Origin of the sequence: Celeribacter marinus (assembly GCF_965656515.1) — a bacterium.
Classification (GTDB): Bacteria; Pseudomonadota; Alphaproteobacteria; order Rhodobacterales; family Rhodobacteraceae; genus Celeribacter; species Celeribacter marinus_D.
The window spans coordinates 1-44,321 of sequence record NZ_CBFHKW010000007.1; the positions used below are offsets into that span (position 1 = coordinate 1).

The window sequence follows — 44,321 nt, forward strand, 5'->3', positions numbered from 1 at the left end:
TTGCCGATCTGACACTTGCATCCGGTTCTACCGCATTGATGGAAATTGATACGGCAGGGGCCAGCGCAATCGCAGGCACGGACTATGACCGCGTGAATATCTCTACGGGTGGCACGCTTACCATCACCGATGATGCTGTTCTCAATCTGGTCGAAAACGATGCATCTGCGCTTGGTGAAACCACACATATCTTTGACTTCGATGATTTCGCGATCGACGGTATGTTTGGAACGGCCACGACGACGGGCACCAACGATGTGATCATGAACCTTGCGACAGGGAATGTTGTCGGTCTTGGCACCACAACCCTGTCCGAGCTTGAGGCCCTTGCCCTCACAGCTAATCACGCGGCTATCTACGATGGCTTGATGGTGAATGACGCGGGCGGTGTCGCTCAGTTCTATGGCGGTGAATTTGTCGAAGCGCTGACACAAACTTTGGCCGCCAGTGGGGATACGTCCGCGGTCTTCCGCAAGGCGTCACCTGAAGCCTACGCAAGCCTAGGATCAGCCGCCGAAGCGGCAGCCGTGAACGCCATGCCAAACTGGATCGCAGGGTTTGCGGGATATGAGGGTCAAAAGCACTCGTTCTTCAACGCCTCTAACGCCCACTTTGACACAGCCGAAGTGATGGCCGAAAACACTGCGTTCGGTGTCGATGTGACAACAAGTTCAACAGGCTTTGGTCAAACCATGCAGGGCGCGACCGTGTTGTTCTCACTGGGCACAGTGTCCTCAAGTGTGAACAGCGACCTGATGACCGGTAGCGGCTCCGGCAATCACTTTGGTGCAACTGTTCTGGGTGAAATCGCAGGATCCAATGGCGCGTTCTGGACCATGGGTGTGAGCCATACAAACGTCACACTTGACGGGACACGCCTTGCCAATGGCGGCACGGTCGACTTTGACAATGTGCGCTCGTCCGCGACACAAATGAGCTTTGGTCTTGAGTACCAACATGCAACGGCCCTGACGAACCTAGGCCTGCGTGCTGGCGCAGTCTTTGGCACCTCGTCGTCGGATGCGTTCATGGAGACAACCGAGGGATCTAACACCTTGGATGTCATGGCTGTTGATAAAGTATCGTCAAGCTATGCGCGCTTGGAGCTGGGCACCAAGCTGGCAGTTAATGTTGGCAACAAGACACAGTTGTCAGGGGCGTTGGATCTATCTGCGCCGTTCGGTGGCGACACCATGGTGGACGGCAGTTATGACAACGGCCAAGGCGCGTTCTCGGTCGGGTCCGTTGGCCTCAACCGTGCGAACATGTCCGCGCGGGTTGGTGTGACGCATGCGATCACCGATACGGGCACCGTGTCGTTTGATCTGGGCGCAGACAACGCTTGGGGCGATGACGCGGATGTCACCGCAAGCCTTGAGGCGCGCTTTAGCTTCTAAGTCTGCCGCGATCTTCATCGCCAAACAAAATAGGCCGTCCCACGTGATATCGTGGGGCGGCTTTTTCGTGTTTGCGCCTGTTAGAGGGGGTGTGGGTAGGGCTGGGGTTTCGAGCGGGACGGAGAGTGCCACAAGGCGGCCCTGTGCTCGCCACGCAGCCACACACGGAGCGCTAGGGGGAGGGTTTGGGCAGAGTCGGGTACGCCACGCCGTTGAGGGTCTTTCCCTGGCGCAGTCATAACTTTTTATGGGGTGGTTGTGAGGCCGTTGCGGATGCGCATCACGACCCGAATGTCTCAAGACGCGACGAGGTAGATATTACCTGACGCGCGTCACAACATGGAGCGTATCAATGCCCGCTATAATGATCAGGCTCGCGAGGCAAATCGTTAAACCGATATTATATATCAATGATTTGGGGGGTAATGGTGGGCGACCCTGGAATCGAACCAGGCGTGGGTCTCCCCGGCGGAGTTACAGTCCGCTGCCGCACCTTGCAGCCCGTCGCCCATCAGGATGTTTCCATCCGTCTGTGAAGCGGGGGATACCGTTCCCTGTTTGGGGCGTCAACAGGAAAATGGCTTGAACTTGGACATTGTGCGCGGCATGGAAGGGGAGGACGCCCGCGATAGGTCATGCGCGGGGCACGCTCGGGGTAAACTCGGGGCAAAAGCGAAAGAAGAGATATGAAAAAGCCACAGTGGGTCGTTGAAAAGGAACAGGGCAAGCGCAAGGCCGCCAATGAAACGGTGTGGCTGTTTGGCCTTCATGCGGTGCGTGATGCGCTGCGTAATCCTGCGCGTGAAAAACTGCGGCTCGTTGTGACGCTCAATGCGTTCAATAAGCTAGAAGAGGACGTGGCATTTGCGGGTATCGAACCCGAAATGACCGATCCGCGCAAATTCAACGTGCCGATTGATGCGCAATCCGTCCACCAAGGAGCTGCCTTGGAGGTCAAGCCGCTTAAGTGGGGGCCGCTTACCGAGGTTTGTCTGGGCGCGGGCGAGGGACAGCCCACAGTTGTTCTGCTCGATCGTGTGACCGACCCGCATAACGTAGGCGCTGTGCTGCGCTCTGCCGAAGTGTTTGGCGCCGAGGCCGTGATCGCCACCGCCCGCAATTCTGCGCCCGAAACGGGGGCATTGGCCAAGACCGCCTCTGGCGCGCTTGAGCGTCAGCCATATTTACGCGTGCGCAACCTGTCTGACACGATTTTGCAGCTCCAAGAAATGGGGTTTGTGGTGTTGGGTCTGGACGGTGAGGCAGAGACCGACCTTGATGAGGCTCTTGCGGACGCGTCAGGGCGCGCTGTCGCACTCGTGATGGGGGCCGAGGGGCCGGGCTTGCGCGAAAAGACCAAAGAGACCGTAGACAAGCTGGTTAAAATTCCGTTCGCGCGGGGCTTTGGGTCTCTCAACGTGTCCAACGCCACCGCAATCGCGCTTTATGCCGCGTCTAAACGCTAGGGTGGTGCCACGCACCGTTAACGACGACATCACAAAACCGCGAGAGGGGCTTTTGTCCGCGCTGTGAGACCCTATGTCTATTCACGAGCCGCGCAGTCGGAACCCGCGCGGAGGTCTCACTGTCCCTCGTTCCAAAACTTTTGCCCGAGCCTTGTGCTCGGGCTTTTTTCTTGTGAATGCGGCCCTATCTATAGTGCATGAGCATTCTTCATCAGCCCAGCGATGCACAAATCGCCACCATCCTGACCGAGACCCGCGTGATCGCCCTTGTGGGGGCCTCCGCCAATCCCAAACGCCCCTCGAATGAGGTCGGGCACTACCTCGCCGCGCGCGGGTACAAGGTGATCCCCGTTAATCCGGGGCAAGCGGGCAAGGAGCTATTTGGTCAGACCTGTGTGGCGACACTTGCCGATATCGACGAGCCTGTGGATATGGTGGATATCTTCCGCCGCTCCGAGGAGGTTTTGGGCGTGGTCGAGGACGCGCTCGCCCATCTGCGCGGTCTCAAAACCGTCTGGATGCAAATCGGCGTCATCAACGAAAAAGCCGCCGCTCTGGCCGTGGCCCAAGGCGCAAACGTGGTCATGGACCGCTGCCCCGCGATCGAGATCCCACGGTTGGGCGTGGGGGCTGTGGGGTAGGGATGTGTGGCGAAGGTCCGGTTTGAGCGCAGAGTGGCTGGTGCTGCGACATGTACGAATAGCAGCATTTTGCGCCGAGAGCGACGGTCCTAAGAATTCAGCTACCCGCGTTTTGAAGACACGAGTTACACATTTCAGATCATCAAAACGGCTTAAAGGAGCTCAGTTCGGCTTGTGTTTGAAAAGCAGCTGCTGAACTCGTATGGATCAAGAAACTCAATATTTAAATGCCCAAAAAGTTCTGAGAGGATATATGCGCAGAAAGCCAACAGCAAAAGAAGTGGGTTTCGATCATTACTTCGGAAAGCTACGTGAAAACATCGTTTATGCCGAACTTGCATTGATGCAACTCGTGGCGGTTACGAAACGTTTGGACGGGCGGGACAAACTCGAAGACGATTTACGTATAAATTTGGAAGTACAAGAGCAAGCTTTGAAGGACATGGTTGTTCTGGTTATTGCCCGACTGTTTGATCGAAAAGGACAAAAAGGCGACCAGCTTTCTATTCCAAACATTCGTGAGAGCGAAGCGATCACCCTTAACGAAGATCAAGAATATAAGATTCAACGAATTGGTTCATTACCAACAGTGAAACTTATCCGATCCATTCGAGATAATATGGTAGCGCACTCACTTTCGCATGCTTCCGATGCGACATTCACCGCCGCTGATCTATTGCCCATTATAAATGGTTCCTACGAAATTCTCGCGGAAATTTACCAGTACAACAGACCTTCTCAAGCTCTCCAACGAGCTGATATTTCAGCATTTTCAGAAAAATGGAGCGAAATGACCAAAGATTGGTGTTAGTTTCAGACAATAATATCGAAGCCAATTAACACTTGCGGTGAACAGCGGTTACTCAAATTTCTGCGGCAAAAGGCAGGCACGTTCCGCATAACAGTCATTCCTGCCGACCAGAATCCCTACCGTCCCGCCTTTTCCTCAATCCCCGACACGCCTTGGCGCCGTGCGAGTTGCGCTAGCACGTCCTCGAGCGCCACCAGATCTTCGGATGCAGGGTCCTGAAGTGGCGCCCGCACAAGTGATGGGGTAGTGGTGCAATCGACGTGGAGCAGCCTCTTTACGAGCTCGACTTCGCCGGAATCGGCAACCACGACTGTCATTTGTCTGAGTTGCTCGAGCACGTTTTGCACTGCATCTCTCATGCTTTCGTCCGTTCGATTTGGGCACAAATTTCTGTCGGCCTGCGGTGGCCTTGGAAATTGATCAGCTTTGCCCAAGTCGCGTCGCCCTGTTCAACTGCGCGCCACTTGTCTTGCAAGGGATTGCAATTGTTCGAACACCTTGAACCGAGTGTCGTGAAGCTGTCGCACTGGCCCCGACTGTGGTTGGTATCGCGAGGAAAATGTAGACATTTTCTCCATCGCGCGGTGGATGTCTGGATGGATACCACCCGCGACGCTGCTAAGAATTGCCGAACCTAGGAGGACTGGTTCCTCGGCGGAAGGTGCCGCAATTTCCACGCCGGTCGTATCCGCTAGAAGTTGTCGGATCATATCGCTGCGGCCCGCGCCGCCACTGATCACGATGCGTTCAACAGGGGCCCCTGCTTTGGCCTGCGCCTCTACGATCTGGCGCAAGCCGTATCCGATCCCGCAAAGCCCTGCGACGTAAAGAGCGATGAGGCTATCGAGGTCACGCTCCATGCCAAGGCCCACGATGACGGCCCGCGTATGCGGGTCGGCATGCGGCGCACGATTGCCGAGAAACTCAGGTACGACATGGATGTTACCTGCGAGCACGCCAGCGTCTTGAACATCCCCAAGACGCATTTCGACGCGCTCGGCAAGCCAGGCCGGCAAGGATTGTTCGTCCCGCGCGGCTTTTGCATGAGCCTCGGAGGCATGTGGATGGAATTCGAGCAGGTGATCAATCGCTGCACCGGCAGCGGACTGACCGCCCTCGTTCAGCCAAAGTCCGGGCACCATCGCGGAAAAATACGGCCCCCAGACGCCAGGGACAAAAACGGGGTCTGTCGTGGACGTCATGGTGCATGACGATGTGCCAAAGACGTAAGCCAGATTGGTCTCCGCTCCGCCACCACCCTTCGCCCCGACCGAACCGATGCCCCCCGCGTGAGCGTCGATCAAACCGGCTGCGACGGGTGTGCCCGCCAGCAAGCCGAATTCATCGGCGGCTTGTTGGGTCAGCCCCGCTCCCAATGCAGATCCTGCGGGAACGATATTCGTACCGATCCGTTTGAACCCCTCATCGACCAGTTCATCGAGACCAATGGTTTTGAAGTAGTCGGCGTCCCAACTGTCTTCATGGGCGATATAGGTCCATTTACACGTTACCGTGCAAACCGAGCGCGCAAGATCGCCCGATGCCCGCCACGTCAGAAAATCAGTGAGGTCCATAAACTGCCAAGCCTCGGCGAATACGTCGGGCCGGTTCTCCTTGAGCCAGAGCAGTTTCGGTGTTTCCATTTCCGGAGAAATGCGGCCGCCCACGTAATCAAGGACACGGTGACCGGTCGCATTTATCCGTTCGGCCTGCTCCAGCGCCCGATGGTCCATCCAGACGATGATATTACGTTCGGGATGGTTTGGGTCACCAACTGGCAGAGACTCTCCATTGTCGCCTAATACGACCAGAGAGCAGGTTGCATCAAAACCGATACCCTTTATCTGCTCGGGTGGCACGCATGATGCGGCGATCGCCCCGCGTACTGACTTGACCACAGCCTGCCATATATCCGCGCTTGATTGTTCAACAACTGTCCCGCCTTCACGAAAAATCCGTGTCGGGTATTTGTCGGCCCCCACCATTCGCCCCTCCGCTGTAAAGACACCGGCGCGGGCACTTCCCGTTCCGACGTCAATACCAAGGACATAGGTTTCCGCTGCGCTTGAATTGGTCATACTCCGCGTCCTTTCTCGGCGTTCAAAGGTCGACGCTGTTGGGCAAAATCACCATATCGCGGATCACCACCCCACGCGGCCGTGTCAGCATGAACAAAACAGCTTCGGCAACTTCGCGTGGCTGCATGAGCGATCCGTTCGCAAGCGCTTCTTCCATCTTCTCTTTGGGCCAGTCGTCGAGCAATGCGGTGACAACTGGCCCTGGGAGGACGGCACCCATTCGGATGCCGTATTGCGAAACCTGGCGGCGGGTTGCGTGAAGAAACGCCTGAACCGCAAATTTGGACGCCGTGTAAATCGGCTCCCAGACCACGGGCACAACGCCGGCGACTGAACTGGTAAAGATGATGTCACCAGTCTTTCGTTCGATCATGTGTGGCAAGACGGCCTGAACGCTTCGAAAGGCCGCGTTGATGTTGAGATTTAGCATCCGGTCCCATTCATCCGGGTTTCCCTCTGCCGCCGCCCCGCCAACATATGCGCCCGCATTCGCATGGAATATGTCCAGTGGGCCCACCAGGTCTTCGATCTTGGGCAACATGCCCGAGACCTGAGGCCCGTCCAGCAGATCGACTACCAATGGCTTGGCATTATCGCCCAACTCCTCGCACAGCGTAGTCAGCCGGTCCTCAGCCCTGTCGATCAATACGACCTGCGCACCCTCTTCGATCAGGATGCGGGCGCATTCGAGCCCAATCCCAGATGCCGCACCGGTTATCGCAGCTGTCTTTCCGTCCATCTTGTTAGTCATTTCCCGCTCCTTTGATGGTTTATGCGCGACCGTGGCTTGCACGCGAGCGGCGAGCGAGCGAGTCGACGATGACAGCGATAGCAAGAACCGCGCCGGTGATCATGTAGCGCAACGACGAGCTGAGATTAAGCAGAGTCAGGCCATTAGAGATCGCCATGATGACCAACACACCTAAGAGTGCAGACCACGCCGATCCGCGTCCGCCAAACAAAGACGTGCCGCCGATAACCGCCGCCGCGATTGCGTTAAGGTTCACGTCACCCGTGCCGGCCTGTTGACTAGCTGACGCAAGCCGAGCCGCAGCAAAGACCCCGCCCAACGCGGCAAAGGTGGAGCATACGACGAACGCAGACAAGCGAATGCGTTGAACATTGATACCCGAGCGGCGCGCGGCTTCGGCGTTACCGCCGACGGCGAACATTGAACGGCCCCATTTCGTACGGGTCAAAGCATAGTTCAGGATCACGACAAACAACACGAACACCCCGAACATCCACGGCACACCACGCCCTTGCTCAAGGTAAAACACTGCAAATACCAGCGCGACTGTTAAAGCTGCCGCTTTCACGACCGCAACGCTCATTCCGCCCGATGACAAGTTCGCCGCACTACGCTGTGCGTTGGTGCGCATTGCGCCCACAAAGATCAAGATGCCGGGAACAATAGCGGCAATATATGCCAGCCAAGCAGGCATGATCAGGATTTGACCGAAACGCACCAAGGGTGACGTAAACGGCATGTTAATCGATCCGGTTGGCCCAAGAATGTAAAGTTGAAGGCCCAGCAGCGCGAGCAATCCCGCAAGGGTCGCAACGAAGCTGGGCATTTCGAATTTATTGCGCAGGAAGCCGAAAAGTAGGCCGACACAGGCACCCGTCAGCATTACCGCGATAATGGCAAGAGGCAGTGAAACACCTGAATTGACCCAAAGAACACCTGTCATCGCAGAGCCGAGACCACTCATCGAGCCAATAGAAAGATCAATTTCGCCAAGCAACAACACACAGACCACGCCAAGTGCGATCAGGCCTACGGCTGCGGCATCAAACAGCAGGTTTACGAGATTATTGGGGGCAAGGAACACAGGGTTCAGGGACGTGAAGACGATTGAAATTAGAAGCAGGCCGAGGACAACCGGCAGCATGCCCAAATCGCCCGACTTGATCTGGTCGACGAAGCCGCGCACTGCGCCCGCCAGCCCTGCATCGTGACGCACTCGGGTATCTGCGCGGTCAAGCTGAGGGGACGATGGTTTAGTTTGGGTCTCTTGGGTCATTGGTCTTCCCCTACTTCTTCGAGTTTGCGCGCAGCACGGCGAGACACGGAGTTCTCGCTGGCGCCGGTGATCGCTGACACGAGTTCCTGATGCGATGTTTCGGCGGTGAAGACGCCGTTGTTGGCGCCAAGCCGCAGAACGACGATGCGGTCGGCAACGGCGCGCACGTCCTCCATGTTGTGTGAGATCAGGATGACGCCATGCCCACGTTCGCGGACGCGTTCAATAAGATTGAGAACTTCGGCCGTTTGAGCGACGCCCAAAGCGGCGGTGGGCTCATCCAGCATAATTATTTTCGGGTCCAGCAGCAGCGAACGTGCGATCGCGACCGTCTGGCGCTGACCGCCCGATAGCGAAGCAATGGGTTCACGCACGGATGGGATACGTGCGGCAAGCTCCTGCAACAACGTCCAAGCGCGCACTTCCATTTGCACCTCATCCATCCGCCATGGCGAAACCTCATGACCAAGGAAAAGATTGGCTACCACATCAAGGTTTTCACATAGCGCAAGATCCTGAAACACCGTAGCGATGCCCATTTCGAGCGCAGTCGCCGGCGTATCCAGCGTCACTTGTTCGCCCAAATATTCAATGGTGCCAGACGTGGGCTGATGTACACCTGCCAGAACTTTGACCAGCGTGGATTTTCCGGCACCGTTGTCCCCCACCAAGGCGACGACTTCTCCGGCGTGGACATCAAGGTCAATATTATCCAATGCGGTGACAGCGCCGAATTGCTTTCCAACGCCGCGCAACTTGAGGATAACCTCACCCTTCGTTGGAAACTTTTTTTCTTGCGACACGGTATTCTCCTCCCAAAAGTACGTGATGCGGCACCGCATTGGCGGTGCCGCATTCTAGATGTTACTGAATTCCCAGTGCGACACAGGCCTGTGCATATTCAGCTGTGCAAACCTCTTCAGCAGATTGAATCCCGGCATCAAAGATCTCAGCCTTGATGTTTTCCTGAGTCACAACCGCAGGTACGAACAGCTGAGAAGGGGTATTGTAAAGCGACGAGGTCGCCTCGGGAGTCTCACCATTCAGGAGCATGACAGCAACCTCTGCGGCGGCGGCAGCCACGATTTCAGATGGTTTGGAGATCGTGTTATACTGATCACCGGCAATGATCAGTTGCAGTGCCGCAATCGTTGCATCATTGCCTGTGACGGGCGGCAAAGGATCAGCACCCGCAGCTTTCAAAGCGGCAATCGCGCCACCACCGGTGCCGTCATTCGCCGCGACGATCCCCATGATGTCACCACCAAACCGAGTGATCTGACCAGCAGCCCATTCCTGCGCCTTGGGTGGAGCCCAGTCAGGTGTGTCGAATTCGGACAGTGTCACATATGGCGACGCATCAAGCGCGCGATCAATACCATCACGGATCAGGCCTGCTGCCGCATCGGTTGGCGAGCCGTTGATCTGAAGAACGCCTGAACCCTCCGGAACGCCTTCGGCTTGCAAATGCTCGACCAGAGATTGAGCAATGGCGAAACCGATACCTTCGTTGTCGAATGAGACATAGAAGTCTGCCGGTGAGTCTGGAATAGGACGATCATAGGCGATGATCTTCACGTTCTGTGAACGCGCAATTTCGACCAGCCCAGCGGCGGCCGCGGAATCAACAGGGTCCAGAACAACGACACTCGCGCCTTGGGCAATAACCGAGTTGAATTGTTGCTGTTGCAAGGCTACGTCGCCATTGCCGTTTTGGTAGATCAGGGTGCAATCAGCGCACAGCTCTCCCATTGCCGCCTGGAAGCCGGGCCAGTCGTGATTTTCATAACGTGTAGATGCCTGATCCGGCATCAGGAACGCCACAGTTTCTGCGGCTGCAGTCGTGGCGAAAAGTGTGGCGACTAGCGTTGATGCCGCCGCAAGGGATGTGGTCGATCTCATGATTTTATCTCCTCCATGTCAATTTTGCGCCCCGCTCCCACGGAATGTAACGTTTGAAAGGACCACAAGAACCACGAACACCCCGCAAATGAGTGCCAAAGGTCCGGATTAAGCTCCTCCCAACGCATTACATCGAATGCGCAATCGATCGCGCTATTTGCTCCATCGATTGCGCAACATTGCTCCATCGATTGTTTTGAGTCAATATGCTTTGAAGAAATGTGCGTTGATTATCTGGAGTCCTGGCGAAACATGGAAAAAGGAACAAAGAGAACAACGATCTACGATCTCGCTAAACTTGCAGATGCATCGCCCAGTGCGGTGAGCTCCGTCCTCAACGGCACGTGGAAAAAGCGTCGAATCAGTAAAAAGCTCGCTGAGCGTGTGATGGCTATCGCAGAAGCCCAAGGCTACTCGGTAAATGTTCAAGCCAGCCTTTTGCGCCGCGAACGATCCAATATTGTTGGTATGATCGTCCCAAAATACGACAACCGATACTTTGGCGAAATTGCGGAACAGTTCGAGATGATGGCTCGCGCGCGGGGCTATTTTCCGGTTGTTACCTGTACGCAGCGGGATCCCGAGCTTGAATTCGAAGCCGCCAAAGAACTTATTTCATATCAGGCAGAATGCCTGATTTCGACCGGAGCAACAGATCCAGATCGGATATCAGCCTTTTGCAGCGCATCTGGCGTTCAGTCCATCAACTTGGACTTGCCGGGGAATGATGCGCCCTCGGTGATCTCTGATAACTATACAGCCGCCAAAGACCTGACGAATCTCATTCTCGATCGCTGTGAAACAGAACTGGGTTGGCGCGGCCCGTTGCGGTTCGTCGGCGGGCGCCTCACCGACCACAATACCGCTACACGACTGAAGGGTTTTATATCCGCACAAAAAGAGCGTTCGATAGGCGTGCCCGACACCCACATCATGGCAACAGGCTACTCGGCACAAAAGGCGGCACAGGCATTGGTGAGTTTCCGCCCCGATGGCCCCGCTGGCCTATTTGTAAATTCGACAATTTCTTTGGAAGGCGTAGTGGGCTGGCACAGTAAACTTGAAAGTGGCGCCGATCAGATCCGATACGGGTGCTTTGACTGGGACCCCTTTGGATCGTTCCTGCCCGGGAATGTAGGAATGGTAGAGCAAGATGTCAGTAGCATGCTCAACAGGGCTTTTGAACTGATCGGCAAACCCGCCACGTCAAATGAGCCTGTATTAGTTCCCTGCAAACTAAGGGCATTCCACCCAAATTCGTAAATATCCCAGTTTATGCTGCGAATTAGAACCATCTACGACGATGGTGGATAACGGCCATTGTTATCCAATGAAGCCTTTGTTCTAGCTTCGTGAATTGAGTTTGGTGACATCCCACCATACCAAAGAAATGCCGAAAATCTGTTAGCGGTCCCTTTTTGCTGCTGTAATCACGGGGTTTAAGCGGCCAATGAAGTCAGAAGCTCCCCAGTAGCTTCCTCTTGCGTCTCGAGTATTGGGAAAGCAGGCCTCGAAACGATGATTTGAAATCTGTCGAGATCAGTATCATAAAATGGCCGCTCTGAAGATACTGGCCTCGCCGCAGCGAAAAACTTACCAAAAATCGCGAGCAAATTCTGCGTCAGCAATAGCTGCAAGTGCAAAAGGCAGGCACGTCCCGCATAACAGTCATTCCTGCCAACTAGAATACCTACCGTCCCGCCTTTTCCTCAATCCCTGACACGCCTTGGCGCCGTGCGAGTTCATCCAGAACGTCTTCGAGCGCCACATCGCGGGCGGCGAGCATGACGAGCAGGTGGTAGAGCACGTCCGCCGCCTCATAGGTCAGGTTCTCGCGGTCGTCTTTGGCGGCGGCGATGATGGCCTCGATGGCCTCTTCGCCAAACTTCTCCGCACATTTTTCCGGCCCCTTGGACAGCAGTTTTGCGGTCCATGAGCTATCGGGGTCGGCCCCTTTGCGTGACTGGATTGTGATGGCGAGGTCTTTGAGAATGTCGGACATATCGCGTTCCTTGGATGGGGCGCTCAATTGAGCCGCATGGGGATGCCTTGGGACGCCATATATTCCTTGGCCTCCTGAATGGTGTAGTCGCCAAAGTGAAAGATCGAGGCGGCCAGAACGGCGCTTGCGTGGCCTTTGGTGACGCCCTCAACGAGGTGATCAAGGGTGCCGACGCCGCCGCTCGCGATCACGGGGATTTTCACCGCGTCCGCGATGGTGCGCGTCATGGCGAGGTTGAACCCCGCCCGCGTGCCGTCACGATCCATCGAGGTGAGTAAAATTTCACCCGCACCTTTGGCCTCTATCAGCTTGGCGAACTCCACCGCATCAATCGGCGTGCCATCCGCATCAAGTGCCGCTTTGCGTCCGCCGTGGGTAAAGATGGTCCATTTGGTCGGCGCGCCATCCGCGTCCCATTCGGTGGTTTTCGCATCAATCGCACAGACGATGCATTGCGATCCAAACCGGTCGGCGGCGCGGGCGATCACATCGGGATCGGCTACGGCCGCTGAGTTGAACGAGACTTTATCCGCGCCCGCGAGCAACAGATTTCGCACGTCCTCGGTGGTGCGCACCCCGCCGCCGATGGTGAGCGGCATGAAACATTGCTCGGCCGTGCGCGTGGCCAGATCATACATGGTGCCACGGTTTTCATGGGTGGCGTGAATGTCGAGAAAACACAACTCGTCCGCGCCCGCCAAATCATAGGCCCGCGCACTTTCCACGGGGTCGCCTGCGTCGATCAAATCGACAAAGTTGACGCCTTTGACCACGCGGCCATCGGCCACGTCGAGACAGGGGATGATACGGGTTTTGAGCATGGGGGTCGCGCCTATGGTGTTGCTTGGGTTTGTCTTTAGCGGGCAGGGCGCGGTGATGCAATGACGGGGGCGATAACTCCAATCAAGCTACTGAAACAAAGCAGTGAATAAATTTGGAATGTCGTGGTGGGAGAGCAATGCGACACCAGTCGCTGCCCCGAGGTCTTTCGCGCTGCTAGTATAGCCTGCATTTGTAATAACTGCTACTGCGTCCAAACCATAATAAACTTTGCCAGAATGGGCTTCTTGAATGGCTTTGTTTCCGACAGCTTGGCTATAGAGTTTGCACTGTATGCCGATACTCTTGCCGTCTTTCTTTGCGATAACGTCAATGCCCTGATCCCCTGATCCTTTGGTCACCTCCGCAGTCCACCCAAAGCCAACAAGGGCTTCACTCACCCACTCTTCGAAGGCGTGACCGTCAAAGGGTAGGTCTAGAGGATCGAAGCCACTTTCTGCGTCTTCCATTCTGCGAAATTCAAGCTGTTCGAAGACGATTTGTTTTGCGTGCTCAACATCCAAAACCGTTTCATCCAAATCAATGCTTGCAAAAAACTCGTATACGGCTTCGTCGGTTTCGTCCTTCTCGATGCGCCCGTAGTCATTTTTCTTAACTGCGCGGATCAGGTTGCGGTTAAGCGCTGCCCGATGGGTATCCACCGCATCAATGAGTCGATTGCGCTCTAGGAAACGACGACGCAAGAAATCTTTTTCGGTCGCTTCAGCCGCTTCGCTTTCCAGTCTTTTATCGCGTTGCTTTCCAAGTCTTCGGATTGGTAGCCAAATTACGAAGAGAGCTAAAGCCGGAGATAGGAAAAACAGCACCATGCCAAAGGTCGAAAGCTTTCCCATGGTCGCGGCATCTGACGAGGCGTCGACGACAGCCAGAATAACGCCACAAAATGCAAGCCCGATAGTTAGGCCAATGAACTTTAGAACGTTCTTAATCATTAACGATCAACCTTATGATTTACGATACAGGTCGAACGATAGGCCGATTGGACCTAACCTTTCAAGACCTTCAGGGCCTCGCTCAGATCAATCGCACCGTCATAGAGCGCGCGGCCCGAGATGGCACCGTCGAGTGCTGCGCCGCAGGATTTGAGGGCTTGCAGATCGGCAATCGACGACACGCCGCCCGATGCGATCACGGGGATGGATACAGCGCGGGCGAGGGCGGCGGTCTCTTCGATGTTCGGGCCTTGCATCGCGCCGTCGCGGTTGATGTCGGTGTAGATGATCGCGGCCACGCCGGCGTCCTCGAATGATTTCGCTAGATCGGTGGCGGTTACGTTGGTTTCCTCTGCCCATCCTTTGGTCGCGACCATGCCTTTGCGCGCATCTATTCCCACGGCCACATGACCGGGAAAGGCCCGTGCGGCTTCGCGCACCAGATCGGGGTTTTCAACGGCTACGGTGCCAAGGATCACGCGTTGCAATCCCTTGTCGAGCCAGCGCTCAATCGTGGCCATGTCGCGGATGCCGCCGCCAAGTTGTGCGGGCACTTTGCACTGCTTCAAGATCTCTTCAACGGGTGCGGCGTTCACGGGCTCGCCCGCGAATGCGCCGTTCAAATCGACAAGGTGCAGCCACTCGCACCCCGCATTGACGAACTCCATCGCTTGGGCGGCAGGGTTGTCGTTGAACACCGTTGCTTGATCCATTTCGCCCTTATAGAGCCGCACGGCGTTACCATCTTTGAGGTCGATTGCAGGGTAGAGGATCATCGGGTGGTTTCCTTGTCGATAGAGATGTGCATCCTTTGCCATGATTGGTAGCCAATTGCAAAGACAGGGTGCGTCTTTGGCGCGCATATTAATCGTGTGCTCATCTTTTGGCGTTTAGATGTGCCCCAACGTTATTGTTGCCACGCCACCCGATGCGCTCACAGGATAGGCACAGGGATTAAAGGGAGAACTCTCGATGAAAATACTACTAGCATCCGCCGTTATGGCACTTGGACTTGCGGCGCCGACAGTTGCGGCTGACGCGGTCGAGGGCACGTGGCAAACGCAAGTTGACGATGGCGCCTATGCCTATGTCACAATCGCGCCGTGTGGGTCGAACTTTTGCGGGACAATTTCGCGCACGTTTGATTCCAACGGCGAATATTCATCGCCTAATAAAGGGAAACAGATTGTCCGCGATATGGCTCCCATAGGCGACGGCAAGTTCGAGGGCAAAGTGTGGCGTCCGTCCAATGACAAAATATACATCGGCAAGCTGGATCTGTCCGGCGACAGGATCAAGCTCAAGGGCTGTGTGGCCGGCGGCATGCTATGTTCGTCGCAAACATGGGCGCGTGTTCAATAAAGCGCGCAACAAAATGCAAAACAAAAGGGGGCCTTGTGGCCCCTTTTTCTTGGCCTAAATATCCAAATACTACGGTGCCCAACCGAGGAAGTTGGAGATGATGCGCAATCCTGCCCGCTGGCTTTTCTCGGGATGAAATTGAAATCCGATCATAGTATCACGCCCGACGATCGCGGTTATATCGCCCGCGTAATCAACATGCGCCAGTCGCTCGGTGTCGTTGGTCACTTTGAAATGGTAGGAATGCACGAAATAGGCGTGATCGCCTGTCTCCACACCGTCTAAAACAGCATGCGGATGATCGATCATCAGGTCGTTCCAACCCATGTGCGGAACTTTGAGCGTTGCGTCTGATGGCGCGATTTTCACCACATCGCCGCCAATCCAGTCGAATCCTGCGGTCTGGGTGTATTCATGGCCGCGAGTTGCCATCATCTGCATGCCGATACAAATCCCCATAAAGGGGCGGGCCTTGACCGTCACAGCTTCTTCGATGGCTTCAAACAGGCCTGAGCGGTCAAACAGATGCGTTTTACATGCGGGAAACGCGCCATCACCAGGCAGAACAATGCGGTCTGCCTTGGCCACAACATCGGCCTCGGACGTCACAACAATTGTACCCGCACCACGCTCATTCGCCATGCGCTCGAACGCCTTATGCGCCGAGTGCAGGTTTCCGCTGTCGTAATCTACAAGGGCCGTAAGCATGGGGGGCGCTTTCTATTGGCAAGTGGTGTGGGGCGCATCCCGCAGGTGCGCCTCGTTTGGGATCTGTGGCCGCATCAGAGGCTATAGCTTGCCCTTGGTCGAGGGCAGGGCGTGCGCCATGCGTGGATCTGTCTCGACCGCCATACGCAACGCGCGGGCAACCGATTTGAATGCCGCTTCAGCGATGTGGTGGCTGTTGAGGCCATGCACGCGGTCGATATGCAGTGTGATGCCGCCATGGGTCGATAGCGCTTGAAAGAATTCGCGGACCAATTCCGTGTCGAATGTTCCGATTTTGGCCGATGGAAAATCGACATTCCATACCAAAAACGGGCGCGCGGACAAATCGAGCGCGGATGAGACCTGTGTGTCGTCCATCGCCAAAGAAAAGTGACCGTAACGGCAAATGCCTTTCTTATCGCCAAGTGCCGCGACAAGCGCCTGACCCAGTGCGATACCGGTATCCTCTACCGTGTGATGGTCGTCGATGTGATAGTCGCCTTTGGCACGCACGGTCATGTCGATCAAGGAGTGGCGCGACAACTGATCGAGCATGTGGTCGAAGAACCCCACGCCCGTCTGGTTGTCGTAAATGCCTGTGCCGTCGAGATTGATATCAACGGTGATCTCCGTTTCCGCAGTGGTACGGGTGATGGATGCGGTGCGCATGCGGCTAATCCTCTTTGGTTTGGGGCGGTTATACGCGTGTCTTTGCATGTTTGCCAAGTCGCTGCTGGTCGGGTTGGCGCAGCCCTGTGGCGCGCGGGGCACGTCCGTGATCGGGCTGAGCGACACGTCTGTCCTGTGCCATACGGCGGATATGGGTTCGTTTTAGCATTTAGGCGAGGGTGCTTAATCGGCGTTAATACTTAATTCACAAAAGTTTAAGAAACTAAAGTCGACCCTGTGTGATCTTATGCAGGATTTTATACCCAAAAGGGGCGTCATGCGTGTTTTGATTTTGAACAGTGAGAGTGAAGCATCCGGACAGTGGGCCCGCGCGCTCGGCGCACGGGGGCATTCGGTTTCCGTCTGCTATATCCCCGAAGATGCAATGCAGATGTTGCGCAACGAATGCTTTGATCTGTTGATCTTTGACATCCTTGTTGGCGAAGGCAGTGGATTGGGTGTGGCGCTTTTGGCCGAGTTTCATCAGCCGAACTGTGCCGCAATGCTTGTCTCCAACTTCGTCCCTGCGTTTCAACAAGAACTGTTTTCGCGTTTGTCGCGCCTCAAGGTCGTGATTGGGCGCGGCTCCCCCGTCGACGATTTGGTGATGTTTGCGGAAAGCTGCGTCGATGAGGATGCGCGCATCTCGCTTGGCGCTGCGTAAGCCCGTTTGTCGAGGTCTGCCGCCAGAGCACAATACATCGAGCAGATAAACGCAAACACGATCCGGAGATGTGTCGCGTTTCTATCGGTTCTTGGAGAAAATGGAGCGGGCGAGGCGATTCGAACGCCCGACCCTAACCTTGGCAAGGTTATGCTCTACCCCTGAGCTACGCCCGCTCGGCGTGTCACCTGTTACGTCGGTGTCTAGAACGTTTCCTTTGAACGACATGCTTAGGTTTCGCATGTCAACCAATCCTAAGACTGGAGGAAAATTGGAGCGGGCGAGGCGATTCGAACGCCCGACCCTAACCTTGGCAAGGTTATGCTCTACCCCTGAGCTACGCCCGCTTCCTTGGGTGAGGGGGATTTAGGACGTCACGCGCTTGGCCGCAAGGGGAAAAATGGGACAAGTGCCGATTTTTTCATTTTGCCCTTAGAACACAGCATGCCCGAGCACGGCCACGGACAAAATCAAAAGCAAAAGATAGGTCAGGATCGCCCCGTAGTAGCGCAACCGATACCCCGTGGAGGTCGTCATGCCGATGAAGTTCGCGGCCCGCGTCGCCAATAGCACAAGGCCCGCGCCGTGGATGACGCTGGCGGGTGCGCCTTGCGCTTCGGTCATGGCGATCAAGATGAGCGTGATGGGGGCATATTCGGCGAAATTGCCGTGCGCTCGAATACGCTTGGACATCTCGTCGCTGCCGCCATCCCCGACCGAGACTTTGAGCTTGTTGCGTCCGAGCGATACGTTGAGGGAGACATAGGTGTAAAACAGGCCAACAAGGCCCGCGTAGATGGCGGTGATGTGAAACATGGGTCTTTCCTTGCGTGCGTGTGTGCGCAGACCTTCGCGGGAACGGCGGCCTGTGTCCACAGCAAAGTGAACGGGATGGTTTAGTTTTTGGTGCACCACTGTCGCCCCAACGAAAAGGGCGCCGCATGGTGCGACGCCCTCTCCAAATCCAATCCCTGTGGCCGCTATTCTAATTCGACCAACAGGTCTTTCGCGTCGATCTGTGCGCCGGGTGTCACATGCACCGCTTTGATGGTGCCATCTGCGTCGGCCGTGATCGAGGTCTCCATCTTCATCGCCTCGATCGTCAAAAGCACATCGCCCTGTTTCACCTCTTGGCCCGCGGCCACGGCGACCGTCGCCACAACGCCGGGCATCGGGGCGCCGATATGGGCGGCATTTCCAATCGTGGCTTTGGGGCGAGCGACTTTTGTAGCGGCCACGGATCGGTCCGCCACGCGCACGGTGCGCGGTTGGCCGTTGAGTTCAAAGAACACTTTGACCTCGCCCTCTTCATTGGCCTCCGACATCGCCTGACAGCGGATTTCGAGCGTCACGCCCTCGTCGATGGAGACCGAGATCTCCTCGCCGGGGATCATGCCGTAAAAGAAGTTCTGTGTCGGCAAGGTACGCACAGGGCCGTAGGTTTCGTGGCGCGCGCGGTAGTCGGTGTAGACTTTCGGGTACATCAGGTAGCCGTTGAGGTCCTCGTTATCGATCTCGTCGCACTCGAATTTGGTACAAAGCTCGGCGCGGGTCGCCTCAAGGTCTACAGGCGCGAGGTGCTTGCCGGGGCGCTCGGTGTTGGGTTTTTCGCCCTTGAGCACCTTTTTGACGATGCTGTCGGGGAAGCCACCGGGGGGCTGTCCAAGATTTCCGCGCATCATGTCCATGACGCTATCGGGGAAGGACACTTCGGTCTTGGGGTCTTCGACGTCTTTGCGGGTCAATCCTTGACTGACCATCATCAATGCCATGTCGCCGACCACTTTGGAACTTGGCGTCACTTTGACGATGTCGCCGAACACCTGGTTGGCGTCGGCATAGGCCTGCGCCACTTCGTGCCAACGCTCCTCAAGTCCGAGCGAGCGGGCCTGTGCTTTGAGGTTGGTGAACTGACCGCCGGGCATTTCGTGCAGATAGACCTCTGAGGCTGGGGCGGGGATGCCTGCCTCGAAGGCGGCGTATTGGCCGCGCACCGCTTCCCAGTAGTTGGACATCTCGCGGATCGCGGAAATATCCAGCCCTGTGTTGCGGTCGGTAAAGCGCATGGCCTCGACGATGGAGCCAAGGCACGGCTGAGATGTCCCGCCCGAGAAGGCATCCATTGCTGCGTCCACGGCATCCACACCTGCCTCGGCAGCGGCAAGGATCGTAGCCCCTGCCACGCCCGAAGTGTCGTGCGTGTGGAAGTGGATCGGCAGTCCGACCTCTTCCTTGAGCGCCTTGACCAGCATGGCGGCTTGTGTCGGTTTCAAAAGCCCCGCCATGTCTTTGAGGCCAAGGACATGCGCCCCTGCGGCTTTCAGGTCCTGACCCATTTGAACGTAGTATTTCAGGTCGTATTTTGGACGGGTCGGGTCAAGCAGGTCGCCCGTGTAGCAAATTGTCCCCTCACAGACCTTGCCGCTGTCGATCACGGCATCCATCGCCACGCGCATGTTCTCGACCCAGTTGAGGCTGTCGAACACACGAAAGACATCGACGCCCGTCTCGGAGGCTTGTTTCACAAACGATTGCACCACGTTGTCTGGGTAGTTGGTATATCCGACGCCGTTTGACGCGCGCAGCAACATCTGTGTCATGATGTTGGGCATCTTTTCGCGAATGTCGCGCAGGCGCTGCCACGGACATTCCTGCAAGAAGCGGTAGGCCACATCGAATGTCGCGCCCCCCCAGCACTCGACCGAGAACAGCGGCGAGAGGTTTGCGGCATAGGCAGGGGCGGCATTGATCATATCGATCGAGCGCATCCGCGTGGCCAAAAGCGACTGGTGCCCGTCGCGCATGGTCGTGTCGGTGACGAGCAGTTGTTTCTGCGCGAGCATCCAGTCGGCCACAGCCTGCGGTCCTTTGGTCTCGAGCAACTGACGCGTGCCCTCGGTTGGCGCTTCGTTGCGCGGTGCGGGGGCGACGGGTTTGCGTGCATCTGCAGGCGGCTTGGCGCGGCCTTGGGTTTCGGGGTGACCGTTCACAGAGATGTCCGCGAGATAGGTCAGGATTTTGGTCGCACGGTCGCGGCGCGGTTTGAAGTCAAACAGCGCGGGCGTCTCGTCGATGAATTTGGTGGTGTATTCATTGTTGAGGAAGGTCGGATGTTTAAGCAGGTTTTCTACAAACGCGATGTTGGTCGACACGCCGCGAATACGAAACTCGCGCAGCGCACGGTCCATACGCGCAATCGCGGCCTCCGGCGTGCGCGCCCATGCGGTCACCTTGGTCAGTAAGCTGTCGTAAAAGCGCGTGATCACCGCGCCCGAATAGGCGGTGCCGCCGTCAAGGCGGATGCCCATGCCCGTAGCCGAGCGGTAGGTGGTGATGCGGCCGTAGTCGGGAATAAAGTTGTTGGTGGGGTCTTCGGTTGTCACGCGGCATTGGATCGCGTGGCCGTCGAGTTTCACGTCATACTGCGAAGCAACTCCCGTGGCGGCGGTGAGCGATTTGCCCTCAGCAATCAGGATCTGGGCGCGCACGATGTCGATACCCGTGACTTCCTCGGTGATAGTGTGTTCGACTTGGACGCGCGGGTTCACTTCGATGAAGTAGAACTTGCCGTCATCCATATCCATCAAGAACTCGACCGTCCCCGCGCACTCGTAGTTGACGTGCTCACAGATGCGTTTGCCAAGGGCGCAAATCTCTTCGCGTTGGGTTTCGGACAGGTAGGGGGCGGGGGCGCGTTCGACCACTTTTTGATTGCGGCGCTGCACGGAGCAATCGCGCTCGTAGAGGTGATAAATGTTGCCATGGCTGTCACCGAGGATTTGAACCTCGACGTGACGCGCCCGCACGATCATTTTTTCGAGATAGCCCTCGCCATTGCCAAATGCGGCTTCGGCTTCGCGGCGGCCTTCCTTGACCTTTTCTTCCAACTCTTCGGCGTTGAACACCGGACGCATACCGCGTCCGCCGCCGCCCCACGAGGCTTTGAGCATCAACGGGAACCCGACCTCTTCGGCCTCTTTTCTGATGGCGTCGAAATCATCTCCAAGCACTTCGGTGGCGGGAATAACAGGCACGCCCGCCTCTATCGCCACTTTGCGTGCAGAGGCCTTATCACCAAGCTCGCGCATGGTTTTGGCTTTCGGTCCGATAAAGGTGATGCCCGCATCCGTACAGGCGTCTACAAAGTCGGGGTTTTCCGACAAGAGACCGTAGCCCGGGTGGATCGCATCGGCGCCGCACGCCTTGGCCACGCGGATGATGTCCTCAATAGACAAATACGCCGCGACTGGCCCCATGCCTTCACCGATTTTATAGGCTTCGTCGGCCTTAAAGCGGTGCAAGGATAGTTTATCCTCTTCGGCGTAGATCGCCACTGTTCGTTTCCCTAGCTCGTTGGCCGCGCGCATAATTCGAATAGCGATCTCGCCGCGGTTGGCGATCAGGACCTTTTTGAAGTCGGGCATAGGGACAGTCTCCATCGTGAGTAGGGTGTTAACTTTACGGCAGCCTAGGGTTTTCTGCGCTGCAGTAAATCCCCAAAACTCATCTATGGGCCCAATGAATACTGTTAACGCTAACAAATGAAAAGGGCGGCCATGAAAACCGCCCCTTCAAAGGGTCATCTGGATTGCATAATGTCTATGCGGGGTCGGGTTTGCGCGGCGTATCGCGCAGTTCAAGAGGAATTTCATCCAATGGGAATACAAACAAAAGACTAAAGGTGGCGAGAATTGCTGCGCTTGCATAACCGACGCCGCAGTGCCGAGGGCACGCGTTGCGCGACCAAGGTTTGGGTCTCAGCGGACATCGCGGCAGGCTCGTTAGGCCAAGCTCCGCGATGGAGCTAAGCCCTTCGACCTCCATACCGTTGATTTGGGCGGGGAAGGGGGTAAAATCGGAGTTGCTGCGCGTTCTCCAGAAAGAGAAGGGCGGCATTGACCGCGCCGAAAAGCGCCATAGGGCAAGTGGCATGCGGATCCGGCCACTCAAAGTGCGTGCCCTCCTGTGACGTCAAAAGTATAACGTACCTGAGGATGACATCGAAATGTTTGCACGCCTTGTTCGGCGCTATGTTGATGGGCTGAACGCGGTTTTGCAGTCGGATGGGCCCTAAACGCCGATAACGCGTGGTGTTTTTCATGCGAACAATTGCAGAACATGCTTTTCCTTAGCGCCGCATGGTTGTAGTCTCGCGCCCATGAGCAGTTTCAGTGAAGATGATGCCTTTGAGGCCGCAGCCCCACCCGCGAACCGACCCTCTTTGAGCCAAATGGCGATGGGGGCGCGGCCAACGCCGTATCTTGAGGGATTGAACCCCGCACAGCGCGAGGCCGTCGAGGCGATGGATGGTCCCGTCTTGATGCTTGCAGGGGCGGGCACGGGCAAAACCAAAGCGCTGACCTGCCGCATTGCGCATCTGCTCAACACGGGGCGTGCGCGGCCCAATGAAATCCTCGCCGTGACCTTTACCAATAAAGCGGCCCGCGAGATGAAGGACCGCGTGGGTGCGCTCATGGGGCAATCTGTTGACGGGGTGCGTTGGCTCGGTACGTTTCACGCGATCTGCGTTAAACAGTTGCGCCGCCACGCCGAATTGGTCGGCCTAAAAAGCAATTTCACCATTTTGGACACTGACGATCAAATCCGTCTGCTCAAACAGTTGATCCGTGCCGCAGGGATGGACGACAAACGATGGCCTGCGCGTCAGCTTGCGGGATTGATCGACGGGTGGAAGAACAAGGCGCTAACGCCCGCCAAATTAGGCGCGGCGGATGAGGCGGCGTTCGATGATCGGGGTAAGGCGCTTTATGCGCAGTACCAGCACCGCCTCAAAGAGTTGAACGCTTGCGATTTTGGCGATTTGTTGCTGCATATGGTCACGATTTTTCAAAATCATCCCGACCTGTTGGAGCAGTATCAGCGGTGGTACAAATACATTCTCGTAGACGAGTATCAGGACACGAACGTGGCGCAGTACATGTGGCTACGATTGTTGGCGCAGGGGCATCGCAATATCTGTTGTGTCGGCGATGATGATCAGTCGATCTACGGATGGCGCGGGGCCGAAGTTGGCAATATCTTGCGGTTTGAAAAGGATTTTCCGGGGGCTACGGTTGTACGCCTAGAGCAAAACTATCGCTCGACCCCCCATATCCTCGCCGCGGCGTCGAGCGTGATTGCCGCCAACTCGGGTCGTTTGGGCAAAGACCTTTGGACGGCTGAGCAAGACGGTGAAAAGGTGCGCTTGATCGGTCATTGGGATGGCGAAGAGGAGGCGCGTTGGGTCGGCGAAGAGATAGAAGCGATGCACAGTGGCACGCGGGCGCGGTTGCGTAAATTCTCTCTCGATGATCAGGCGATTCTTGTGCGGGCCTCACATCAGATGCGGGCGTTTGAGGACCGGTTTTTGACCATTGGATTGCCTTACCGCGTCATTGGCGGGCCACGGTTCTACGAGCGCTTGGAAATCCGTGACGCTATGGCCTATTTTCGCGTAGTTATCTCGCCCGAAGATGATCTGGCGTTTGAGCGCATAATCAACGTGCCCAAGCGGGGCGTGGGTGACAAGGCGATGACCGATATTCAGGTCACCGCGCGCACCAACGGCGTGTCGCTCAAAGAGGGCGCGCGGATTGCGGTGCAAGACGGCTTGCTCAAGGGCAAAGCCAAGTCTGGTGTTGCACAGTTGATTGCCCAATTGGACCTGTGGAGATACCTGTATTCAAATCGGGGGAATGACGATGTCATTTCCGACTATGACGCTGAGATTTCGGAACTCGCTTCCAAGTTAGGAGTCGTAGAGGCTGAGCTGGCTCTTATGACAAGTAAAGGGATGAATGTTAATGAAGATTGTGCTGAGTTGCTTCTATTGGCAGAGCAACTCAAATCACAAATCAAAATACTGCAATCTTATGTAGAGTATTTGAGATCTGATAATGACGTTGTCTTAGCCGAAATCATTCTCGACGAGAGCGGCTACACCACGATGTGGCAAAACGACAAGAACCCAGATTCTCCGGGCCGTCTTGAAAACCTCAAGGAACTCGTCAAGGCTCTGGACGCCTTTGATAATCTCGGCGGGTTCCTCGAGCACGTGTCCCTGATTATGGACAACAGCAGCGAAGAGCACGGCGAAATGGTCACGATCATGACGCTGCACGGCGCCAAGGGGCTCGAGTTTCCCGTGGTGTTTTTACCGGGATGGGAGGAGGGGTTGTTCCCCTCTCAGCGCTCTATGGACGAAAGTGGTCAACAGGGTCTCGAAGAGGAGCGGCGTCTGGCCTATGTGGGCATCACGCGCGCGGAGGAAGTTTGTACAATTTCGTTTGCGGGCAATCGCCGCGTTTATGGCCAATGGCAAAGCCAACTGCCCTCGCGCTTTATCGATGAACTTCCCCAAGATCACGTTGATATTCTCACCCCGCCCGGTCTGTACGGCGGTGGATATGGCGCGGCGCAATCGGGGGGCTTTACGAGTGAGACCTCAGGCGCAGGAATGTCAGCCGCCTTTGAGACCCGCGTTGAAAAGGCAGATGTCTATAATTCCCCAGGGTGGAAGCGCTTGCAACAGCGCAGCCAACGAAGCGGGGCAGCCACCAATGTGCGCTCTGGTAAGGGCGGCCATATGACGATCGATGCGAAAGCGGCGCTGGTCTTTACGGTTGGGGACCGCGTGTTTCACCAAAAGTTCGGCTATGGTCAGGTGTTGGAGATCGAGGGCGACAAGCTTGCGATTGATTTTGACCATTCGGGTGAGAAAAAACTCGTGGCCAGCTTCGTGACGCCCGCTGAAAAGGCTGGCGACGTCCCGTTTTGAGTGTGTCAGCTCGGAGGGCGCGCCCCTCTAGGCGTATACCTATGATGCGCGCCATATTCGGGTGCGCTGGCAGAGTGCCCCGCATGTGATGGCACGCAAATTTCGTGCAAATTATCCCTAAAAAATGATCATTTCCGATCTCGGCGCTGCGGCGTCTTGGTTGCGCGTGCGCGCGGCGCATGTGCCGTCTGTCTTGCAGACATAAAAAAGCGGTGATGTCAGGGAGGAGGAGAGACATCACCGCTTTTTAGCACACGATCTCTCAGGGAGGAGGAGAGAGAGACCGATCTATGTTGGAGCATGCAGGCTCCGAATTAGGTGCGGCGATGCAGGGAGGAGGAGAGCATCGCCGCTCTGGTCTTTAAGGCTCTAAGGGAGGAGGAAGAGCCTTAAATTCCGGTTGTTTGTGCGGCAACGTCAGGGAGGAGGAGAGACGTTGCCGCTTCGATCAGAACCCTAGGGAGGAGGAGAAGGGTCCGATTTCGAAATTCTTAGTTGCCGTAGGCTGCTTCAAAAGCAACGGACTTGATTGTGGAGCGTGCGAGGCCCAGATCGGCAAGATCACGGTCGCTCAATTCGCTCAGCTCGTTCATCGTTTCGCGGTACACATTGTAACGTGCGTAGCGCTCGGACAGACCAGCGAAGAAAGATGTGATACCTGCGAAACCAGGTGCAGCTGTGCGGACGTTGTTTACATAAGCCATTGCGTTCTTACCTTAATGTGCTGCGAGCCTTGCGCCCTGCGGTGTCTTGGGTGACGAGTTGGACCGTCGTGGTGTGCCCTGTTCGTCTTGTTGATCCTAAGATGGAGGAATTGCTGCGCATGCACAACTCACCGTCTCGTCATTGCCGCTATGCAGAAAATGCATGACCAATACTGACCTAATTTGAAGGCGCTTTGGGTAATTTCATCCAAATGGACAATAAATACAGGGCTATGGAGTGGAAAAGGCCCCGTAAAAGGCTTAACTGCACAGTGAATAGGGAAAAAGGGATGACCAATATGCCCGCGTTACATGACACTATTATGACGGTTTTAGACGGGATTGCGCTGCCCGATGGAACGAGCCTCGCCTCAGGGGAGCGAATTCGAGCGCTCACTGTTGACGCGGGCGTGGTGCGATTCGTGATTGAGGCACCTGACGCGACTGCTGCGCGCGCATGGAGTGGTGCGCAAGCCAAAGCAAAGGCTGATATTGAGGCGCTTGAGGGGGTTGAATCCGTCTCTATAATTATGACGGCTCATAGCTCTACCGGAAGCGCTCCCCCCGCGCCGGCACAGGCGGGTGGGCAGGCGGGCGAGCCGCCCAGTCTTAAGATTGGCCGTCACCCAACGCCACAGCAAGGCAAGTCAAAGCCGTCAGGGATCAAGAGTATCATCGCGGTCGCCTCCGGTAAGGGGGGTGTGGGTAAATCCACCGTCTCCGCCAACCTCGCAGTCGCGTTGGCGCGGCAGGGTCGCAAAGTGGGTCTGTTAGATGCCGATATATATGGCCCAAGCCAGCCGCGCATGATGGGCGTGACAAAGCGTCCGGCGTCACCCGATGGCGAGACGATCGAACCGTTGCATGCGCATGGTGTCACGATGATGTCGATTGGCCTGATGATCAAGGACGGTGAGGCGGTCGTGTGGCGCGGGCCGATGTTGATGGGCGCGATGCAGCAAATGCTGGGTCAGGTTGTGTGGGGTGAATTGGATGTCTTGTTGATTGATATGCCGCCCGGCACAGGGGATGTGCAGCTCACCCTGTGCCAGAAAACCGAATTGACGGGCGCATTGGTTGTGTCGACGCCACAAGATGTGGCTTTGATCGATGCGCGGCGCGGTATCTCGATGTTTGAAAAGCTCAAGGTTCCCGTTTTGGGTCTCATTGAGAATATGTCGACATATGTATGTCCGAGTTGCGGGCATGAGGCGCATTTGTTCGGGCATGGCGGCGTCAAGGATGAGGCCGAGAAAATGGGTGTGCCGTTCCTGGCTCAGCTCCCATTGGCGCTCGATACCCGCGTGGCGGGCGACGAAGGTGTGCCGATTGCGGCGACAGATAGTCCCCTTGGTGTCCCTTATATGCAGTTGGCCGAGCGATTGATTGCGGGTGGCATCGCCTAAAGGCCGCGCTTTCGGGGTGTGACCTTGCATTTGTAACAAGACGCCGCGCGGGGGATCTGCCTCGCGCGGCTTTTTCGTCTGCGATGTGGCATGTCCAAAACTTTTGGTGGGCATTGGCGCATGGGAATTCATGGTGTGCATGGGATTTCATGGCACACATGGGATTTTATGGGTGATAAGCGGCTTTTAAAGGCAGGGTTCGGCGTGCTTTATCTCGTTTCGAATCACTTTCCTGTGGATAACTCGGTGGAAACTTGTGGGTGAGCCTGCGTTTTGAAAGTTTTTTCGACTTTTTGGAGTTGCGTGGGGGCGAGGATTTTCTGCACAACATATAGTTGATACTTCTGTCTTCACGTCAATTTGTGGTAAATATAATGTGAATTCGAGGTGCTATTACTGGTGCGCTCCTCCCGTCAAACCCCATATGTGGTGTCCTGTGCACAATTTACCCGTTGATTACCATGAATTCCCATGGCATATTTGTGTCATCCGGTGAGACGGGAATGAGCGGCGCATACAAGACCGCAAACAAAACAAAATAAAAAGTCAGGCTTCATACAGGCATCCATCTCACCAGAACACAGAGATCCGGCGCGCGAGCGAGCAGACATCCCCCCAGGTGGCGCGCGCAGTCGGACATCCCCGGAAACGGGACGAGGGCGGCGGATAGAGCAGTGGCAGCAGCTCGGTCCGCCGTTTCCCGTTTCAGGGGCTCACAAGATTTTCGGGTCGACGGACCCGCCCGATGAGTAGAGCCAGATGGCTCGCGTGACAAGAATAGGAGCCACGATTTGGCTGGCATGTTCATAGGCGAACACACCTTTAAGGTGGACGGCAAGGGACGCGTGTCGATCCCTGCCGATTTTCGTCGTGAACTCGAAGAGGGTGATCCTCTGTCAGGTGAAACGGGCCGCCCGCGCATGGTAATCGTCTACGGACATGACGCGCAAAAACAGCTTATCGTTCATACCTATGATGGCTACAAAGCTCTCGCGGCAGATATTGCAGCACTGCCACGTGGGTCTGAAAAACGTAAAATCATGCAGCGTATGATTTTGAACCGTGCGCGTCCTACTGAGGTCGATGCGGATGGTCGTTTGGTTTTGCCGCAACCCCTTCGTGATAAAATCGGTCTCGACGGCACCGCGTATTTCGCGGGCATGGGTGAGACATTCGAGATTTGGAAGCCTGAGACCTTCGAGGTTGAAGATGCCAAAATTACGGATGGTTGGTTGGCCGAGCAGGGCGATGATTTCGACCCCCTATCTCTACTTGATGAATTAGGAGCCTAGATCATGTCTGAGGCTGCCACCTCTCCTGACGCGCCGCACATTCCGGTTTTATTGGCACCGCTTTTGCGTGAGTGCGCGCCTATCTCCGGCCGCTGGCTTGATGGCACGTTTGGCGCGGGTGGCTACACCAAGGGCTTGTTGGCTGCGGGGGCCGATCATGTCATGGGCGTGGACCGTGATCCATTAGCGCACGAATTGGCCGCAAAATGGGTCAAGGATTTTGGCGATAAGATTTCGCTTACACTTGGGACGTTTTCGCGGTTGGACGAATACGCGTCCGATTTGGACGGTGTCGTCCTTGATCTGGGTGTGTCGTCGATGCAGATCGATCTTGCCGATCGCGGGTTTTCGTTCATGAAGGACGGCCCCCTTGATATGCGCATGAGCCAAGAGGGGCCAACGGCGGCCCAGTTCGTCAATGAGGCGTCCGTAGACGAGATCGCGGATGTGCTGTTTCATTACGGCGAAGAGCGCCAGTCGCGCAAAATTGCCGCCGCTATCGTGATGGACCGCGAGAAAAAAGCTCCGTTCGAGACAACATTGCAGCTTGCCAGCCTGATTGAGCGGTTGCTGCCACGTAAAAAGCCGGGTCAAAGCCACCCTGCAACGCGTACGTTTCAGGCCATCCGTATCCACATCAATGACGAGTTTGGCGAGTTGATCGCGGGTCTTGAGGCCGCAGAGCGCGCGCTCGCGCCCGGTGGTCAGTTGGCCGTTGTGACCTTTCATTCGTTAGAGGACCGCGTTGTGAAGCGGTTCTTGCAACAGCGCGCATCAACAGGCGGTGGCGGATCGCGTTATGCGCCCGTCCAAGACCTGAAAACGCCTGGATTTGAGAAGCTTTCAAAAGCCATCGGACCAGACGAAGACGAGTTGGTCGTGAATCCGCGTGCGCGCTCGGCACGGTTGCGCGTGGCGCGCCGGACTGATGCGCCCGCCGTGGCCTCCGATCGTGCGGATCTGGGTCTGCCAAAGCCCCTCATGATGCGAGGACTGGTATAATGCGGTCGTTTTACATCACCGTATCTGCACTGGCTGTCATGGGTCTTGCGTTCTGGGCTTACAATGAGAACTACCGCACCCAAGAGGTGTTGCGCGATGTCTCGAGTCTTCAGCGTCAAATCGGTCATAAACGCGAAGAATTAGCGGTGCTCAAAGCGGAATGGGCCTATCTGAACCGTCCCGAGCGACTTCGCGATCTGGCGGCAATCAATTTTGACAGCCTTGGCCTCTTGCCGTTCTTACCTGAACAATTTGGCCGTGTTGACCAAGTAAGCTTTCCTCAAGACAATGATGTTTTGGGCCAGATTGAGGGCATATTTGACGTTGTGGGCCGGATTGAGGACGTGGAGCAATGACCATTCGTACACCACTTCGCCCTCTCGCACGTATCTTGAAAGCGCGCCAAAAGGGCGAAAACCCCGACACAATCGAGCGTGAGAACCTGCGTCTGCGCCACGAGGGTTTACGCGACAAATCCCGTCTTCGGGCTGAGGGGCGTTTGTTGCTGTTGGGCCTTGGGTTTGTGTCAGGGTTCATGGTGGTTGGCCTTCGCATGGGGCAAGTCGCCGCCACAGTTCCAGAAGAGCCACGTGCGGTCACATCTGGCACGCCGATCCTTGCGCAACGCGCCGACATTGTAGACCGCAATGGCCGTATTCTGGCGACCAACCGCACCACGCATTCGCTCTACGCGCAGCCCCATCAGATGATTGATCCGGTGAACGCGGCGCGTCAATTGGCGCGCATTTTTCCCGATCTGGACGAAGAGCGATTGATCAAGGATTTCACGGGAACACGCAAGTTCTTGTGGATCAAAAAGAAGATCGCACCAGAGCAACAACAAGCTGTCCACGACATCGGCGAACCGGGTCTGTTGTTTGGCCCGCGCGAAGAGCGCCTTTATCCAAACGGCAAACTTGCCGCGCATATTCTGGGCGGGACAAAGTTTGGCCGTGAGGGTGTGATGAGCGCCGAAATCGTGGGCCAGTCTGGGATCGAGCGCTTTCGGGATGACTATTTGCGCGATCCTGCCAATGGCGATGCGCCTTTGCAACTCTCGCTTGATCTCACGGTGCAATCCACCGTCCGCGAAGTGCTTTATGGTGGCATGCGGATGCTTGATGCCAAGGGGGCCGCTGCCGTCATGATGGACGCGCATACGGGCGAAATTATCTCGCTCGTGTCGTTGCCTGATTTCGATCCAAATTCACGCCCTGAATATTTCACCGGCAACAATCCCGCTGATAACCCACGGTTCAACCGCGCGGTTCAGGGCGTCTATGAGCTTGGTTCGACGTTCAAGATTTTTGCCGCCGCTCAAGCGATGGAGCTTGGCATTGCCAACCCGTCGACACCGATTCCCGCCACGCCGCCGTTTCGGTGGGGCAAACACCGCATCGGCGAGTTCGAGGGACACAACTACGGGCCGACACTGTCCTTGCGTGATATGATTGTGAAATCGTCCAACGTCGCCACGGCGCATGTGGCGCAACAAATTGGCGTGACGAGACAGCAAGAGTTCCTTAAATCGCTCGGCTTTTTTGACCCAACCCCCGTGGAATTGAGTGAAGCCGCAGGGGCAAAGCCACTTTTGCCGCCAAATTGGTCCGAATTGTCGACGCTGACCATTTCGTTCGGTCATGGCCTATCGGCCTCGCCGCTGCATCTGGCTGCTGCGTACTCGTCGCTTTTGAACGGCGGCACCCATGTCACGCCTACGTTGCTCAAGGCGCAGGGATTTGTCCCAAAAGGCCCGCGTGTTGTGCGCGAGGAGGTGTCTAAGGCATCGCGCGAGATGTTGCGCGCCGTGGTGTTCGAGCCTGAGGGAACCGCAAACTTTGCCGAAGTACCCGGCTACCGCGTTGGCGGCAAGACCGGCACCGCCGACAAGCCGCTCGAAAACGGGCGCGGCTATTACAAGGATAAAACGATCACCACCTTTGCGTCTGTCTATCCCGTTGATGATCCAAAATATGTGTTGATTGTTGCGCTGGACGAAGCCGTGGAAACCACGGGGCCAATTCCGCGCCGCACTGCGGGTTGGACGGCTGTGCCTGTTGCTGCCGAAATCATTCGTCGCACCTCTCCGCTGTTGGGGCTGCGACCAGAGATTGAAACTGCCGCGCAAGGTGGGGTAACACTAACCGCAACACGTTAGAACACAGCGATATTCAAAAAGGCAGGCGCGGCAATGGTGAAATCTCTTTCCGAGTTAGGGTTAACCGCGCAGGGGGGCAGGGATACCCATATCACCGGTCTTTCGGTTGATAGTCGTGATACGCTTGATGGTCATTTGTTCGCGGCCTTGCCTGGTGCGCGCATCCATGGCGGCGAGTTTGTTGAATATGCGTTGCGTATGGGGGCGCGGGTGATTTTGACGGACCCTGAGGGGGTTAAAATTGCCGCATCCGCGATTGAGGCGCATGATCCCGCCTTGGTGGTTGTCGAAGATCCACGTCAGGCGTTGTCCTACGCTGCTGCCCTATATTACGGGCGTCAACCCGACACGATGGTGGCGGTGACGGGGACAAACGGCAAAACGTCGGTGGCCAATTTCACACGACAGATATGGCAGCTCTTGGGCGCGCGCGCGATCAATATCGGGACAACGGGCGTTGAGGGTGATTGGCAAGCGCCAAGCCCGCATACCACGCCCGAGCCGATCACGTTGCACCGTTTGTTGTCACAAGCCGCACATGCGGGTGTCACACATGGCGCGATGGAGGCGTCTAGCCACGGCCTTGCGCAGCGGCGCTTGGACGGTGTGCGTCTGACCTCGGCGGCTTTTACCAATTTCACGCAAGACCACCTTGACTACCATGAAACGTTCGAGGCGTATTTTGCGGCTAAGGCGGGATTGTTCACGCGCGTTCTGCCCGATGAGGGCGTGGCCGTGATCAATATCGATGACCCCAAGGGTATGGAGTTAGAGGCGTTATGTGCAGAGCGCGGCATTGATGTGATGCGCGTTGGGCGTTCTGACGCCGCCGATTTGCGCGTGGTCGGTCAGCGGTTTGATGCGACGGGCCAAGATGTGCGTCTCGATTTTGTCGGGAATATCACTCAGGTGCGTCTTGATCTGATTGGCGGGTTTCAGGCTGATAATGTGATTGCTGCGGCGGGTCTATGCATGACAAGCGGCGCGGACCCCGACGAGGTGTTTTCGTGCCTGATGGAGCTTGAGGGCGTGCGTGGTCGAATGGAGCACGCAGCCACCCGCGACAACGGCGCGACCGTGTTTGTCGACTACGCCCATACGCCTGATGCGGTCGCCACCGCAATCAAGGCGCTGCGCCCACATGTGATGGGGCGCGTGATTGCAATCGTGGGCGCGGGGGGAGATCGTGATAAAACCAAACGCCCGTTGATGGGACAAGCCGCGCGAGAGCACGCCGATTTAGTGATCGTCACCGACGACAATCCACGCTCCGAAGATCCGGCTGCGATCCGCGCCGAAGTCATGCTAGGGGCAGGTGAGGCGATGGAGGTGGCGGACCGTGCCGAGGCGATTTTGCGCGGTATCGATGCGTTACAACCCGGTGATGCGCTTTTGATTTGTGGCAAAGGGCACGAAACGGGTCAGATCGTTGGCGATGTGGTCTATCCGTTTGATGATGTCGAACAGGCCTCGATGGCCGTTGCCGCCTTGGATGGTGCAATATGAGCGCGCTTTGGACGAGTGGCGAGGTTGCGGCTGCAACAGGTGGGCGCGCCACGCAGGACGTGGTCCTAAACGGGGTTTCCATTGATACGCGCACAATTGTTGAGGGTGATTTGTTTGTGGCCTTGCAAGCAGCGCGTGATGGACATGATTTTGTTGCAACGGCACTGGCCAATGGTGCGGGTGCGGCCCTTGTGACCCATGTGCCTGACGGGGTTGATCCAACTGCGCCGCTGATCATCGTTGACGCGGTGCTTCCTGCATTGGAGCGTTTGGGGGCAGCCGCGCGGGCACGTGTGAGCGGCAAAGTGATCGGGGTGACCGGATCGGTTGGCAAAACCTCAACCAAAGAAATGCTACGCGCGATTTTGCGCGGACAGGGCAAGGTGCACGCCGCTGAGGCCTCGTATAACAACCACTGGGGTGTGCCGCTGACCCTTGCGCGGATGCCACGGGACACTGATTTTGCAGTCATCGAGATCGGCATGAACCATCCGGGTGAGATTGCACCCCTGTCGAAAATGGCCCGCCCACATGTGGCGATGATCACCACCGTGGCCGCAGCACATATGGCCGCGTTCGAAGATCTTGAGGGCATAGCGCGGGAAAAAGCGTCGATTTGTGAGGGGCTTGAACCGGATGGTATTGCGGTCATCAACGGCGATTTGAGCGTCACCCCAACTCTGGAGGCGGCGTGGCGCGGTGATACCCTGAAGTTCGGCGAAAGTGCCAACTGCGAAGCGCGTCTCACCTCTGTGCGATTGGCTGATGACGTGACCGTGGGCGAGGCGCAGGTTGATGGCGATCTACACCTGTTTCGCTTGTCCTCTGCGGGCCGCCATTTTGCCACCAATGCCGTCGGTTGCTTGGCCGTGGTTCAGGCGCTTGGGGGGGATGTCACGATGGCCGCGCGCGATTTGGCGCTTTGGGCGCCGCCCGAGGGGCGCGGAGCGCGTGAGGTGATCTTGCTCGATCCAGTCGAGATTGATCAAACGATGGTGTTGCTTGATGATGCGTTCAACGCCAACCCGACATCGATGATTGCCAGTCTCGAAGTACTCGCCGCGGCACGGGTCACGGACGGTATTGGCCGTGTCTCAAAGGGACGGCGGGTGGCGTTTTTGGGCGATATGTTGGAATTGGGCGACACAGAGGTAACGGATCATGCAGATCTTGCCCAGCTGTCCTTTTTTGACGCGATTGATGTTGTCCACTGCGTTGGCCCGCTAATGCGCCACCTCCATGAGGCGCTTGTCCCACACAAACGCGGCCAGATTTACAGCCACGCCAATGATGCGTTGCGCGATCTCAAGGGATTGGTGGACGCGGGCGATGTGGTGTTGGTTAAAGGGTCCAAAGGCTCCAAGGTCAGCTTGCTTGTTGACGCGATCCGAAACTTGGGGCATCCGCTGCCCAACGAAGAACAAGGGATGTGATGTTTAGATGCTGTATTGGTTAACAGGGCTTTCGGATGGTGGCGATGTATTCAACTTGTTTCGCTATATCACGATGCGCGCAGGCGGGGCGTTTTTCACGGCTTTGATCTTTGGGTTTATTTTTGGGCGTCCGTTGATCGATTTGTTGCGCCGCCGCCAAGGCAAAGGCCAACCCATTCGCGAGGATGGCCCAGAAAGCCACTTTGCCAAGGCCGGAACGCCGACCATGGGCGGGCTGTTGATCTTGACTGCTTTGCTGACCTCGACCTTGCTCTGGGCGCGTCTTGATAACCCGTATGTCTGGATCGTTCTGTTTGTGACCTTTGCCTATGGGGCCATCGGGTTTGCGGATGATTATTCCAAAGTGTCAAAGGCCTCAACGGCGGGCGTCTCTGGTCGTATGCGTCTTTTGCTGGGGTTTATCATCGCGCTGATCGCCTCTGTTTGGGCGGCTTATGTGCATCCCGACGAGTTGTCCAATCAACTGGCCTTGCCTGTTTTCAAAGATGTTTTGATTGATTTCGGCATTTTCTACATTCCGTTTGCGATGTTTGTCATCGTTGGCGCGGCTAATTCCGTGAACCTGACGGATGGGTTGGACGGGTTAGCTATTATGCCGGTCATGGTCGCCTCTGGTACGCTCGGTGTGATTGCCTATGTTGTCGGACGCGTCGACTTTACCGAATATCTTGGCCTGCATTACGTGCCCGGTACGGGCGAATTGTTGATTTTCGTGGCCGCACTCATTGGCGGTGGCTTGGGCTTTTTGTGGTATAACGCCCCACCGGCTGCAGTGTTCATGGGTGATACAGGTTCCTTGGCGCTTGGCGGGGCTTTGGGTGCGATTGCGGTTGTGACCAAACACGAGATCGTTTTGGGCATTGTTGGCGGCTTGTTCGTGGTTGAGGCGCTATCGGTGATTATCCAAGTGCTGTATTTCAAACGCACGGGCAAACGCGTGTTTCTAATGGCCCCGATCCATCACCACTACGAGAAAAAGGGATGGGCAGAACCCACGATTGTGATCCGCTTTTGGATCATCTCGCTCATTCTCGCTTTGATCGGTCTGGCCACGCTAAAACTGCGCTAAACCGAAACTTTTAAGCCGCACATATCACCACTGGAGAGACTGCCATGATCCCCGTTCTCGGTTACGAAGGCCAAAAGGTTGCGGTTTTGGGGCTTGGCCGATCAGGTCTTGCCACGGCGCGCTCGCTCACTGAGGGCGGGGCACAGGCGCTATGTTGGGACGACAGCGTCGAGGCGCGCGATGCGGCGCAGGCCGAAGGGTTCGAGATCCACGACCTGAGCAAGCAAGGCGCGTTTGAGGGTGTGGCCTGTCTTGTCGTCAGTCCCGGCATCCCGCATCTGTATCCAGAACCAAACAAAGTGATTGCCCTTGCGTGGGACGCGGGCGTGCCGGTCGACAACGACATCGGTCTGTTTTTTCGCTCGCTCGGTCAGGGTGACTGGATGGAGCACGACACGCCACCGCGCGTGATTGCCGTGACGGGATCGAACGGTAAATCGACGACATCGGCGTTGATCCACCATATCCTCACCGAAAACGGCACGCCAAGCCAATTGGCGGGCAACATCGGGCGCGGCGTGTTGGACATCGACGCGCCGATTGAGGGCGAGGTGATCGTGTTGGAGCTGTCGTCCTATCAGACGGATCTGGCCCGCGCGTTGACCCCTGATGTGGCGGTGTTCACCAACCTGTCGCCTGATCATTTGGACCGTCATGGCGGCATGGGCGGATATTTCGCGGCCAAGCGGCGTTTGTTTGCCGAGGGCGGGCCAGATCGTGCCGTGGTTGGAGTGGACGAGGTTGAGGGGCAGTATTTGGCCAATCAACTCGTTGAGGGATTGGGCGATGCGCGTTTGATCCGCATTTCAGCCGAACGCAAACTCACCACGGGATGGTCCGTCTTTGCGCGCAAAGGGTTCTTGTCGGAGTGGCGCAAGGGGCGTCAAACCACATCGATTGATCTGCGCGCCATCGACGGATTGCCCGGCGCACACAATCACCAAAACGCCTGTGCAGCCTACGCCGCGTGTCGCTCGATCAACATTGCGCCAAAGACGATTGAATTGGCGCTCGTGTCCTTTAAGGGACTTCCGCACCGGTCGCAGTTGATTGGCGAAAAGGACGGTGTGAAGTTCGTCAACGACAGCAAGGCCACAAATGTTGATGCGGCCGCAAAGGCGCTTCAGGCGTTTGCGCGAATTCGTTGGATCGCGGGCGGCATGGGCAAGGACGGCGGTATCGCTGATCTGGCCCCGCATCTGGGCGCGGTGGCAAAGGCCTATCTCATCGGTTTTTCGGCGCGCGATTTTGCGCTGCAACTCGGCGACACGCCCTACGAGATTTGCGAAACGATGGATGTGGCAGTAGCGCGAGCGGCGGCGGATGCCGAGGCGGGTGATACGGTTTTGTTGGCCCCTGCGGCGGCGTCATTTGATCAATACCCCAATTTCGAACGGCGTGGCGACGATTTTGCGCAGGCGGTCGAAGCCCTATTATAACCGCGCATGACGCGATCATGCGCGGCGTCTCGCTTGGCGCGCAATCTGTGGTAGATTCGCGCCAAAAAAACCGCTAGATTGTGTTTATAGATCCGCATAAGCGGACGTTACAGTTTGAGGCAGTAGGCGGTCCCATGACAGAAATGGTTTATGGCTCGATTCCCCAAAGGGATGGTGAGCCGATTCTTCCGCGTTGGTGGCGCACCATCGACAGATGGTCCTTGGCGGCCGTGTTTGTTTTGTTCGGGATCGGGCTTTTGCTTGGTCTGGCGGCCTCGCCGCCCCTTGCGCAAAAGAACAATCTCGCAGATTTCTATTACGTGCAGCGTCAGACGTTCTTTGGCTCACTTGCTTTGATCGCGATGATGTTGATGAGCATGATGGATCCGCAAAAGGTGCGCCGCTTGGGCGTGCTGGGGTTTGTCGCGGCGTTTGTGGCGCTCATGCTATTGCCGGTGTTTGGCACTGACTTTGGTAAGGGGGCCACGCGGTGGTTCTCGCTCGGGTTCGCCTCCGTGCAGCCGTCCGAATTCCTCAAGCCGGCGTTTGTGATTACAGCCGCGTGGCTGATGGCTGCGGCGCATGATGTTGGTGGTCCTCCGGGGCGTCTGTATTCGTTCATGTTGGTGTCGGTTATTGTGGTTTTGCTCGCGCTTCAGCCCGATTTTGGACAGGCGTCGTTGATCTTGTTCAGTTGGGGTGTGATGTATTTCGTGGGCGGTGCGCCCATGATCTTGTTGCTCATACTTGCGGGCGGGATCGTGGCATTTGGCACCTTGGCCTATAACAATTCCGAACACTTTGCGCGTCGCATTGACGGTTTTCTCAATCCTGATATCGATCCTACAACCCAAATCGGTTACGCGACAAACGCGATCCGCGAGGGTGGGTTTTTCGGTGTCGGCGTGGGCGAGGGGACCGTGAAATGGTCGCTGCCCGACGCCCATACCGATTTCATTATCGCAGTGGCCGCCGAAGAATACGGTTTGATCCTTGTGATGATCATTTTGGGTCTCTACGCCACCGTCACCGTGCGTGCGCTGTGGCGTCTGATGCGCGAGCGTGACCCGTTTATCCGCCTTGCTGGCACGGGTCTGGCCTGTGCCTTTGGTGTCCAAGCCTTTATCAATATGGGTGTGGCCGTGCGGCTCTTGCCTGCCAAAGGTATGACCTTGCCGTTCGTGTCCTATGGTGGCTCGTCCGTTATCGCGTCTGGCATCGCCCTTGGTGCGCTTTTGGCGTTTACCCGTACCCGCCCCCAAGGCGAGATTGGCGATTTGCTTGTTCGTCGCGGTCGCTAGTTAATAGGTTCAAATATGATACAATCCGCTCCTCTCCTTGTGATCGCCGCTGGCGGAACAGGGGGACATATGTTCCCTGCTCAGGCATTGGCCGAAGTGATGATTGCGCGCGGGTGGCGCGTTAAACTCTCTACCGATGCACGTGGTGCGCGCTACACAGGCGGCTTTCCACAGGCCGTTGACATTGAACAACTGCCATCCGCAACCTTTGCGCGCGGTGGCGTTGTGGCCAAACTTGCGGCCCCGTTAAAAATTGCGGGGGGTGTGTTCAAGGCTTTACGCAAGTTTCGTCGTGATCGCCCCGCCGTTGTCGTAGGCTTTGGCGGCTATCCCGCTATTCCTGCCGTGGCGGCCGCAACGCTGTTTAAATTGCCGCGCATGATCCACGAGCAAAACGGTGTGCTTGGTCGCGTCAATAAGGTCTTTGCGACCCGCGTCGATCATGTCGCGTGTGGGACATGGCCCACGGATGTGCCCGAGGGTGTTGCGGGCATCCATGTCGGCAATCCCGTGCGCCGCTCTGTGATGGACAAAGCCGGTGCGCCCTATATTGCGCCGGGGGATTACCCGATGGAGATTCTGGTGATTGGTGGCTCTCAGGGCGCGCGGATCACCTCGGATTGTGTGCCGGCCGCGATTGCTGCCCTGCCTGACGCCGTAAAGGCAAATCTACGTGTGAGCCAACAGGCACGCCCCGAAGACGTGGAGCGCGTCGAGGCCTTTTATGCCCAAAGTGGTATTGGCGCGGATATTAGAACCTTCTTTGACGACATCCCAAAACGCATGAGCGAGGCGCAGCTTGTGATTGCCCGCGCAGGCGCGTCGACCGTTGCAGATATTTCCGTGATTGGCCGCCCGTCGATCCTGATACCGTTTGCCGCCGCTACGGGGGATCACCAAACGGCCAATGCGCGTGGTCTGGTCGATGCAGGAGCCGCAATTATGATCCCCGAGAGCCAAATAAGCGTGCCCACCTTGTCCGAGCAGATTGCATTGGTTATGGGCAACGCAGATGGCGCCGCACAAATGGCGCGCGCGGCCTTGTCGGTGGGCAAGCCACATGCTGCAACCGAGCTGGCCGATATGGTCGTAGAACTGGCCGCGCAATAAGCGCGCATACTGTAAGAGTGAAAGAGACGAGACGATGAACGCAACGACAAAACTTCCCACCGAAATCGGTCCTATCCATTTTGTCGGCATTGGCGGCATCGGCATGTCGGGCATTGCGGAAGTGTTGTTGAACTTTGGCTACACCGTTCAAGGGTCCGACCTGAAAGCGTCTAAGATCACCGACCGTCTGGCTGAGCTAGGTGCAGAGATTTTCGTGGGCCAAAAGGCTGAAAATCTTGAAAATGCCGAAGTTGTCGTGATTTCATCGGCCATTAAAACGGGCAACCCCGAACTGGATGCGGCGCGCCTCAAGGGGCTGCCTGTTGTACGTCGTGCGGAAATGCTTGCCGAATTGATGCGTCTCAAATCCAACATCGCCGTTGCGGGGACGCACGGCAAAACCACAACCACGACCATGGTCGCGGCCCTCTTGGATCAGGGTGGCATTGACCCCACCGTGATCAACGGCGGCGTTATCCATGCCTATGGCTCGAACGCGCGTGTGGGCGAAAGCGATTGGATGGTGGTGGAGGCCGACGAGAGTGATGGCACGTTCAACCGCCTACCCGCGACGATTGCCATTGTGACCAATATCGATCCCGAGCACATGGAGCACTGGGGCGATTTCGACACGCTGCGCAAAGGCTTTTACGACTTTGTGTCCAACATCCCGTTTTACGGTTTGGCCGTGTGCTGTACCGATCACCCCGAGGTGCAAAGCCTCGTAGGTAAGATCACTGACCGCCGCGTTGTGACCTATGGCTTTAACGCCCAAGCGGACGTGCGCGCGACCAATCTGACCTATAAAAAGGGTGTCGCGCATTTTGACATCGTTCTGGCGTCAGACGGGATTACGATCGAGGGCTGTACGCTACCGATGCCGGGCGATCACAACGTCTCCAACGCGCTGTCCGCCGTCGCCGTTGCCCGCCATCTGGGTATGAAGGCTGCCGAGATCAAACAAGCGCTTGCCGAATTCGGGGGCGTCAACCGCCGCTTTACCCGTGTGGGCGAAGTGAATGGCGTGACCATCATTGACGACTATGGCCACCACCCCGTCGAGATTGCCGCCGTACTCAAGGCCGCCCGTCAGGCTATTGGCGACGAGGGCGGTCGTGTGATCGCCGTACACCAGCCGCATCGCTATTCGCGTCTACACTCGCTGTTCGAGGATTTTTGTACCTGCTTTAACGAGGCAGATGTGGTTGGCATTGCAGATATTTATGCAGCTGGCGAAGAGCCGATTGAGGGCGCGGGCCGTGATGACCTCGTCGCGGGTCTGATCCGTCACGGTCACCGTCATGCGCGTGCGGTGACATCCGAGGACGATCTGGAGCGACTGGTACGTGAGCAAGCACGCGACGGTGATATTGTCGTGTGCCTTGGGGCAGGGACGATTTCCACATGGGCGAATGGCCTGCCTGCACGCCTGTCCAAGCCCTAGCGAGGGGGGGGGTGAGTGTCCTCATTCTCATCGTGTTTTGGGTGGTGCTGGGTCTGTGTCTGGCGTGGCGGTTTAAATACTGCCTAATGGTTTTGGGGGGCTACGCACTCATCCGCGCGGCTCTCGCCCTTGGGCTTTCGATCCCGTTTGCGGGGATGGGCGTGCGTATGGTGATCGCAATGAGCCTATATATGTGGCCGGTTGTCTTGGTCGCATTGGGCATTGGCGCGGCGCTTGGATTGCGTCTCAAGCGACTTGGGGCCACGGCCCAATAGCGCAGACTCCGCGCCATGCTTTGTTCTAGCGCACAGACGGTACTGTTTTCGTGGCATAGGGTTGGATCATGGATCAGATAAACGGCTCTCTATTGTTCAAGATTCTCATGTCTTTTGTGGCCTTGGGCGGGGTGGGCTATGTGTTCTCTCGCGCGCCGAGATGGCTGTGGATTGTCGGTGCGGTCGTGATTGTGGCGGCAATCACCGTGGGGCTGTTCACGGGACTCGTGCATGTGGAAGCCCGCCGCGAGGTCGTGTTTTATCTGATTGTCGGCTTGCCCGTGGCGCTGCCCGCGTTTGGGATTGGCGTTCTGTTTGGCATGGCAAAACGCAGACGGGAGGCGGATTATGGCTGAGGCATTAAAACGGCGCATCGGGCCGGTGCTGCTCACGGCATATGGCGTGGGCGTGATGGTTGGCGCGGGGATTTACGTCTTGGTGGGGGCTGTTGCTGCCCATGCAGGGATCTATGCGCCCCTTGCCTTTTTGCTTGCGGGACTGATCGCTGCTCCATCGGCGCTATCCTATTCCGAGCTGTCCACCCGCATTCCCCAAGCCGCAGGGGAGGCCGCTTATATTGAGGCGGGGTTTGGCTCGCGCGTGCTTGGCGTCATTGTCGGGCTTGGTATTGTGGCGGCGGGCACCGTGTCGGCGGCGGCCGTTTTGCGCGGGGGCGCGGGCTATCTCACGGGTGTGTTTGATCTGCCTTGGGATAGTGTGGTGATCGTGCTTGGGGGCGGTTTGATCACGGTCGCCCTCGTTGGAGTGCTTGAAAGCCTAGCACTTGCCGCCCTCTTTACGATGATCGAGATCGGCGGATTGGCGGTGGTGATCTGGGCCGGATGGAGCGCGCCTGTGTCGCCCGATTGGGCTGCACCTGCATCGCTCTACTTTCCCGGAATCGGCATCGCGGCCACGCTCGCGTTCTTTGCCTTCATTGGATTCGAGGACATCGTGAACATGGCTGAGGAGGTCCGCAATCCTACGCGGACCTTGCCGATTGCCATTATCGCGTCCCTTCTCATTACGACACTGCTCTATGCTGGCGTAACAACTGCGGCGGTGCGTGCCGTGCCCATTGATGCGTTGGCCCTGTCCGACCGTCCACTGGCGCTTGTGTATGAAGCGGCGCGAGGGGGCAATGGCCGTATGCTGTCGTTGATTGCTGTCGTGGCGGCGCTCAATGGCGTGCTTGCGCAAATGGTGATGGCGGCACGCGTGCTCTACGGATTGGGGCAGCGCGGCGGGGTGTTGGGGGTCTTTCACCATGCGCATGCGCGCTTTGGGACGCCCGTTTTCGCGACGCTTCTGGTCGGCGTCTGTGTGATCGCTGCGGCGCTGACGTTGCCAGTGGCGGATTTGGCGGGGGTAACCTCGTTCATTTTGTTGATCGTCTTTGCCTTGGTCAACGGCGCGTTGATTGATCTCAAACGCCGCACGCCATCCGCGCCGTTTCGTGTTCCCAACTGGGTGCCTTATCTGGGTTTGGTTTTGTCTGTTTTGGCTTTGGTCGTCTTTGGACTGGCGGGACAGGGGCTTTGATATTGGATTTGCCCAGATGCATATCGGCTCTTGCAACGCTATCCCTTGCTCCGCTACCATTAACCAACTAAGAACGGATCAGATGTGCGTCACTGCTGACGCGTTTTTGTCCGTTTGCTCACGTATCGTCGCTGCCATGTCTTTGTTTCGAACGCCCGCCATACGTTTTTTGGCACAGGTGAGACCACCAAGAGATGACAGGAGGCCGTACATGTCTATTTCCCTCATTTTGGCGTGCCTTTGGGCTATTGCCGCTAATGTCGTCGCGATGGTTCCGTCCAAAAGCAACCATTGGCGCCAAGCCTATGTGCTCATCGCCGCTGGCGTGCCGATCGTGGGCTACGTGACGTATGAGAATGGTCCGTGGATCGGATTGATCGTCTTGGCAGCTGGCGTGTCGATCCTGCGGTGGCCCGTGATTTATTTTGGTCGCTGGCTGAAGCGCACGACGATTAAAGGTCCAGCAGAGTGAGGGCGTGCGAATAGGGGATTCCCACGGTCCATCGCCCCTGATATAGCCCGACCCATGACAGTTTACCCTGATACCCGTGGCGCGCTTACGCTACAACGCCCACTTGCCGATCTCACATGGTTGCGTGTGGGTGGTCCTGCTGACGCGCTGTTTCAACCCGCTGATGTTGACGATCTACAGGCCTTCCTCGCTCGACTTGCCCCCGATGTGCCGGTCTTTGCGATGGGTGTTGGGTCCAATCTGATTGTGCGCGATGGCGGTCTTCGGGCTGTTGTGATCCGTATGGGGCGCGGCTTTAACGCCATTGAGGTCGATGCAAAGGCGGGTCGAGTGACGGCTGGGGTTGCGGCGCTAGATGCGCATGTGGCGCGCAAGGCGGCCGCACAGGGTCTTGATCTGACGTTTTTGCGCACAATACCGGGAGCAATCGGGGGCGCTGTGCGGATGAATGCAGGGTGCTACGGCTCCTATGTGGCGGATCATTTCGTCTCAGCGCGTGCACTCACGCGGGCCGGCGCATTGGTCACGCTCACCAAAGACGATTTGAACTTTCAATACCGTCAAAGCGATCTGCCAGACGGTTGGATATTGGTCGAGGCCACGTTTGAAGCTGAGCACGCGGATGCGGCGATGCTAGAGGTGCGTATGCATGATCAACTTGCCAAACGTGATGCGACCCAACCCGTCAAGGAGCGCAGCGCAGGGTCGACCTTTCGCAATCCTGCGGGCTTTAGCTCGACTGGCAAGGCCGATGATGTCCATGATCTCAAGGCATGGAAGGTCATCGATGACGCTGGTATGCGCGGTGCACGCGTGGGCGGCGCACAGATGAGCGAGAAGCATTCCAACTTTATGATTAACACCGGTGCTG

The 44,321-nt window shown here is 56.8% G+C and carries 40 protein-coding genes and 3 tRNA genes; 25 read left to right on the forward strand and 18 right to left on the reverse strand.

Annotated elements, in window-relative coordinates; genetic code table 11:
• A partial coding sequence (locus tag ACTG34_RS02845) for a hypothetical protein (RefSeq protein ID WP_439103520.1) occupies positions 1–1,397 on the forward strand: 1,397 nt, incomplete at its 5' end.
• Between the two features lie 426 nt (positions 1,398–1,823).
• Here ACTG34_RS02845 and ACTG34_RS02850 read toward each other — a convergent pair.
• Positions 1,824–1,907 (reverse strand) — tRNA-Tyr (locus ACTG34_RS02850).
• Positions 1,908–2,083: 176 nt separating this feature from the next.
• On the opposite strand from ACTG34_RS02850, the gene rlmB reads away from it, so the two are divergent.
• From rlmB to ACTG34_RS02865, 3 genes are all read left to right on the forward strand, one after another.
• Positions 2,084–2,863, forward strand: a complete 780-nt coding sequence (gene rlmB, locus ACTG34_RS02855) for a 23S rRNA (guanosine(2251)-2'-O)-methyltransferase RlmB (protein ID WP_439103521.1) — start codon at positions 2,084–2,086, stop codon at positions 2,861–2,863.
• Between the two features lie 197 nt (positions 2,864–3,060).
• Positions 3,061–3,504, forward strand: coding sequence for a CoA-binding protein (locus tag ACTG34_RS02860; protein WP_439103522.1), 444 nt, complete (start codon positions 3,061–3,063; stop codon positions 3,502–3,504).
• Positions 3,505–3,706: 202 nt separating this feature from the next.
• Positions 3,707–4,315 (forward strand): hypothetical protein, encoded by a 609-nt coding sequence (locus tag ACTG34_RS02865; protein ID WP_439103523.1) that lies wholly within the window; start codon positions 3,707–3,709, stop codon positions 4,313–4,315.
• 116 nt (positions 4,316–4,431) lie between these two features.
• On the opposite strand, the gene ACTG34_RS02870 is transcribed toward ACTG34_RS02865, so the two are convergent.
• The 6 genes from ACTG34_RS02870 to ACTG34_RS02895 all read right to left on the reverse strand — a co-directional run bounded on the left by ACTG34_RS02870 (position 4,432) and on the right by ACTG34_RS02895 (position 10,322).
• The gene (locus tag ACTG34_RS02870) at positions 4,432–4,674 is read right to left on the reverse strand and encodes a hypothetical protein (RefSeq protein WP_439103524.1); all 243 of its coding nucleotides are present in this window, start codon (positions 4,672–4,674) and stop codon (positions 4,432–4,434) included.
• Positions 4,675–4,764: 90 nt separating this feature from the next.
• The gene (locus tag ACTG34_RS02875) at positions 4,765–6,393 is read right to left on the reverse strand and encodes an FGGY-family carbohydrate kinase (RefSeq protein WP_439103525.1); all 1,629 of its coding nucleotides are present in this window, start codon (positions 6,391–6,393) and stop codon (positions 4,765–4,767) included.
• Between the two features lie 22 nt (positions 6,394–6,415).
• Entirely contained in the window at positions 6,416–7,144 is a 729-nt protein-coding gene (locus ACTG34_RS02880) for an SDR family oxidoreductase (RefSeq protein ID WP_439103526.1), read from the reverse strand.
• Positions 7,145–7,163: 19 nt separating this feature from the next.
• Complete coding sequence (locus ACTG34_RS02885) at positions 7,164–8,420, reverse strand: sugar ABC transporter permease (protein ID WP_439103527.1); 1,257 nt, start codon at positions 8,418–8,420, stop codon at positions 7,164–7,166.
• Positions 8,417–9,223, reverse strand: coding sequence for an ATP-binding cassette domain-containing protein (locus ACTG34_RS02890; protein ID WP_439103528.1), 807 nt, complete (start codon positions 9,221–9,223; stop codon positions 8,417–8,419). The genes ACTG34_RS02885 and ACTG34_RS02890 overlap by 4 nt, the downstream gene beginning before the upstream one ends.
• 61 nt (positions 9,224–9,284) lie before the next feature.
• Positions 9,285–10,322, reverse strand: a complete 1,038-nt coding sequence (locus ACTG34_RS02895) for a substrate-binding domain-containing protein (protein ID WP_439103529.1) — start codon at positions 10,320–10,322, stop codon at positions 9,285–9,287.
• 252 nt (positions 10,323–10,574) lie between these two features.
• On the opposite strand from ACTG34_RS02895, the gene ACTG34_RS02900 reads away from it, so the two are divergent.
• Positions 10,575–11,585 (forward strand): substrate-binding domain-containing protein, encoded by a 1,011-nt coding sequence (locus ACTG34_RS02900; RefSeq protein ID WP_439103530.1) that lies wholly within the window; start codon positions 10,575–10,577, stop codon positions 11,583–11,585.
• Positions 11,586–12,012: 427 nt separating this feature from the next.
• Here ACTG34_RS02900 and ACTG34_RS02905 read toward each other — a convergent pair whose 3' ends face one another.
• The 4 genes from ACTG34_RS02905 to hisA all read right to left on the reverse strand — a co-directional run bounded on the left by ACTG34_RS02905 (position 12,013) and on the right by hisA (position 14,872).
• Positions 12,013–12,324 (reverse strand): phosphoribosyl-ATP diphosphatase, encoded by a 312-nt coding sequence (locus tag ACTG34_RS02905; RefSeq protein WP_439103531.1) that lies wholly within the window; start codon positions 12,322–12,324, stop codon positions 12,013–12,015.
• Positions 12,325–12,347: 23 nt separating this feature from the next.
• Positions 12,348–13,145 carry an imidazole glycerol phosphate synthase subunit HisF gene (hisF, locus tag ACTG34_RS02910; protein WP_062216012.1) on the reverse strand — a complete coding sequence of 266 codons (798 nt, stop codon included), beginning with the start codon at positions 13,143–13,145 and terminating at the stop codon, positions 12,348–12,350.
• Between the two features lie 87 nt (positions 13,146–13,232).
• Positions 13,233–14,096, reverse strand: coding sequence for a restriction endonuclease (locus ACTG34_RS02915; protein ID WP_439103532.1), 864 nt, complete (start codon positions 14,094–14,096; stop codon positions 13,233–13,235).
• Positions 14,097–14,149: 53 nt separating this feature from the next.
• On the reverse strand, positions 14,150–14,872 hold the full coding sequence (gene hisA / locus ACTG34_RS02920) for a 1-(5-phosphoribosyl)-5-[(5-phosphoribosylamino)methylideneamino]imidazole-4-carboxamide isomerase (RefSeq protein WP_439103533.1): 723 nt from the start codon (positions 14,870–14,872) through the stop codon (positions 14,150–14,152).
• A gap of 196 nt (positions 14,873–15,068) precedes the next feature.
• Here hisA and ACTG34_RS02925 point away from each other — a divergent pair, with 196 nt between their 5' ends.
• The gene (locus tag ACTG34_RS02925; protein ID WP_439103534.1) at positions 15,069–15,458 is read left to right on the forward strand and encodes a DUF2147 domain-containing protein; all 390 of its coding nucleotides are present in this window, start codon (positions 15,069–15,071) and stop codon (positions 15,456–15,458) included.
• A 69-nt stretch (positions 15,459–15,527) separates the two neighbouring features.
• Here ACTG34_RS02925 and hisH read toward each other — a convergent pair whose 3' ends face one another.
• The gene (gene hisH, locus ACTG34_RS02930) at positions 15,528–16,166 is read right to left on the reverse strand and encodes an imidazole glycerol phosphate synthase subunit HisH (RefSeq protein WP_439103535.1); all 639 of its coding nucleotides are present in this window, start codon (positions 16,164–16,166) and stop codon (positions 15,528–15,530) included.
• 81 nt (positions 16,167–16,247) lie between these two features.
• On the reverse strand, positions 16,248–16,835 hold the full coding sequence (hisB, locus tag ACTG34_RS02935; RefSeq protein WP_439103536.1) for an imidazoleglycerol-phosphate dehydratase HisB: 588 nt from the start codon (positions 16,833–16,835) through the stop codon (positions 16,248–16,250).
• Between the two features lie 277 nt (positions 16,836–17,112).
• Here hisB and ACTG34_RS02940 point away from each other — a divergent pair, with 277 nt between their 5' ends.
• Positions 17,113–17,499, forward strand: a complete 387-nt coding sequence (locus tag ACTG34_RS02940) for a hypothetical protein (RefSeq protein ID WP_439103537.1) — start codon at positions 17,113–17,115, stop codon at positions 17,497–17,499.
• A gap of 101 nt (positions 17,500–17,600) precedes the next feature.
• Here the strand turns inward: ACTG34_RS02940 and ACTG34_RS02945 are convergent.
• From ACTG34_RS02945 to ACTG34_RS02960, 4 genes are all read right to left on the reverse strand, one after another.
• Positions 17,601–17,675, reverse strand: a tRNA-Gly gene (locus tag ACTG34_RS02945).
• Positions 17,676–17,771: 96 nt separating this feature from the next.
• Positions 17,772–17,846, reverse strand: a tRNA-Gly gene (locus ACTG34_RS02950).
• A gap of 85 nt (positions 17,847–17,931) precedes the next feature.
• The gene (locus tag ACTG34_RS02955) at positions 17,932–18,315 is read right to left on the reverse strand and encodes an MAPEG family protein (RefSeq protein WP_439103538.1); all 384 of its coding nucleotides are present in this window, start codon (positions 18,313–18,315) and stop codon (positions 17,932–17,934) included.
• Between the two features lie 164 nt (positions 18,316–18,479).
• On the reverse strand, positions 18,480–21,923 hold the full coding sequence (locus ACTG34_RS02960) for a pyruvate carboxylase (RefSeq protein ID WP_439103539.1): 3,444 nt from the start codon (positions 21,921–21,923) through the stop codon (positions 18,480–18,482).
• A 734-nt stretch (positions 21,924–22,657) separates the two neighbouring features.
• Between ACTG34_RS02960 and ACTG34_RS02965 the strand changes: the two genes are divergently transcribed.
• Positions 22,658–25,276, forward strand: coding sequence for an ATP-dependent helicase (locus ACTG34_RS02965; RefSeq protein WP_439103540.1), 2,619 nt, complete (start codon positions 22,658–22,660; stop codon positions 25,274–25,276).
• A gap of 491 nt (positions 25,277–25,767) precedes the next feature.
• On the opposite strand, the gene ACTG34_RS02970 is transcribed toward ACTG34_RS02965, so the two are convergent.
• A complete protein-coding gene (locus ACTG34_RS02970) occupies positions 25,768–25,980 on the reverse strand; it encodes a DUF1127 domain-containing protein (RefSeq protein ID WP_342842115.1) in 213 nt (70 codons plus the stop codon).
• A gap of 299 nt (positions 25,981–26,279) precedes the next feature.
• Here ACTG34_RS02970 and ACTG34_RS02975 point away from each other — a divergent pair, with 299 nt between their 5' ends.
• The 17 genes from ACTG34_RS02975 to murB all read left to right on the forward strand — a co-directional run.
• Positions 26,280–27,386, forward strand: a complete 1,107-nt coding sequence (locus ACTG34_RS02975; protein ID WP_439103577.1) for a P-loop NTPase — start codon at positions 26,280–26,282, stop codon at positions 27,384–27,386.
• Positions 27,387–28,186: 800 nt separating this feature from the next.
• On the forward strand, positions 28,187–28,678 hold the full coding sequence (gene mraZ / locus ACTG34_RS02980; RefSeq protein ID WP_236852583.1) for a division/cell wall cluster transcriptional repressor MraZ: 492 nt from the start codon (positions 28,187–28,189) through the stop codon (positions 28,676–28,678).
• Between the two features lie 3 nt (positions 28,679–28,681).
• Positions 28,682–29,680: a 16S rRNA (cytosine(1402)-N(4))-methyltransferase RsmH gene (gene rsmH / locus ACTG34_RS02985; RefSeq protein WP_439103541.1), complete on the forward strand. Its 999-nt coding sequence runs from the start codon at positions 28,682–28,684 to the stop codon at positions 29,678–29,680.
• A complete protein-coding gene (gene ftsL, locus ACTG34_RS02990; protein WP_439103542.1) occupies positions 29,680–30,036 on the forward strand; it encodes a cell division protein FtsL in 357 nt (118 codons plus the stop codon). The genes rsmH and ftsL overlap by 1 nt, the downstream gene beginning before the upstream one ends.
• Positions 30,033–31,838, forward strand: coding sequence for a peptidoglycan D,D-transpeptidase FtsI family protein (locus tag ACTG34_RS02995; RefSeq protein ID WP_439103543.1), 1,806 nt, complete (start codon positions 30,033–30,035; stop codon positions 31,836–31,838). The genes ftsL and ACTG34_RS02995 overlap by 4 nt, the downstream gene beginning before the upstream one ends.
• A 33-nt stretch (positions 31,839–31,871) precedes the next feature.
• Positions 31,872–33,344 carry a UDP-N-acetylmuramoyl-L-alanyl-D-glutamate--2,6-diaminopimelate ligase gene (locus ACTG34_RS03000; protein ID WP_439103544.1) on the forward strand — a complete coding sequence of 491 codons (1,473 nt, stop codon included), beginning with the start codon at positions 31,872–31,874 and terminating at the stop codon, positions 33,342–33,344.
• Positions 33,341–34,777, forward strand: coding sequence for a UDP-N-acetylmuramoyl-tripeptide--D-alanyl-D-alanine ligase (locus ACTG34_RS03005; protein WP_439103545.1), 1,437 nt, complete (start codon positions 33,341–33,343; stop codon positions 34,775–34,777). The genes ACTG34_RS03000 and ACTG34_RS03005 overlap by 4 nt, the downstream gene beginning before the upstream one ends.
• A 7-nt stretch (positions 34,778–34,784) precedes the next feature.
• Entirely contained in the window at positions 34,785–35,867 is a 1,083-nt protein-coding gene (gene mraY, locus ACTG34_RS03010) for a phospho-N-acetylmuramoyl-pentapeptide-transferase (RefSeq protein ID WP_439103546.1), read from the forward strand.
• 44 nt (positions 35,868–35,911) lie between these two features.
• Positions 35,912–37,306 (forward strand): UDP-N-acetylmuramoyl-L-alanine--D-glutamate ligase, encoded by a 1,395-nt coding sequence (gene murD / locus ACTG34_RS03015; RefSeq protein ID WP_439103547.1) that lies wholly within the window; start codon positions 35,912–35,914, stop codon positions 37,304–37,306.
• Between the two features lie 134 nt (positions 37,307–37,440).
• Positions 37,441–38,607: a putative lipid II flippase FtsW gene (gene ftsW, locus ACTG34_RS03020; protein WP_439103548.1), complete on the forward strand. Its 1,167-nt coding sequence runs from the start codon at positions 37,441–37,443 to the stop codon at positions 38,605–38,607.
• Between the two features lie 15 nt (positions 38,608–38,622).
• A complete protein-coding gene (gene murG / locus ACTG34_RS03025) occupies positions 38,623–39,717 on the forward strand; it encodes an undecaprenyldiphospho-muramoylpentapeptide beta-N-acetylglucosaminyltransferase (RefSeq protein ID WP_439103549.1) in 1,095 nt (364 codons plus the stop codon).
• A 34-nt stretch (positions 39,718–39,751) separates the two neighbouring features.
• Entirely contained in the window at positions 39,752–41,161 is a 1,410-nt protein-coding gene (murC, locus tag ACTG34_RS03030; protein WP_439103550.1) for a UDP-N-acetylmuramate--L-alanine ligase, read from the forward strand.
• An 11-nt stretch (positions 41,162–41,172) separates the two neighbouring features.
• Positions 41,173–41,436: a hypothetical protein gene (locus ACTG34_RS03035; protein WP_439103551.1), complete on the forward strand. Its 264-nt coding sequence runs from the start codon at positions 41,173–41,175 to the stop codon at positions 41,434–41,436.
• Positions 41,437–41,504: 68 nt separating this feature from the next.
• Positions 41,505–41,792, forward strand: a complete 288-nt coding sequence (locus tag ACTG34_RS03040; protein ID WP_439103552.1) for a hypothetical protein — start codon at positions 41,505–41,507, stop codon at positions 41,790–41,792.
• Complete coding sequence (locus ACTG34_RS03045) at positions 41,785–42,978, forward strand: APC family permease (RefSeq protein ID WP_439103553.1); 1,194 nt, start codon at positions 41,785–41,787, stop codon at positions 42,976–42,978. Before ACTG34_RS03040 ends, ACTG34_RS03045 begins: the two co-directional genes overlap by 8 nt.
• A 211-nt stretch (positions 42,979–43,189) precedes the next feature.
• The gene (locus tag ACTG34_RS03050) at positions 43,190–43,450 is read left to right on the forward strand and encodes a DUF2484 family protein (protein WP_439103554.1); all 261 of its coding nucleotides are present in this window, start codon (positions 43,190–43,192) and stop codon (positions 43,448–43,450) included.
• A 54-nt stretch (positions 43,451–43,504) separates the two neighbouring features.
• Positions 43,505–44,321 (forward strand): UDP-N-acetylmuramate dehydrogenase (gene murB, locus ACTG34_RS03055; RefSeq protein WP_439103555.1); only part of this gene is annotated, 817 nt, incomplete at its 3' end.

What these genes read in the sequence shown, in the direction of transcription:
- rlmB (WP_439103521.1), top strand. Translation starts at nt 2,084, where the DNA reads ATGAAAAAGCCACAGTGGGTCGTTGAAAAGGAACAGGGCAAGCGCAAG.
- ACTG34_RS02860 (WP_439103522.1), top strand. Translation starts at nt 3,061, where the DNA reads ATGAGCATTCTTCATCAGCCCAGCGATGCACAAATCGCCACCATCCTG.
- ACTG34_RS02865 (WP_439103523.1), top strand. Translation starts at nt 3,707, where the DNA reads ATGGATCAAGAAACTCAATATTTAAATGCCCAAAAAGTTCTGAGAGGA.
- ACTG34_RS02870 (WP_439103524.1), bottom strand. Translation starts at nt 4,674, where the DNA reads ATGAGAGATGCAGTGCAAAACGTGCTCGAGCAACTCAGACAAATGACA.
- ACTG34_RS02875 (WP_439103525.1), bottom strand. Translation starts at nt 6,393, where the DNA reads ATGACCAATTCAAGCGCAGCGGAAACCTATGTCCTTGGTATTGACGTC.
- ACTG34_RS02880 (WP_439103526.1), bottom strand. Translation starts at nt 7,144, where the DNA reads ATGACTAACAAGATGGACGGAAAGACAGCTGCGATAACCGGTGCGGCA.
- ACTG34_RS02885 (WP_439103527.1), bottom strand. Translation starts at nt 8,420, where the DNA reads ATGACCCAAGAGACCCAAACTAAACCATCGTCCCCTCAGCTTGACCGC.
- ACTG34_RS02895 (WP_439103529.1), bottom strand. Translation starts at nt 10,322, where the DNA reads ATGAGATCGACCACATCCCTTGCGGCGGCATCAACGCTAGTCGCCACA.
- ACTG34_RS02900 (WP_439103530.1), top strand. Translation starts at nt 10,575, where the DNA reads ATGGAAAAAGGAACAAAGAGAACAACGATCTACGATCTCGCTAAACTT.
- ACTG34_RS02905 (WP_439103531.1), bottom strand. Translation starts at nt 12,324, where the DNA reads ATGTCCGACATTCTCAAAGACCTCGCCATCACAATCCAGTCACGCAAA.
- hisF (WP_062216012.1), bottom strand. Translation starts at nt 13,145, where the DNA reads ATGCTCAAAACCCGTATCATCCCCTGTCTCGACGTGGCCGATGGCCGC.
- ACTG34_RS02915 (WP_439103532.1), bottom strand. Translation starts at nt 14,096, where the DNA reads ATGATTAAGAACGTTCTAAAGTTCATTGGCCTAACTATCGGGCTTGCA.
- hisA (WP_439103533.1), bottom strand. Translation starts at nt 14,872, where the DNA reads ATGATCCTCTACCCTGCAATCGACCTCAAAGATGGTAACGCCGTGCGG.
- ACTG34_RS02925 (WP_439103534.1), top strand. Translation starts at nt 15,069, where the DNA reads ATGAAAATACTACTAGCATCCGCCGTTATGGCACTTGGACTTGCGGCG.
- hisH (WP_439103535.1), bottom strand. Translation starts at nt 16,166, where the DNA reads ATGCTTACGGCCCTTGTAGATTACGACAGCGGAAACCTGCACTCGGCG.
- hisB (WP_439103536.1), bottom strand. Translation starts at nt 16,835, where the DNA reads ATGCGCACCGCATCCATCACCCGTACCACTGCGGAAACGGAGATCACC.
- ACTG34_RS02940 (WP_439103537.1), top strand. Translation starts at nt 17,113, where the DNA reads ATGCGTGTTTTGATTTTGAACAGTGAGAGTGAAGCATCCGGACAGTGG.
- ACTG34_RS02955 (WP_439103538.1), bottom strand. Translation starts at nt 18,315, where the DNA reads ATGTTTCACATCACCGCCATCTACGCGGGCCTTGTTGGCCTGTTTTAC.
- ACTG34_RS02960 (WP_439103539.1), bottom strand. Translation starts at nt 21,923, where the DNA reads ATGCCCGACTTCAAAAAGGTCCTGATCGCCAACCGCGGCGAGATCGCT.
- ACTG34_RS02965 (WP_439103540.1), top strand. Translation starts at nt 22,658, where the DNA reads ATGAGCAGTTTCAGTGAAGATGATGCCTTTGAGGCCGCAGCCCCACCC.
- ACTG34_RS02970 (WP_342842115.1), bottom strand. Translation starts at nt 25,980, where the DNA reads ATGGCTTATGTAAACAACGTCCGCACAGCTGCACCTGGTTTCGCAGGT.
- ACTG34_RS02975 (WP_439103577.1), top strand. Translation starts at nt 26,280, where the DNA reads ATGCCCGCGTTACATGACACTATTATGACGGTTTTAGACGGGATTGCG.
- mraZ (WP_236852583.1), top strand. Translation starts at nt 28,187, where the DNA reads ATGTTCATAGGCGAACACACCTTTAAGGTGGACGGCAAGGGACGCGTG.
- rsmH (WP_439103541.1), top strand. Translation starts at nt 28,682, where the DNA reads ATGTCTGAGGCTGCCACCTCTCCTGACGCGCCGCACATTCCGGTTTTA.
- ftsL (WP_439103542.1), top strand. Translation starts at nt 29,680, where the DNA reads ATGCGGTCGTTTTACATCACCGTATCTGCACTGGCTGTCATGGGTCTT.
- ACTG34_RS02995 (WP_439103543.1), top strand. Translation starts at nt 30,033, where the DNA reads ATGACCATTCGTACACCACTTCGCCCTCTCGCACGTATCTTGAAAGCG.
- ACTG34_RS03000 (WP_439103544.1), top strand. Translation starts at nt 31,872, where the DNA reads ATGGTGAAATCTCTTTCCGAGTTAGGGTTAACCGCGCAGGGGGGCAGG.
- ACTG34_RS03005 (WP_439103545.1), top strand. Translation starts at nt 33,341, where the DNA reads ATGAGCGCGCTTTGGACGAGTGGCGAGGTTGCGGCTGCAACAGGTGGG.
- mraY (WP_439103546.1), top strand. Translation starts at nt 34,785, where the DNA reads ATGCTGTATTGGTTAACAGGGCTTTCGGATGGTGGCGATGTATTCAAC.
- murD (WP_439103547.1), top strand. Translation starts at nt 35,912, where the DNA reads ATGATCCCCGTTCTCGGTTACGAAGGCCAAAAGGTTGCGGTTTTGGGG.
- ftsW (WP_439103548.1), top strand. Translation starts at nt 37,441, where the DNA reads ATGACAGAAATGGTTTATGGCTCGATTCCCCAAAGGGATGGTGAGCCG.
- murG (WP_439103549.1), top strand. Translation starts at nt 38,623, where the DNA reads ATGATACAATCCGCTCCTCTCCTTGTGATCGCCGCTGGCGGAACAGGG.
- murC (WP_439103550.1), top strand. Translation starts at nt 39,752, where the DNA reads ATGAACGCAACGACAAAACTTCCCACCGAAATCGGTCCTATCCATTTT.
- ACTG34_RS03040 (WP_439103552.1), top strand. Translation starts at nt 41,505, where the DNA reads ATGGATCAGATAAACGGCTCTCTATTGTTCAAGATTCTCATGTCTTTT.
- ACTG34_RS03045 (WP_439103553.1), top strand. Translation starts at nt 41,785, where the DNA reads ATGGCTGAGGCATTAAAACGGCGCATCGGGCCGGTGCTGCTCACGGCA.
- ACTG34_RS03050 (WP_439103554.1), top strand. Translation starts at nt 43,190, where the DNA reads ATGTCTATTTCCCTCATTTTGGCGTGCCTTTGGGCTATTGCCGCTAAT.